General features: G+C 38.7%; 45 protein-coding genes (1 of these 45 only partly in view). 25 read left to right on the top strand and 20 right to left on the bottom strand.

The annotated features are described in order from the left end of the window. Positions 1 to 1,648, top strand: the 3' portion of a protein-coding gene (locus SVZ03_01690; GenBank protein ID MDY6932919.1) for a hypothetical protein. Its footprint begins 203 nt before the window's first position; only the last 1,648 of its 1,851 coding nucleotides appear in the window; its start codon lies beyond the left edge, outside the window; it ends in the stop codon at positions 1,646 to 1,648. Between the two features lies 1 nt (position 1,649). Here the strand turns inward: SVZ03_01690 and SVZ03_01685 are convergent, their stop codons facing one another. Together SVZ03_01685 and SVZ03_01680 are read right to left on the bottom strand one after the other, a co-directional pair. After that, positions 1,650 to 1,928: an FmdB family zinc ribbon protein gene (locus SVZ03_01685; protein ID MDY6932918.1), complete on the bottom strand. Its 279-nt coding sequence runs from the start codon at positions 1,926 to 1,928 to the stop codon at positions 1,650 to 1,652. A 433-nt stretch (positions 1,929 to 2,361) separates the two neighbouring features. After that, complete coding sequence (locus SVZ03_01680) at positions 2,362 to 3,204, bottom strand: phosphate ABC transporter substrate-binding protein (GenBank protein ID MDY6932917.1); 843 nt, start codon at positions 3,202 to 3,204, stop codon at positions 2,362 to 2,364. 669 nt (positions 3,205 to 3,873) lie between these two features. On the opposite strand from SVZ03_01680, the gene SVZ03_01675 reads away from it, so the two are divergent. The 6 genes from SVZ03_01675 (at position 3,874) to SVZ03_01650 (ending at position 11,069) form a co-directional block, all read left to right on the top strand. After that, positions 3,874 to 4,827, top strand: coding sequence for a MotA/TolQ/ExbB proton channel family protein (locus SVZ03_01675; protein MDY6932916.1), 954 nt, complete (start codon positions 3,874 to 3,876; stop codon positions 4,825 to 4,827). 35 nt (positions 4,828 to 4,862) lie between these two features. Next, positions 4,863 to 5,297 carry a biopolymer transporter ExbD gene (locus tag SVZ03_01670; protein MDY6932915.1) on the top strand — a complete coding sequence of 145 codons (435 nt, stop codon included), beginning with the start codon at positions 4,863 to 4,865 and terminating at the stop codon, positions 5,295 to 5,297. A 22-nt stretch (positions 5,298 to 5,319) separates the two neighbouring features. Beyond that, entirely contained in the window at positions 5,320 to 5,997 is a 678-nt protein-coding gene (locus SVZ03_01665) for a TonB family protein (protein MDY6932914.1), read from the top strand. 24 nt (positions 5,998 to 6,021) lie between these two features. Then, the gene (locus tag SVZ03_01660) at positions 6,022 to 8,907 is read left to right on the top strand and encodes a TonB-dependent receptor (protein ID MDY6932913.1); all 2,886 of its coding nucleotides are present in this window, start codon (positions 6,022 to 6,024) and stop codon (positions 8,905 to 8,907) included. Between the two features lie 273 nt (positions 8,908 to 9,180). After that, complete coding sequence (locus SVZ03_01655; GenBank protein ID MDY6932912.1) at positions 9,181 to 10,503, top strand: hypothetical protein; 1,323 nt, start codon at positions 9,181 to 9,183, stop codon at positions 10,501 to 10,503. A 74-nt stretch (positions 10,504 to 10,577) separates the two neighbouring features. After that, positions 10,578 to 11,069: a hypothetical protein gene (locus tag SVZ03_01650; protein MDY6932911.1), complete on the top strand. Its 492-nt coding sequence runs from the start codon at positions 10,578 to 10,580 to the stop codon at positions 11,067 to 11,069. 86 nt (positions 11,070 to 11,155) lie between these two features. On the opposite strand, the gene SVZ03_01645 is transcribed toward SVZ03_01650, so the two are convergent. The 3 genes from SVZ03_01645 to htpG form a co-directional block, all read right to left on the bottom strand. Continuing rightward, the gene (locus tag SVZ03_01645) at positions 11,156 to 11,845 is read right to left on the bottom strand and encodes an MBL fold metallo-hydrolase (GenBank protein ID MDY6932910.1); all 690 of its coding nucleotides are present in this window, start codon (positions 11,843 to 11,845) and stop codon (positions 11,156 to 11,158) included. A 74-nt stretch (positions 11,846 to 11,919) separates the two neighbouring features. Beyond that, complete coding sequence (locus tag SVZ03_01640; protein ID MDY6932909.1) at positions 11,920 to 13,686, bottom strand: SLC13 family permease; 1,767 nt, start codon at positions 13,684 to 13,686, stop codon at positions 11,920 to 11,922. A 215-nt stretch (positions 13,687 to 13,901) separates the two neighbouring features. Beyond that, the gene (gene htpG / locus SVZ03_01635; GenBank protein ID MDY6932908.1) at positions 13,902 to 15,773 is read right to left on the bottom strand and encodes a molecular chaperone HtpG; all 1,872 of its coding nucleotides are present in this window, start codon (positions 15,771 to 15,773) and stop codon (positions 13,902 to 13,904) included. Positions 15,774 to 16,392: 619 nt separating this feature from the next. On the opposite strand from htpG, the gene SVZ03_01630 reads away from it, so the two are divergent. From SVZ03_01630 to SVZ03_01615, 4 genes are all read left to right on the top strand, one after another. Next, positions 16,393 to 17,043, top strand: coding sequence for a hypothetical protein (locus tag SVZ03_01630; GenBank protein ID MDY6932907.1), 651 nt, complete (start codon positions 16,393 to 16,395; stop codon positions 17,041 to 17,043). Positions 17,044 to 17,201: 158 nt separating this feature from the next. Further along, complete coding sequence (locus tag SVZ03_01625; protein MDY6932906.1) at positions 17,202 to 19,346, top strand: SpoIIE family protein phosphatase; 2,145 nt, start codon at positions 17,202 to 17,204, stop codon at positions 19,344 to 19,346. 152 nt (positions 19,347 to 19,498) lie between these two features. Continuing rightward, entirely contained in the window at positions 19,499 to 21,094 is a 1,596-nt protein-coding gene (gene serA, locus SVZ03_01620; protein ID MDY6932905.1) for a phosphoglycerate dehydrogenase, read from the top strand. 36 nt (positions 21,095 to 21,130) lie between these two features. Beyond that, positions 21,131 to 21,772: a MarC family protein gene (locus SVZ03_01615; GenBank protein MDY6932904.1), complete on the top strand. Its 642-nt coding sequence runs from the start codon at positions 21,131 to 21,133 to the stop codon at positions 21,770 to 21,772. An 88-nt stretch (positions 21,773 to 21,860) separates the two neighbouring features. Here SVZ03_01615 and uvrC read toward each other — a convergent pair whose 3' ends face one another. The 3 genes from uvrC to cbiR all read right to left on the bottom strand — a co-directional run bounded on the left by uvrC (position 21,861) and on the right by cbiR (position 25,641). After that, complete coding sequence (gene uvrC, locus SVZ03_01610) at positions 21,861 to 23,675, bottom strand: excinuclease ABC subunit UvrC (protein ID MDY6932903.1); 1,815 nt, start codon at positions 23,673 to 23,675, stop codon at positions 21,861 to 21,863. Continuing rightward, positions 23,656 to 24,780 carry a tetratricopeptide repeat protein gene (locus tag SVZ03_01605; GenBank protein MDY6932902.1) on the bottom strand — a complete coding sequence of 375 codons (1,125 nt, stop codon included), beginning with the start codon at positions 24,778 to 24,780 and terminating at the stop codon, positions 23,656 to 23,658. The genes uvrC and SVZ03_01605 overlap by 20 nt, the downstream gene beginning before the upstream one ends. 90 nt (positions 24,781 to 24,870) lie before the next feature. Next, complete coding sequence (cbiR, locus tag SVZ03_01600; protein MDY6932901.1) at positions 24,871 to 25,641, bottom strand: cobamide remodeling phosphodiesterase CbiR; 771 nt, start codon at positions 25,639 to 25,641, stop codon at positions 24,871 to 24,873. 16 nt (positions 25,642 to 25,657) lie between these two features. Here cbiR and SVZ03_01595 point away from each other — a divergent pair, with 16 nt between their 5' ends. Beyond that, a complete protein-coding gene (locus tag SVZ03_01595; GenBank protein ID MDY6932900.1) occupies positions 25,658 to 25,936 on the top strand; it encodes a hypothetical protein in 279 nt (92 codons plus the stop codon). Here the strand turns inward: SVZ03_01595 and SVZ03_01590 are convergent. After that, positions 25,917 to 26,282, bottom strand: coding sequence for a hypothetical protein (locus SVZ03_01590; GenBank protein ID MDY6932899.1), 366 nt, complete (start codon positions 26,280 to 26,282; stop codon positions 25,917 to 25,919). The genes SVZ03_01595 and SVZ03_01590 overlap by 20 nt on opposite strands. A 389-nt stretch (positions 26,283 to 26,671) precedes the next feature. Here SVZ03_01590 and SVZ03_01585 point away from each other — a divergent pair, with 389 nt between their 5' ends. Continuing rightward, a complete protein-coding gene (locus SVZ03_01585; GenBank protein ID MDY6932898.1) occupies positions 26,672 to 27,115 on the top strand; it encodes a response regulator in 444 nt (147 codons plus the stop codon). Positions 27,116 to 27,155: 40 nt separating this feature from the next. Here SVZ03_01585 and hisF read toward each other — a convergent pair whose 3' ends face one another. Both hisF and SVZ03_01575 read right to left on the bottom strand, forming a co-directional pair. Then, the gene (gene hisF / locus SVZ03_01580) at positions 27,156 to 27,917 is read right to left on the bottom strand and encodes an imidazole glycerol phosphate synthase subunit HisF (GenBank protein ID MDY6932897.1); all 762 of its coding nucleotides are present in this window, start codon (positions 27,915 to 27,917) and stop codon (positions 27,156 to 27,158) included. Positions 27,918 to 28,052: 135 nt separating this feature from the next. Next, positions 28,053 to 29,717: an alkaline phosphatase family protein gene (locus SVZ03_01575; GenBank protein ID MDY6932896.1), complete on the bottom strand. Its 1,665-nt coding sequence runs from the start codon at positions 29,715 to 29,717 to the stop codon at positions 28,053 to 28,055. A gap of 221 nt (positions 29,718 to 29,938) precedes the next feature. Here SVZ03_01575 and SVZ03_01570 point away from each other — a divergent pair, with 221 nt between their 5' ends. Further along, positions 29,939 to 30,997 carry a polyprenyl synthetase family protein gene (locus SVZ03_01570; GenBank protein ID MDY6932895.1) on the top strand — a complete coding sequence of 353 codons (1,059 nt, stop codon included), beginning with the start codon at positions 29,939 to 29,941 and terminating at the stop codon, positions 30,995 to 30,997. Positions 30,998 to 31,073: 76 nt separating this feature from the next. Here SVZ03_01570 and SVZ03_01565 read toward each other — a convergent pair whose 3' ends face one another. Beyond that, positions 31,074 to 32,285 carry a pyridoxal phosphate-dependent aminotransferase gene (locus tag SVZ03_01565; protein MDY6932894.1) on the bottom strand — a complete coding sequence of 404 codons (1,212 nt, stop codon included), beginning with the start codon at positions 32,283 to 32,285 and terminating at the stop codon, positions 31,074 to 31,076. Positions 32,286 to 32,791: 506 nt separating this feature from the next. On the opposite strand from SVZ03_01565, the gene SVZ03_01560 reads away from it, so the two are divergent. The 4 genes from SVZ03_01560 (at position 32,792) to SVZ03_01545 (ending at position 37,352) form a co-directional block, all read left to right on the top strand. Beyond that, positions 32,792 to 33,751 carry an MBL fold metallo-hydrolase gene (locus tag SVZ03_01560; GenBank protein MDY6932893.1) on the top strand — a complete coding sequence of 320 codons (960 nt, stop codon included), beginning with the start codon at positions 32,792 to 32,794 and terminating at the stop codon, positions 33,749 to 33,751. 22 nt (positions 33,752 to 33,773) lie between these two features. Beyond that, positions 33,774 to 34,820, top strand: coding sequence for an N-acetyl-gamma-glutamyl-phosphate reductase (gene argC / locus SVZ03_01555; protein MDY6932892.1), 1,047 nt, complete (start codon positions 33,774 to 33,776; stop codon positions 34,818 to 34,820). Positions 34,821 to 34,912: 92 nt separating this feature from the next. Then, a complete protein-coding gene (locus SVZ03_01550) occupies positions 34,913 to 35,389 on the top strand; it encodes a MarR family transcriptional regulator (protein ID MDY6932891.1) in 477 nt (158 codons plus the stop codon). A 79-nt stretch (positions 35,390 to 35,468) separates the two neighbouring features. Beyond that, a complete protein-coding gene (locus tag SVZ03_01545; GenBank protein MDY6932890.1) occupies positions 35,469 to 37,352 on the top strand; it encodes a cytochrome c3 family protein in 1,884 nt (627 codons plus the stop codon). Between the two features lie 160 nt (positions 37,353 to 37,512). On the opposite strand, the gene SVZ03_01540 is transcribed toward SVZ03_01545, so the two are convergent. Next, on the bottom strand, positions 37,513 to 40,482 hold the full coding sequence (locus tag SVZ03_01540) for a hypothetical protein (protein ID MDY6932889.1): 2,970 nt from the start codon (positions 40,480 to 40,482) through the stop codon (positions 37,513 to 37,515). Positions 40,483 to 40,741: 259 nt separating this feature from the next. Between SVZ03_01540 and SVZ03_01535 the strand changes: the two genes are divergently transcribed. The 4 genes from SVZ03_01535 to icd all read left to right on the top strand — a co-directional run bounded on the left by SVZ03_01535 (position 40,742) and on the right by icd (position 45,148). Further along, on the top strand, positions 40,742 to 41,623 hold the full coding sequence (locus SVZ03_01535; protein ID MDY6932888.1) for an RluA family pseudouridine synthase: 882 nt from the start codon (positions 40,742 to 40,744) through the stop codon (positions 41,621 to 41,623). Further along, positions 41,605 to 42,585: a GGDEF domain-containing protein gene (locus tag SVZ03_01530; GenBank protein MDY6932887.1), complete on the top strand. Its 981-nt coding sequence runs from the start codon at positions 41,605 to 41,607 to the stop codon at positions 42,583 to 42,585. The genes SVZ03_01535 and SVZ03_01530 overlap by 19 nt, the downstream gene beginning before the upstream one ends. A gap of 176 nt (positions 42,586 to 42,761) precedes the next feature. Then, positions 42,762 to 43,733, top strand: a complete 972-nt coding sequence (locus SVZ03_01525; GenBank protein ID MDY6932886.1) for a GGDEF domain-containing protein — start codon at positions 42,762 to 42,764, stop codon at positions 43,731 to 43,733. A gap of 200 nt (positions 43,734 to 43,933) precedes the next feature. Next, a complete protein-coding gene (icd, locus tag SVZ03_01520) occupies positions 43,934 to 45,148 on the top strand; it encodes an isocitrate dehydrogenase (NADP(+)) (protein ID MDY6932885.1) in 1,215 nt (404 codons plus the stop codon). A 19-nt stretch (positions 45,149 to 45,167) separates the two neighbouring features. Here icd and SVZ03_01515 read toward each other — a convergent pair whose 3' ends face one another. Beyond that, on the bottom strand, positions 45,168 to 45,833 hold the full coding sequence (locus SVZ03_01515) for a nitroreductase (GenBank protein ID MDY6932884.1): 666 nt from the start codon (positions 45,831 to 45,833) through the stop codon (positions 45,168 to 45,170). A gap of 431 nt (positions 45,834 to 46,264) precedes the next feature. On the opposite strand from SVZ03_01515, the gene SVZ03_01510 reads away from it, so the two are divergent. Both SVZ03_01510 and SVZ03_01505 read left to right on the top strand, forming a co-directional pair. Beyond that, positions 46,265 to 46,771: an Lrp/AsnC family transcriptional regulator gene (locus tag SVZ03_01510; GenBank protein ID MDY6932883.1), complete on the top strand. Its 507-nt coding sequence runs from the start codon at positions 46,265 to 46,267 to the stop codon at positions 46,769 to 46,771. Beyond that, complete coding sequence (locus SVZ03_01505; GenBank protein MDY6932882.1) at positions 46,771 to 47,424, top strand: endonuclease; 654 nt, start codon at positions 46,771 to 46,773, stop codon at positions 47,422 to 47,424. The genes SVZ03_01510 and SVZ03_01505 overlap by 1 nt, the downstream gene beginning before the upstream one ends. Positions 47,425 to 47,442: 18 nt before the next feature. Here SVZ03_01505 and SVZ03_01500 read toward each other — a convergent pair whose 3' ends face one another. Next, the gene (locus tag SVZ03_01500) at positions 47,443 to 48,183 is read right to left on the bottom strand and encodes a hypothetical protein (protein ID MDY6932881.1); all 741 of its coding nucleotides are present in this window, start codon (positions 48,181 to 48,183) and stop codon (positions 47,443 to 47,445) included. Between the two features lie 510 nt (positions 48,184 to 48,693). Between SVZ03_01500 and SVZ03_01495 the strand changes: the two genes are divergently transcribed. Then, positions 48,694 to 51,918 (top strand): tetratricopeptide repeat protein, encoded by a 3,225-nt coding sequence (locus tag SVZ03_01495; GenBank protein MDY6932880.1) that lies wholly within the window; start codon positions 48,694 to 48,696, stop codon positions 51,916 to 51,918. 103 nt (positions 51,919 to 52,021) lie between these two features. Here the strand turns inward: SVZ03_01495 and SVZ03_01490 are convergent, their stop codons facing one another. The 5 genes from SVZ03_01490 to SVZ03_01470 all read right to left on the bottom strand — a co-directional run bounded on the left by SVZ03_01490 (position 52,022) and on the right by SVZ03_01470 (position 57,564). After that, on the bottom strand, positions 52,022 to 52,315 hold the full coding sequence (locus tag SVZ03_01490) for a PilZ domain-containing protein (protein ID MDY6932879.1): 294 nt from the start codon (positions 52,313 to 52,315) through the stop codon (positions 52,022 to 52,024). A 280-nt stretch (positions 52,316 to 52,595) separates the two neighbouring features. Beyond that, complete coding sequence (locus SVZ03_01485; GenBank protein MDY6932878.1) at positions 52,596 to 53,270, bottom strand: DUF1847 domain-containing protein; 675 nt, start codon at positions 53,268 to 53,270, stop codon at positions 52,596 to 52,598. A 152-nt stretch (positions 53,271 to 53,422) separates the two neighbouring features. Beyond that, positions 53,423 to 54,421: a hypothetical protein gene (locus SVZ03_01480; protein ID MDY6932877.1), complete on the bottom strand. Its 999-nt coding sequence runs from the start codon at positions 54,419 to 54,421 to the stop codon at positions 53,423 to 53,425. 300 nt (positions 54,422 to 54,721) lie between these two features. Beyond that, on the bottom strand, positions 54,722 to 56,110 hold the full coding sequence (locus SVZ03_01475) for a sodium-dependent transporter (protein ID MDY6932876.1): 1,389 nt from the start codon (positions 56,108 to 56,110) through the stop codon (positions 54,722 to 54,724). Between the two features lie 770 nt (positions 56,111 to 56,880). Further along, positions 56,881 to 57,564 (bottom strand): class I SAM-dependent methyltransferase, encoded by a 684-nt coding sequence (locus SVZ03_01470; protein ID MDY6932875.1) that lies wholly within the window; start codon positions 57,562 to 57,564, stop codon positions 56,881 to 56,883. Positions 57,565 to 57,671 lie beyond the last annotated feature (107 nt).

Here is a 57,671-nt window from a genome sequence, read left to right as displayed (position 1 = left end):
GGGCAAAACCATTGAGTATCTTATTGATTTATTATTTAAAAGATATTCCAATTTCGTAAAACCAGTTGTATCATTTGAATTTCAGGTTGAGGAACCATCAAAAAAGTTGAAGGTTGACGAGATTGTAGAATATACTGTAATGCTCAACAATGCGGATTATGAGAAGATTGTCTCAATAAGGGATGTCAAATCGCTAGAGAACCTATTAAAACTATTAAAAAAATATAGACTATTTAACCTTTCCAAACTCCTCCAAAAAACAAAGAATAAAACACATTTATCGAGAATTATTAAGCTTGAATTGGGGAAGCAGATATTTGTGTATAAGAACTATAATATCAATGAAAACAAGATTGAACAGGCGGAAGATTATTGTTTTTGTTCTGAAAATTATAATGCTGTAAAAGAATCATTGAACCTAAATAAGCTTAGGGAAATAATTTCATACTACTCTGAATCCGTTAGAAGAGAATTAAAGAAATTTGGATTATTGAATGCTGATTTCACCCACTATAGGGATTCTAAGATAGATTATCTATTTAGCATTCTTTTAGATGATCTCTCAACCACATTATCAGAAAAAGATTTAATTGAAGTAAAGAACATTCGTTCATTGGTGAGTTGTCTGTTAAAGGTAGATAAGATTTTAGATCCAGTGCAGACTCATAATGAAGACATTATTAAGTTTATTCGGGAACAGGTGTTTTGCTCAGAAACGGATATTTGTAACGTAATTACTGAACTCAATCATGAACTCGTAAAGAAATGGGCAACAGAAGAGAATCTTAGACACAACAGGATATTATCTTTTTTCCATGATGATGGAGAAACCTACTATATTGATGGAACGAAATTTTATAACGTAATTTCAGAACTCAATCAGTTAATTCTATATCAGCCTGAAAAGTTAGCAAATTTATCTCATTATGAAAAGCAGAAAAAACATTTCCAAATGGAAGTGTTTTACAAGCTGGCAATCAATCTGCTCTCAACAGAGGAGAAAATACAGTCCATTTTGAGCATAAATTACAATAAGGTCGATATCCTGCAAAAGATAGTAGAAGAGTATGGAGACTACAAAAAGAAGTTAGCTATTAAGGATGATTATGAGAAGAAGTTCACTGAACAGAAAAAGAGAAGGTCAATACTGAGGGTAATAATTCAATTTTTTAGTTCATTATTTAAGAAGAAGGATAAAAAAATAGATAAAACACTCACTCACCAGACTGCTAAACCCGTTAAAGAGATGTCTAAAGAGGCAAATCATGTCTACAAAAAAGCTCTTAATAAAAATGCCCCTATTATTCCCCTTTCCGATCTAATTGAAATAACGCCAGAAAATGATGCATTGATAGATAAAATCATAAATGAGTTGAGAGATCATAATGTCAAGATTGTTGTTCCTATTTATAATGCAAGAAGTGTTTTATATCCTAAAAGGAGTCAAAATCTGTTGATGTCTGATATGGAATATCTTCTATTATCTCCAAGTATTGTTAAGTCTCCGGAAATTATTAGAAATTTTGTGGATTCTTTACTCGGTTATAAAGTTAAGAATGAAATCATGCCCAGCAAAGCTTTAATTGTTATTGAGAAATATCTTCTAACGCTATACAATCAGAAAAGATCCCAATTAATAAAAAAATAGACTATGCGCTGCGCTCCTTTTTTGTGGTGTTGGCAGGTTTGGGATCTGCCTCCACTTTATTATCACTCTTAATAGTTTTTTTCTCCTTTTGAGAATCATTTTTTTTATAGTCATTCACATAGAAGCCTGAACCCTTAAATATAATACCTGCACCAGCTCCAAACAACCTCCTAACCTCATTGCCGCATCGTTCACACTTCTTAACAGGCTCATCCTTCATAGACTGGAATACATCAAATCTATGTTTACACATTTTGCACTCATACTCATAAGTTGGCACTTTAATCCTCCAATGGTAGTCAAAAAAATTATCGAAACAAAGCCACAACGATAATATAATACTATTTTGTATTTATTTCAAATATATAATAGCATCAATTTGCATCAGAGTTTATCTAAGTCAACAAAAAAAAATTTCAATCGTCTCAGCTATGTGAGAATATAAACAAAATGAATTATCGAATAATTAATTTTAAATAAGTTATCTCAAGAATTCCTTGATATATGAGGTTTTGAAGAAGTGTTTGCTGTATTGAAAATATCAGAAATTTTTCAATTTAAGGGGGGGGATATTAGGATGATACTGTAGTGCTTCCCGTTAAGATAAATACACTCTCAAAATATTCCTACACATAACATATTCAGATGCATTATTCTGATTGATTTTGAAATATGCTTTTTTTAAAATTTAACAATAATAATTGATGTATATTTTACAGGGGGATAAATCCTGCTTCTTTTACAGTTCTCTGTCCTTTCTCAGAAAACATAAAATCTATAAAAGAAGTAATTTCTTCAGAGGCATTTTTTTTATCTATGATCATATATAATTTTCTACTAATAGGATATTTGCCACTCATTCCATTCTTTAGTTCTGGTTCTATAGAATTTAACTTCAATGCCTTTACACTATTATTAAGATATCCCAATCCTATATATCCAATTGCCCCTGGTGTTGATGAAACTGTATAAACCATTGCAGAATTAGCCGCAACCCGTACAGCCTTGCGTACAATCTTATCTTCTTTAATTACCATCTTGTTCCAGATGCCATAGGTCCCTGAACTATTATCTCTAGAAATTACTACTATCTTGTTATCTACGCTGCCTAACTGACTCCAGTTTGTAATTTTTCCGCTATATATATTATGAAGTTCCTTTAATGTGAGATTTTCTATTTTATTTGAGGGATGAACAATAATTATTATCATATCATATGCTATGACTATTTCTTCAATATTCATCTTTTTCTGCTTGGCCAGTGCAAGTTCTTTATCATTGAGAGCCCTTGATGTGCTGGCTATATCGCATATGCCATCTATAAGCCCTTTTATGCCATTTCCAGAACCAGTGGCAGATATGGTTATGGAGATATTATTTTGTTGCATAAACACCTCAGTGGCCCTAAAAACAATTGGCAATAGTGTAGTTGATCCCTTTATTGATATTTTATCCTCTCTATTGTTTTCTTTGGAGCATTGTGATAATGCTATCAATATTAACAGTATAATATATTTAACCAAGACTTTAATTTCTCTATTGTTTTTTAATGTCATGACTTATAATTGTTTTATATTGATAAAAGTTTTAGATTATATTTTTATATGATCAATATCATAATATTGCTGAAACTATAAGTACAGTGTATACGAATAGCATCCAGAGGATCGCATGTATGAAATCCTTAATTGTCAAATCCAACATTATTTCCCCCTCTCTTTCTATCCTATTAAAAAAATATCTCAAGTTATTGTTCATGTTAGATAATAATTTTTTTTAAAGAAAAAATAAAAATTATATAAATTAATCCCATTATCTAGATAAGTTCGATAACGACTTTAATATTTTCTCAACTTCACTATCCTACAAATTGAGAAGTAACATCAAGAAAAAGGGGTAGTTGTTAGCCTATGCATTATATATAAAATTTGATTTTTTGGAGTAAGTCTTTTGTTTTATGAAAGAAAATATATTTTCCCACAATTTTTAAATATGATCTTTATAGTATTAACAATATGACAGTCATGTTGAGCAATTAAATGTATTATTTATAAAATCTTTATTATTTCTTCAAAATCATCACTATATCTTAAAATCGAAATCATTCCATGACTTTAGTATATGCCTGATCATATTTTGACAGGCTTGAGTGTATACAAAATTAAATTACAATATAATTAACTATTATTGTGGATTAACAGATTCAATGGACCGGAGGAAGAGCAATGAGAGTTTTGGAGTCTCGAGGTAAACAAAATTTAATGATGATATGTGATTCTAAAAGGATGATGACAGCGGTTGTGCTAATGCTGTTAGTGGTTTCATATTGGATTTTCAGTAATGATCATTCCAACCAGCAGATGCTATACGCTTCCAAACAAGCGGTATCAAGTATCAATAATCTTGAAGAATCAGGTGGCAATAATGGTATTCAACAAAACAAAGAAGGGGAAACGCTGGAATCAGTGGTAACTACAATGGAATCTGAAGAGAGCGAAACGGCTTATTTAGCAGATGCTGGAGAGTTTACAGTTGAGAATTTCGATCCAACTGTATGGGTTCTCATCTTTCTATTTAATGTAGCGCTTGCTGTTTCTATAGAAAGGGCCTGGTTTCTTTATAAAAACCGCGGAAATAACTCAGAGCTTGTGAATGTTTTAACCAAAGAATTGACTCAGAACAGTAGTGATTATTCACAACTTATGAAAACAATTAAGGATAAAAAGTATGGTATGGAAGGACGCGTTGCAGCAAAGACAATGGAGGGTTGGTCCTATGGACAGAACGCGATGTCCGAATTTTCAAAGGCAGCTTTAGGGGCAGAAAACCGCGCATTAGATAAGCGGCTTGTTATACTCTCCACACTGGGCAACAACACCCCATTTATTGGGCTTCTAGGAACTGTTCTGGGTATTATGAAGGCCTTTCGTGATCTTGCATTGGTTGGAGATGCAGGACCATCAGTTGTTATGAAGGGTATATCAGAAGCTTTAATTGCAACAGCATTTGGCTTAGGGGTAGCCATACCCTGTGTGATAGCCTTTAATGTGTTTTCCAAACAGGTTAAAAATAGGTTATCAAATGCACAAGAAATTGTGGATATGCTTTCTGGCCTGAGATCGGTTTTCGAGAGAAAGGATTCTGACGATTTGTCACAATCACCTTTAAAAGTAATATAATAAATCTATAATACAATAGAGTAAGGAGAATCATAATGGCTGGTAACTCATCATCAGGAAATGAAACAGAAATAAGCGGTATCAATGTGACGCCACTAGTGGATATTATGCTTGTGCTCGTAATTATTATAATGGTAACGGCTGAATTTACCAAATACAGAACAGTGCCAATTGCGTTGCCGAAGGTTAATGCCGCTGCGATTAAGAGAGAGCCCCATAAAATAGCGCTAACTATAAAACCTAATGGCGAGGTTTACTGGAATGATAAAAAGATAGACAAATTGGATACACTCCCTGTTCAGCTAAAAACGGCCAAGAGGCTTCATCCTGACACGGCAGTGATTCTTCGAGCAGAGGGAAAGACTGAATATCAACAGCTTTTAAATCTGCTGGATGAGGTTAAGCTTGCAGGTATATCAAAGGTCGGGCTTGCAGTTGATTCAAACAAGAAAAAGAGAGTAAAACTTTAATGAACAGGGGGGTGTACATTTTATGAATTCATATGAGAATCCTTCAGTAAGGGATGTAAATAATATATTTTCAAGACTGCAAGTTTATAATACTTTCTTCGAAGAAAATAGTATAAGTTGGTGGCAAAGGCATATTGTATTTCCAATTTTTTTTATTACTGCCTTTATAGGTTATTTTATTTTTTCTATTAATTGGGATTTTTTTGATGAGGTAAGAAACAGGATGTATGATGAGATGGTAGTTACTATTGTGGACTTTGGAGATTTTGTTCCGTTAAAAAAAAGGGCTAGCGGTGGATCTTATGTAGAGATTGATGAGGTTTTTGGTAATCAATACATAAAGGATAAAAAGAAGGAATTCAATCCTGATAGAGATATCATAGATCCTCGAATCGGTACAGCTGTTAATCCAGTCATAAGCAATGCAACCGCTCCGATTGATCTTAATCCAGAGATAATGCCAAGCTATACAGCAGCGGCAAGATCATATGGAATTGAGGGAACTGTAATTCTAGAACTTATTATCAGTGATGAAGGTGAAGTGCTTCGCGCTAGATCAGTGGGTAAGAAGCTGGGATATGGTCTAGAGCGGATGGCAATTAAATGTTATGAGGGTAAGAGATATAAGCCCAGTATAGATAGTGATGGGAAGAAAATAACTGTCAAAATATTTCAGCCTGTCAGATTTCAATTATTATAGTATAAATGATTATCGGGAGAAGATATGAAAAAGTCAGCACTCAACAGCAGAATTCTACAAAAAGTCTTAATGGTTATTCTAATTATGTTTACCCCCCTTACGCTCTATGCACAAAAGACTACTGACGTCTCAGGTAAGGTTATTGATTCTATGACCGGTGAACCCTTAATCGGAGTAAATGTAATTATTCAAACACTTAAAATATATTCTATTACAGATATAAATGGTAAATACACCCTTCAGGATGTTCCTGAAGGTAAGCAGAATATACTATTTCAAATGATGGGGTATGATAAGACTCTATCAGCGATAAATGTAAAACCAGGTGAAAAGAATATTGTTAATATCAGCCTCTCATACAAGACAGCAGAAGAGGTTGTCGTCACTGGCCGTAGGATCAATAATACCGAGGCAGCACTTCTAAGCAAGAGAAAAAAGGCACCTGTGGCTCAGGACGCCATAAGTTCTGAACAAATCTCTAAATCACCGGATAGCGATGCATCAGATGCTGCTAAAAGAGTAACTGGAGTTACTATAGTAGATGGTAAGACAGTTTATATCCGGGGACTCGGTGAGCGATATTCGAGTGTTATGTTCGCTGGTTCAACAATCCCATCTCCTGACCCAGACAAGAGGGTGGTTCCATTGGATATATTTCCGGTTGGGCTGCTTGATAATCTTGTGATTATTAAGGCTTACACCCCGGATATACCAGGAGAGTTTGCAGGGGGCATAGTGCAGATCAATCCAAGGGATTATCCGGATAAAGCCACCTTTAAGGTTTCAATTGGGTCAGGCTATCATTCAAATACAACAGGCAAGGATTTTTTGACCTACGATGGGGGCAAATATGATTGGTTTGGCATTGATGACGGCACAAGAGAATTGCCGGATGGGATAAAAGATGATTATGTAAATGATATTTTCTACACTCCCAAGCGGATTGCCCAGATTGGTAGAGAGTTTAAGAATGAATACACGCCGAATACAACGGATGGCAAGTTCCCTTTTAAAGTCAACTTCTCTTATGGTGATAGCTATAATATTGGTAAGAATAAGACTTTGGGACTAATTTTTTCCGGATTGTTTAAGGAGAGTTCCAAAAATAAAGATATTCATTTTTTTCGAGTAAGTGATAACTGGAATACAATTAAAGATTATCATATTGATAAATCAACATATTCGACAAACAAGGGCCTGCTCATATCATCATCACTCAATGCAGGCACAGACAAATTACGTTTAACATCATTCTATTCCCACCAGTCAGATGATAACACATCAGAATATTTTGGCTACAATAATGACAGGCAGGAGTCTACAGTTGCTGGCGCTGTCAGCACGGCTAAAATATATAAACTTCAATTTATTACTACAGGCCTTTTCTTCAGTCAAATTAACGGAGAGCATTATTTTGAAAAAATATTTAAGACCATTTTAGATTGGACCGCATCTTACTCAAGGGCCTCAAGATATGAACCGGATACTAGGACAAGTCAGCTTATTGATTTGAACTCTACTGGTAGTTTTATTGTATATAGGTCGGATGATGTAAAACGATTTTTCCAGGAACATGATGACTCAGTCTATGGTTTTTCGCCGTCCTTAACTATTCCCTTTAAGCAGTGGAATGGTCTATCATCTAAATTAAATATTGGAGGGGCTATTACATATCGAGAAAGGGATTCAGAGTCACGGACATTTCTTTGGGATAATGGCAATAGCCTGGGATCAATATCCACAACGCCTGAACCATTAGAAAACCTCCTTTCGCCTGGATTTATTGTCGCACCAGGTGATGAAGATCCAACACACTATTTTATTAAAGAGGCATCAGGCGAGAATGACTACTATACCGGCAAACTGACTATCATAGCGGGTTATGGACAGTTTGATATGCCCATAATTCCCAGATTAAGATTTGTCGGTGGTCTGAGATATGAGTATTCAGATATGGATGTGATAACATATAATCCAATTTTGAAAGAGGAGAAGGATCTAAGTAAAGAACCATTAGAAGAAGATAACATTATGCCCGGTGTAAGTGTCACTTATTCTGCAACAAAGAACACCAATCTAAGATTCGCATACAGTAAAACTGTAGCACGACCCGATTTTAGAGAAGTCACTGAATTTAAGTATTCTCCCATGATATCCTCGGAGGTTTTAATAGGTAATCCAGATCTAGAGCAGTGTGATATACATAATTATGATCTAAGGGTTGAATGGTTCCCTTCTGCATCCGAAATATTAGCTCTATCCCTGTTTTATAAGGACATGGAAAAGCCGATAGAATTGCTTGAGGTCACAGGTACACCAGGTTCAACCACATTGAAGTACCAGAATGCAGAATCTGCTGAAAATATGGGTATTGAGTTTGAGGTTAAGAAAACCTTTAGTTTTATTTCAGATTTATTCAACCTAGAATCATCAAATATTAAAAATATCTTAGGTGATTTATCATTTTCCACGAATATTGCCTTCATCCATTCAAATGTTGATGTTGAGGATATTGAATCCGCAAAGTACACAACAGACGATAGACCCTTGCAGGGACAATCTCCATATGTTCTAAACTCATCGCTTAATTATAACAATGATAATATAGGACTTAACGGCACACTCCTTTACAATATTTACGGAAGGAGGATAGTAAAGGTTGGAACAATTTATGGAACAAATCCGAGGGGTGATATATACGAAGAGCCAGTCGGAAAGCTTGATTTTGTTGCCAAACAAAAGTTGTTTTCAAAGGGCCATTTGAAAATATCCATATCCAATATACTTGATCCTGCAATTGAAATTAGTCAAAAGAGACCAAAAAGCGGGACTAGCTTGGAGAAAAAATTTACCCTTGAATCATATAGAGAGGGACGCAACTATAGTATTAGCTATAGTTATAACTTATAAATAGGGTATCCCTAAATGTTCTATTTTAGTGTTGTTTGAGAATTTTTTTAATCTACATCAGTGATATTTATTGAAAACCGATGTGTTAACAAATTTTAATAAAGGAGGTGATACAAAATCAAATGTAAAAAGCTAGGGCTGCAGACAATTTATTTGCCAAGTCAGCCCTTAGTAAGTTATTAATTGTATGATGCTATATTAGCATAGCAGATTAACAAAATGTCAAGAATAAATTAAGAAATAGAAACAGACTTTAAAAGGAGTGTAATAAACATGACAAGGAAAAAACAATCTTTAATAAATTTTACAAATTTATTTTTAATTTTCTTAATTGGAGCAAGTTTAATACTTGCTAGTTGCAGTGATGATGATGCAGACATTGTGCCGGTAATTCAAACACAAAAAATCCTTGAGGATGGTGATGAATTAAGAAGCGAATCTACCAATGGATTAACAGTCACAGTTCCAGAGGATGCAACAGTCACTCTTGTGGGTCAGGTTAAATTTCATTCCGGAACGACCCTCGTGATTGAGCCTGGCGCTACAATTAAGGGGAATCCGAATTTAACCTCTTATCTCATAATAGATAGGGGTGCAAAAATTGAGGCTATAGGAACAGCAGAAAAACCAATAACTTTCACGAGCGGTAAAGATGAAGGAGAAAGAGGCCAAGAGGACTGGGGCGGGATTGTTATAAATGGTTATGCGGATATTAATAGCGGAGACTCCGCATATGGAGAAGGTGATTCAGGACTTTATGGTGGCAATAATGATGAGGATAACAGCGGAACCATGCAGTATGTAAGAATATATTTTGCAGGTAAAGTCTTAACTGGTACTGATGAACTGAATGGACTTTGTTTACAGGGAGTCGGCTCTGGCACAACTATTGATCATGTACAGATGCACAACTGTAAAGATGATGGGATTGAGATGTTTGGTGGCAATGTAAATCTTAAGTATATTGTAAGCACAGGCAATGGAGATGATCAGATTGACTGCACATTGGGATGGAGGGGCAAGGTCCAATTTGCAGCCTGTGCACCTTTGCCTGGTGGAGATAGCAATTTTGAACATGATAGCAATGAGGTTGATCATAGTGCGACTCCGCAAACAAACGTGACCTATTATAATGTAACATGTGTAAGAGGAGATGGTGATGATGTAAGAGGAGCCAGAATGAGAAGAGGAACAGTAGCAGCTTTCCATAATTCCTACTTTGCTGGCTCACAAGATGACAGGGCTATCTATTCAGAAGATACTGAATCTGAGGTAACAGTTGGGAACTGCCTGATTGAGCAGAATGGAACAGTAGGATACACAGAGGATGGAGGAACAGTTACAGCATCAGACTTGACTGTTGATAATGCCCCTGCAACCCCTTATATTGATCTATCAAATTTTGCAACCTTTGCAGCCCTAGAATCAGCCGGCGCATCAGCTTTTGTGCCTCAATCTGGAGCCACTAATGCTAATGTTGCAGCAGCCATACCGCCTAACGATGGATTTTTTGACACTTCAGCAACTTTTCTAGGTGCTGTTGAAGATTCTTCCAACAATTGGATAAGCGGTTGGACTTCTTTCCCTGCAGATTAGATATCAATACCCCACCAGGGATGGCAGTCCTGCCATCCCTAACCTTACAATTATAGACAAATCAGGATAAACAGATGATAAAAATATTTATATTATTCCTAGTAATTTTTATGAATTCATGTTCAACTAAGTGCGAGTTTGATTCCCTAGAAAAATTAGTCTCAGCAGTAGTTGAACATATAAACAAGGGTGAAAAAAATGAGTTATTAAGTATTTTAATAACATCAGATGAATATGTAGAATCAATTCACCCATACACAAAGGAGGGTAAAGAAAAAAATGCTTTGCCCGCAAGGGATTTCTGGGATATTTTTATTGGATTTAGACGCAAACATATAGCCTTGGATGTGATAAAAAAATATCAAAGTCGAATAATTGAGTTGAAATCAATTGGGAAATCGGATACTATAACAGATACTGGAGAATTTAAGATACTAAAAAAGATACCAGTTACGTTAACAATAGCCAATTATGATGGTACAACAAGGGATGTGGTAGATGATAAAATTTTTGGGGCTGTTGTTGAAAGAAACAATAAGTATGAATTGTTAAATATATTCAGATAGCCCATACATCGTTTAGGGAATCGAAATTATATAATTGGACATCGAAGAAAATAACTAAACCGGGTATCTATCCTTCGCAAATCAAATTATAGTCCACATTTTAGATTTGCAGGCACTGCGATGTCAATTTTTTTGGGCTTTGCGAGATTCAGGTTTTTCATAATTTCTACAAATTCATTTTCACTTATCCCATCGCGCAGTCTGGCGTTGTAAGCTTTTTCTTCTCCAATTGTGGTGACCATTCTGCCATTATAATCGTGAGCAGGGTAAATGAGTGTGTCTTTATCTAAAACAAATAACTTATCCCTTACGCTATGATACAACTTCCTTGAATCACCCTGTTGAAAATCGGTTCTTCCACACCCGCGATAGAGTACAGCATCTCCGGTAAAGATCATGTTGTCAATATGAAAGGTTGTGCAGGAGTCAGTATGGCCTGGGGTTGAAATAGCCTTCACAATATGGCTTCCAAAACTCAGGGATTCTCCATCGCTAATGCCGATATCGTAACTCTTTACATTCGCGCCGCTTCCGATTACTGTTTCACAGCCAAACATCTGTTTTAACTTCCCGGCTCCGGTAATGTGGTCAGCATGGATGTGAGTATCCATTATATATTTGATGTTAATCCCTAATTCTTTAATAATACCTGAATCCCTATCCACATTTTCTATCACCGTATCGATGATTATGCCATCCTTGCTCTTATCATCAGTAAGAAGATAAGTATAAGTTGAGGACTCGCCCTTAATGTCAAATAGTTGTCTAAAAAACATAGAAAACCTCCTTTATAAGTTTACCAATTAAAATGATGTGTTTTATATTAAGCAATCATTTCATCACTTAATACCTATAAATAAAAGAAATAAATTATACCTATGCTAACAAACATGAAGAGTAGGGTCATAATGCTACCAGATTTGATATAATCCCTGTTTCTATAACCTCCAGGCCCCATTAGAAAGGCATTTACTTGATGAGTTGGAAGGATAAAGGAGTTGGAAGCCATAACCGCCACAAGAAGACCCAAAGCGGATGAATTAATATCTATCATTTTACCCATAATAACAACCAATGGTACCAGAAGCACGGTGGCTGCAATATTTGACATGAAAAGGGTAAAGAGGGTGGCTAAAAGTGCGATAACCAAAAGGATGATGATTGGATGAGAGTTCGCAAAAAAACCTATCATATTCTCTGCAACATATTTTGAGGCGCCTGTATTATCCATTGCAAATCCCAAGGGGATGAGCCCTGCCAAGAGAAAGATGGTGCGCCAGTCTATAGATTTATAGGCCTCGTCAATTTTTACTACCCTTGTCAGTATCATAAAGAGTGCTCCACTGAAGAGGCTTAATGATAACTGAAATCCATTTAAGGCAAGGATAATGGCGCCGATAAAACCTATGACCGCTAATAACGGCCTTCCTCTATCATCATTAAGCTCTCTAATTGGTGTTAGGATGATGAGTTCTTTCCCGCATTTGAGTCTCCAAAGCCTTTCCAGATGACCATGAACGATCAGGATATCACCAGCCTCAAGTCTTCTTTCAGAGAAATCGGTGTCAGTGGTTTGACAATACCCTTGCAGTATAACAGGTTCAACCTCAAAATTTTTTCTAAAGGCATACTCCTTAATAGTCCTATTAACAAGTCCGGAATAAGGTGGGATAATGGCCTGGGCATAACTAAATTGCTCCCTTATTTCCTCTAGTCGTTTATCTGTAACCTGACTTAGAGAGTAATCAGAGACAAATCTTTTAATATTTTCTTTGTTGCCGCTGAGAAATAAAACCTCATCTCCCTTGAAATTGTAGTTTCGCCAGGGAGAGTAGAGGATATCATTGTTTCTGGATAGAGCGATTACATGGAGATGATATTTGCTCCACAGGTTCAGGTCTTGTAGAATTATTGATTCAAGGTTCCCCTTAACAGGATAAATATCTTCAGATAGATTCCATTCTTTAATTAATTCGCTTTGATCATCTTTATCTTCTTTTTTGATGGTTTCAGGCAAAACCCATCTTCCAAGGATCAAAAAGTAAAGAATGCCTGTTGCCAATAGTGAAAGCCCTAACGGAGTGACATCAAAGATTCCAAATCCCTGTACGCCGCTTCTCTTCAAAAGGTCATTTAGTATAATAAGTGGCCCTGATCCAAAGAGCGTAAGTGTCCCGCCTAAAATTGCACTAAATCCAATGGGCATTAAAATTTTGGAGGGAGATATTCTTATTCTTTTGCTGATTTTAATAATAGCGGGAAGAAATAGGGCGGTTGCGCCAATATTCTGAATAAAGGCGCTAAGAATACCTACAGTTGAAGCAATAATGGTTAATAATTTCCTCTCACTAGTCCCAGCAATTCTTATGATTGGAGAAGTGATATAATTCATGACCCCTGACTTATCTATTCCATATCCAAGTATCATTATTCCCATAATTGAGATAACCGCATTGCTGGATAGACCAGTAAAACTATCCTTTGGAGATATAAGCCCCAGCCAGGGTAGGGCAATCATTACAAGCAATGCAACAACATCAACCCTCAGTTTTTCGGTTACGAAAAGAATGATAGTAATAAAGAGTACAGAAAGAACTAGCGTTATTTCAAAGGTCATAATATATCCACAATTCTAACTTTTTCAATATCAAGAAGGCCATTCTAAAACATTCAAAATTTTGGATTGTAAGTCAGCTTATAAATTTTTGTTACATAACTCCCTGTGGGCAAATAATAATGTTATCTAAACCGATTTCGCTGGTTGATGAAAAGATATCAAAGACCTAGTAACAATTTTAGGAATAGGGAGATTATACTAAGTAATTCGATAATTTACTGCAATGCCTTTTCCATAACTGAATTAATTCTCTTAACAAAGAAAGCAGGTTCCTTAATCTCTACCCCCTCTACGAGTAATGCCTGCTCAAGTAAGATACGTGTTATATCCCCAAAAAGGGTTGAATCTTCAATATCCGCTAATTTTTTAACGATTTCATGATTTGGATTTATCTCTAAAATCGGTTTAATCTCTGGTATACTCCCCCTGCCCATTGATTTTAAAAGCCCCTGCATCTGAACAGAAGGATCATCCTTGTCAACAACAATGCATGACGGAGAATCACTAAGTCGCGTGCTAGCTTTTACGTCCTTAACTTCATCACCAAGCGTTTCCTTCATCCGTTTTATAATCGGTTCAATCTGTTTTTCTTCCTCCTTCTCCTCTTCTGACTTGAGATCCTCAGCCGCATCGCTCTTGTTAATCGATTTGAATTCAAGATCCTTATATCTTCCAATAGTAGGCATCACAATTTCATCTAACCGGTCATCCATTATGAACACTTCTACATCCTTATCGTTATACATCTCAAGAAGAGGCGAATTCCTCAAATTATTCTCATTCTCACCAGTAATATAATAGATAGCGTTCTGGTCAGATTTCATCCTGTCCTTATACTCGCTAAGGCTGGTATAACCATCCACTTTAGTGGATTTGAATCTTACTAATTCCAAGAGGGCTTCTCTGTTTTCAAAATCCTGATACAATCCTTCTTTCAGGGTTATGCCAAATTCCTTTATGAATATATCATATTGTTCCCTATCATCGGAAAGCTTTCTTAACTCATCCAAAAGCTTCTTAACCGATGACGACTTAATCTTAGCTAATATCCGATTCTTCTGTAATATCTCCCTGCTCACATTCAGCGGCAGATCCTCTGAATCTATAATCCCACGAACAAAGCGCAAATAAACAGGCAATAGATCCTTATCATCGTCAGTGATGAAAACCCGCTTTACATAGAGCTTTACGCCTGGTCTATAATCCGCATTGAATAGGTCAAAAGGGGCTGTTTGGGGAATATAAAAGAGTGTTGTATAATCTAAAGTTCCCTCTGCTTGAGTATGAACATACAACAATGGATCCTCTCTCTCGTGTGAGATCGTTTTATAGAATTCATTATAATCCTCTTCCTTGAGTTCCCTCTTTGGCCTTTTCCAGAGGGCTGAGGCATCATTTATCTGATCAGTTTTCTGTTCCTTGATCTCCTTCCGATCATCGCCCTCCCCTTCATATCGGCTATCCTCATAATGCAGGTAGATTGGAAAAGGGATATGGTTTGAATATTTCTTGATGATATTTTCGATTGACCAACGATTTGTAAACTCCTTCCCTTCCTCATTTAGTGAAAGCGCGATAGTTGTGCCAGCGACATCCCTCTCTGCATCAACAATCTCATATTCACCCTTCCCATCGCTAATCCATTTGTAAGCCTTCTCCTCTCCAGCCTTCCTGCTTATGATCTCGACCTTTTCAGCAACCATAAATGATGAATAGAATCCAACCCCGAATTGTCCAATAAGATTTGAGTCCTTTTTGTTATCCCCAGTAAGATGCTCAACAAATTTCCTTGTTCCTGAGTTAGCTATAGTTCCTATCTGCTCTATGAGATCTTCTTCATTCATACCTATACCGCTATCGCTAACAGTCAATGTGCTGTTCTTGCTATCAAAATAGATATCAATCCGTGGATCAAAGGAAAGCTTCTTGTATTCCTCTTCAGTGAGCGTAAGATACTTAAGCTTATCCAAGGCATCTGAGGCATTTGAAACCAACTCTCTCAAGAATATTTCCTTATGAGAATAGAGGGAGTGAATGATGATATGAAGCAATTGGTTTACTTCTGTTTCAAACTTTCGTGTTGTCATTTTCTAATCCTTTCCTTTTAATAGTATTGATATGTGTAAAGATATTAAATATTATTAAGGTTATCTGAAACCGTAAAACTGTATCTTATAAAAAAGAGATACATATCTCTTTAATCTTTGCAAAGATAACAGTAATAAATGATAAATATCTATCAAAATGAATATCTGATCCTACAAGCAAAAACTGCTTTCAATGTAATCTTATTTACTGTTAAATGACTTAAATTATCTGAAATCAGTCTTAATCTTTGAGGTTATAACCTATTGCAGGCACGCCTTATAAAAATTATAAGGCTTCCACTTTAGTAATAGTGGTTTTTCATCTATCATGATAAATCCTGTATGTCAAGATATTTGCCTTCCAAGAATAATTTTTTATAAATATTTGGATGGTATTTATTCATCAATGTATGAGTTATTTTTAAATAATAATTGTTGATTTATATCCCGATAATATTGTTAAAATTGGTTTTCTTATATAATATTTTAAATTATCCCCTATGGGCAGGGAATCTAATTGTATATATTTAGTTGAGAATACTCCTCCTTGTTGCGATAGTGATATCAATAATTACTCATAATCAGTATATAAGTAAATAATTATTTAAAGAGGGTTACCATGAAAAACAATCTCATCAAAACAGTATGTCCTATTATTATTTTTCCCTTCGTCTTAATAGAGTCTATCTCAGGTGAATCGCAGAATACCAATAAGGTGAGTAGTATTTATGAGAAGGAGCTAATGCATGTTTATAAGAGAATAAGGACTGTCACTGATAAGTTGAAGGCTCCTTATTACTTTAATAAAAAAACAGGTAAAGTTGATAAGGTATTGACTTTCTCCATATTCTTGAAATCACTGAGTAATATAGAGTATTATGGCGGGGAAATGATTCGAGAACAATTAAAATGTAAAATGAAATTTAGTGATAATGATAAGTTGGGATTGATCATTTTTGCTGGGATCAGGATAAAAGAGAAGAGCGGTTTGAGGCAGATTAGAAACATTATCAATGACAACCCATTATCCGAGAATATAGATAATCTTAAAATGGAGTTTAAGGACTATGATTTTGAGAAGATGCCTGATGGCGATAATGATGCTTTAAAGGTAAGCAGGGTGGGTGATGTTGAGGATGTGCAGACGAAGTTGAAGATTGCTAATATTTATGTTAAATGGCTTGAGGATGTTGAATATCGTTTATGGAAGATAAGCACGAATGCTCTCATGAGGTTGAAATACAAGGATTTACATGTATTCGATCTTTAAGAATAAGTTGGAATATATCAATATGCAAAAGATCATATTGAGGGTAATGCCCTTATCTCAGTTATTGGAGGGTGATAAGGATATATGTTATTTGATTTTGTTATTGAATAATTTTACTGGGAGATCAAATTTTGCAGGATAGCATTGAGGAGCGATAGGTGCAAATATTGAATATAGCGACATCATTATTAGCATCAATCTTGCTAATATTATTGACAATTTTTGTGCTAATTAAGGATTGGCGCGATCAGGTGCATAGGTATTATGCTTTTGTTTCGATGTCAGCCTTTGGGATCCTTATTACCATGTTCCTTGCCTATGTCTATCCTTCCTCTCAATATCTCACCCAGATAAATAGATTTTCTCAAATGTCAACGACTCTCCTATTCTCATCTATTCTAACAATGTCTTTGGTTTTCCCTAAGGGTGTGAAAAAAATCCCTATCCTCTATACCCTGCTTATTCTCCTCCCAGCATTTGCTATCTCTTTTGTCACGGCTTTTACAGATTTAACTATCACAAGGGCATATTTTGAGAATGGCTCCATAGTAAGGGATTATAGGCCTGGTTATACAGCATATATGGTTGTTGCTTTTATATATCTCTTATTGGGAACAGCGAATTTTATTAGAAAGTACTTTAAGACTGATGTGGAGGTATACAGGCTGCAGATCCAATACGTCTTTATTATCACCTCCACAGCGATTATCCTGGCTGCGATATGTTCAATTATTATGCCAAAATTTTTTAATTACAGCGAGCTATATGTTTTTGGGGCTTCTATTGCCGCATTCCTGGGTGTTGGATCATTCTTCTATTCAGTAGTAACATCAAATTTAATGGATATTACAACGGTTTTACATAAAACCGCTATGCACCTTACGCTCTCAGCCATAATAATTGCCCCGGTATATGGCATTGTTAGAGTCTATAGTATGAAATGGGGATATTTTACAAATATTCCCACCCTAATCTATGCAGGCATCATAGCAATACTCTTTGTCCTTTTTTATATATATATCCAGCCGATAATTGATAGATTATTTAAGAGAAAACAATATGAATTTGAGAATGTATTGAATAATTTTTTACAAAGGGTTGAAGGTATAAAGGATTTCAGGAGCGTAATTCAGCAGATAACAGATACCCTCAATGACGCGCTCTTTCTGAATACTGCCTACTTTGTTATGTTAAATGATGAAGAAAAAAAATATGAATTATATTACCTGAAGGGTGATGATACTGACATCGATTCCATAGACAGATACTCAGTTATTATTGAGTGGTTCATGCAGAATCATAGGATAATTGATATTGATAGGGTATATATTGATGATAAAAGCTTTGGTGAGATTCGTGAATATGTTGTAGATTTCTTTATCAATAATAGTATTAAAGTAATCCTACCAATTTATCATGATGGGAGGGTATTAGGACTATTTTGTCTAGGGGCAAAGAATAATCTTTCATCCTTTAAGACCAATGAATTAGAGAGACTTCAATACTTCCAGAGGGAGAGCAACATTATCATCTCAAATGCATATTTATATGAGGAATCAAAGCGGGAACAAATCATCAGCAGGGCTGTAGGTCTATCCTCTGATATCCTATCCAGGGCTGTGCCAGTATCCCTTCCCAGCCTAAGGGGGATAAAGATTGGCGCCTTCTATATCCCTAGCCACAGGGAGGGTATGGATTATTTTGATTTCATCGAGCCAAGCAATAATGGTTTGGGTGTGATTGCCACCGGCATCTCTGGCGTTGGGGTGGGCAGCGCAATCTACTCGGTTATTCTGAGATCAGCCTTTCACTCATGTATGGCAGAAGCCCATTCAACATTCACTGTAATGCGCAGTCTGAACAATGTTTTATATGAATATTCAGGAGGGAAGGGGAAATTCGTTACAGCGTATTACTATTATTATGATGTAGAATCAAGGAGACTCATGTATACCAATGCAGGCTTTTCTCCCCTTGAGATCTTTGGGATTGAGAGGGGTGACTTTAATTCCTGCGATACTGAAGGCATTCCCTTAGGTTATGAGAAGGGAACGACCTTTGGTATGGGAAGGATAAGCCTGATTAGAGGAGATATAGGTGTTCTATATTCAAGGGCGCTGGTTGAATCCCTAAACCAAAGGGGCGAGAGGTTTGAATTAGCTCAGCTTCGGGGTATAATTAAGGAGAACAGAAGAAGCACACCTACAGAGATTGTTGAAATAATAAAAGAGAGGTTCGCCTCTTTTATGAGGTTCTCTCCTTTGAAATCGGATGTTGTGGTTATTGTATTGAAGATAATGTAGATGAGATAATCCTTTAAGGGGTTCACCCGGAAGAATGCTATAAGGGTGGGGTAATGAATTCAATAGTGAATATTTTTGTTTTTTCAATCTATTTAAAATGTAGAAACTGAGATAATGATGAATATTAGCAGCAAATAAGGAGAAGTATATCGATGAAGAAGAAAATTTTAATAAGCGACAAGTTGGCACAAGAGGGAATTGAACTTTTGCAAAAGCATAGTGATTTTGAAGTTATAAATAAACCTGGACTGTCACCAGAGGGGTTGCTTGTAGAAATAGCTGATGCCTATGGATTAATAATTCGGTCCGCAACCATGGTTACAGATGATGTAATAAGATCTGCTGATAGATTACAGGTAATTGCTAGGGCAGGGGTTGGCTTGGACAATGTCGATATTGAGAGGGCGACTGAGAAGGGTATAGTTGTAATGAATACTCCCGGGGGGAACACCATATCAACAGCGGAGCATGCGATTGCATTGATGTTTTCAATAGCCAGAAGGGTTCCCCTGGCTGATTCTTCAATGAAGAGGGGGGCATGGGAAAAGAAGCTCTTTAGGGGGACTGAGCTTCGCGGCAAGACTGTGGGTGTAATCGGGTTGGGGAGAATAGGCTTGGAGGTGGCAAAGAGATGCAAGGGATTATCGATGAGGGTCGTTGGATATGATCCCTATATGTCTAGCGATAAGTTATCCGATTATGATATTGAGGCTAAAGAACCGGATGAGATCTGGAAGGAGGCTGATTTCATTACCGTCCATACACCCTTAACTGATCAGACAAGGGATATGGTTACCAGGAGGGAGATTGAGATGATGAAGCCCACTGTTAGACTGATAAATTGCGCAAGGGGCGGAATATACAATGAGAATGATTTGTATGAAGCCCTTAAGGAGAGGAGGATCGCAGGCGCGGCGTTGGATGTCTTTACAGAGGAGCCGCCAAAGACGCTGAAACCATTTCATGAGTTGGACAATGTCATTCTTACACCTCACCTGGGGGCGTCGACTGACGAGGCTCAGGTTTCAGTGGCCATTGAGGCTGCGGAAAATGTGGCTGAATTCTTGCTCACTGGCATTGCCAGAAACAGCGTTAATTTCCCTTCCCTGGATATTAACGAATACAATTTCCTGAAGCCCTATATTGAGCTGATTGAAAGGATGGGATCATTTCAGGGATCCGTGATGAATGGGAAGGTGGAGGAGGTAAATATCTATTATTCCGGGGATTTTCAGAATTCAAACATTGCCCCGCTTACATCAGCCTATATTAAGGGCATGATGTCCCCATATATTGATTTCAATATCAACTTTGTGAATGCCTCAGTAATAGCAAAGGAGAGGGGAATTAAGATACAGATAGGGGAGGATACAACATCAAGGGATTATTCTCATCTCATCAGGGTTAAGGTGGTTGGGCAGGAGGGTGTAAATGAGTTATGGGGAACGATACTGGCCCGAAATGTACGCTTTGTCAGGTTTGATGATTATCTGGTTGATTTTGTTCCATCGGGCCGCATGCTGGTTTTACACAATAATGATGTTCCCAATGTAATTGGCTCCATTGGAACATTTCTGGGAGACAACGGAATAAACATAGCGAACCTGCACCTATCCAGGGCTAAGAAGGGAGGCAGAGCGCTTGTGATTGTTGGGGTGGATGATGAATTGAACCCTGAGCTTTTGGATAAGATGAAGGGCCTCCCTGAGATCATTGATTTGAAGTACATCAATCTCTGCATAGGTTGAGCCATATAATTAGAGATTCATACGAGGGGATTAGTTATGGATGCAAATTTTATCCCAACGGTTTTTTTTACACTCTTCTTTGTAGTGGATCCCCTTGGCCTAATACCGGCTTTTATCATATACCTCTCCGGTTATGAATCCAGACGACAGAGGTTGATCATTCTTAGGGCAACAGGCGTCGCGGCCTCAGTGTCTGTATTTTTTGTTCTATTCGGGAAGGTTTTTCTCAATTTTCTCGGGATTACACCGGCTTCCTTTCTCTTTGCCGGCGGAATATTGTTATTCCTCATTTCAATGGATATGCTCTTTGCCAGGCCTACGAGGACAAAGGTCTCAAAGGAGGATATTGAATCCCCGGGGGGAGGGGATACATCGGTCTTCCCCCTGGCAATCCCCATGCTCTGCGGACCAGGGAACATCGCCGCCCTCTTGATGTTCAGCTCCCAGGCAGACGGAGATACAGGGAAAATAATCACCATCGTTACTATTTCAGTGATAATGTTCATTATCGCTGGGATTGTTATGTTCTTCTCAGTATTTATTGAGCGCCTGCTTGGAGAGACTGGACTATCGGTCATCCAGCGAATTATGGGTCTTATACTATCCGCAATGGCTGTTCAGTTTATCATAAATGGATTGAACCAGATTGGGATTATAAGCCTCTCGAATTTGAGATAATCCTCGCTCTTATATCGGCTCGGGTAAAGATGCGCAAATCAACATCAAGGATGGAGAAGATCCAAAGGCTCGTGGTTAGGAGGGTCTATTATTCAGTATCATGGAAATAATTGTAGACTATTTTAGCTGTTTTAACGCCAATGCCGGGCACGTTAATAAGCTCCTCTAATGAGGAGTTCTTCACATTCTCCAGGCTCTTCAGATTTTGGAGGAGAAGATTCTTCTTCTTCTCTCCGATCATCGGTATCTCATCAAAGGCTGATTCTCTCATGCCCTTGCTCCTCAGCGTCCTATGATACTCAATAGCAAACCGGTGAGCCTCGTCCCTGATGTTTTGAATTATCCTCAATGCAGGAGAGCCTTTCTGTAATCTAATAGGCTCCTCTGATATATCAGTGTAAATCTCCTCAAAGCGCTTGGCAATGGAGATGATCCTTATATCGACCTCAAGGGAATTGGCTGCTTCATAGGCCCTGGCTAGTTGTGTTTTGCCTCCATCGATTATGATAAGATCAGGCAGGTCAAGGGTTTCGTTGATGAGCATCTGCAATCTTCTCCCCACCACCTCATGTATCATGCCAGGATCATTGGATGAATCATAGGCCCTGATCCTGTACCTCCGATAACCGCTCTTGTCCGGAACACCGTCAATGAATCGGGACATTGAGCCAACAGCGAATTTTCCCTGAATATTGGATATGTCAAAGCATTCTAACACCCTCGGCAGTGACTCTAGGCTCAGCATCTCCTTCATCTCGGTAAGACCCCTGTTCTTATCCGACCGCTCTCTATGGGATTCCCTCTCAGCGACAATAATGTCAAGGTTTTTCTTCATCATGTTTATTATAGCCCTGTCGTTGTTCGATGTTGGGGTAAAAATCCGCACATTCTGACAGGCTATCCTCGTCAGACACTCCTCTAATGTGGCCCTATCCTCTGACTGATGAGAAGCGGTGATCCTTGAGGGTGGCTCCTTCCGTTGGTAATACTCCAGAATGAAGGATTTTATTATATCTCCAGGCGCATGGTATTGGACGTTTTCAAAGATAGAAATTTTTCTTCCAACCAACACCCCCTTGCGGAATTCGAATAGGAGCATTACAGCCTCGTCTCCTTGGGTTGATATGCAGACATAGTCCTGATCCATGCCAATGGGCGCATATACCTTCTGTTTCTCGGTTACCGCATGAATATTATTGATCATATCCCTTATATCCGCCGCTGATTCATACTCCATCCTTTTTGAATGATCAGTCATCATTCTTTGCAGGTTATTAACAACCGGCTCGATCTCTCCATCCAGGAACCTTATGGCATTATCGATGATCTCGAGATATTCCTTTCTGGAAATTATTCCCTGGCACACGCCGGAGCATCTCTTCATCTGGTGGTTAAGGCAGGGCCTTTCTTCTTTCTTTATGGGGAGTTCCTTTTTGCAGGTCTTTAATTTGAATGTGATGTTCATCATTGATACTATTTTTCTGGCGGCATTGGAATCGGTGTAAGGGCCGAAGTACCTGTCTCCATTTTCGATTAATCTACGAGTATAGATTACCCTTGGATACTCCTCGCTCAGTGTCACAGCGATGTAGGGATACCGCTTATCATCCTTGAGCCTGATATTATATTTGGGCTTGTGGCTCTTTATCAGGGTGCTCTCAAGGATCAGGGCCTCAACCTCTGAGTCCGTTACTATAAATTCGATGTCATGAATATTCTTCACTAAAACCGCGGTCTTTGGATTATCATCGGATTTCCGGAAATAGGAAGAGACTCGTTTCTTTAGGCTTGAGGCCTTGCCTATGTATATAATGCCGTCCAGCTTGTCCTTCATGAGATAAACGCCGATCTCATTGGGCAGGGCAGCGATCTTATTCTGCAGATCAATTGGCGAATTCTTCATCTCTTCTCTGTAATAACCCTACCTTTTCAATATATTTTAGTGTGAGTTCATGATCCGGATTAAACTCCATCGCCTTTCGGAAGGAGAGGAGGGCGTTATTATAATCCCTATTCTTTGCATAGGCCACTCCCAGATTGAAGAGGGATGCGAAACCTTCAGGTTTCAGTATAGTGAGCGTCTTAAAGATCGCTATAGCGTCATCTATCCTCTTCTCCTTAATAAAGGCCACCCCATAACTAAAGGCTTCGCTCAGGGGATCACTATGCTCAATATCCTCTGTTGACTTCTCCTTTTCTGTCAATTCCTTGAGCTTGACAATGAGGTTATTAAATGAGAGGGCGATCTCGCTAAAGTCCTCATCGATTGTCGGATTAAGCTGCACATCCAGCTTCCCATCCGCAGCATCCTTAATATGCTGCGACAGCCCCTTTATAAAGAGAGACAAATTATGAGTAAAGAGAAAGGTTATGATGAAGGCGATGACGATTATTATTGCGGATATGATAATTATGTATCTATTTGTCTTGTTCAATGTTGTATAATATTCGTTTATAGAGTTCATGGTCATTGAAGTGGAGACGATGAACTCTATGACCAGGGTTTTATTCCTGATTTTAAAGGGATGGTAGACGTTTCTCCAGTATAGTCCGTTGGATGAATATATCTTCTCGTCAGCGATTTCTCCGAACATCCCCTTTTGTAAATAATTGATCGCCCGGTCCTCTTTCACCCTCTGTCTCCCCTTTATCCCAATATCAAAGGCTGGATTATTTGCGATCTTTTTGATCATCTTAAAGTAGGCTTCATCCTCGCTTTGAGAGAAGATGAGGATATACAATAAATTCTCATCCCCGGAGCAATATCCCTTCAGTTTGCTGGAAAGGGCCTTTAGGCTTTTGATGTTGTCATCGGCCAATCTATCGATTATTAAGCCCGTCTTTTCCAATAAAAGATGCTCATTATTCCTTAATGTTGTCTCCCTCAAGAGCCTTGAATTTTTCTTCAGGATATAGTGGAAGGAGAGTGATGAAATTATTATCAACAGCGAATAGAGAAGAGCGATGTTGAAGACGTATTTCGTTGAACTTCTTATACCCTTTGACATCTGTATTTCCTTTTATATAAATGCTGTAATGGCGATGGCGATTAGATGCCTCATAACGTTAGTTGCATCCATTGGCTCTCGTCTATGCGACTATCCTTCCATCGATCTATTAATAGAATTTTTCAAAATGCTGATAGAATTTACAGGATCAGTGCCGTATATTTCCAGGACAACGGGGCCACGGAAGTCCAGTTCCCTCAACATGCGGATTATGGCATCAAGGTCAATTATTCCGGAACCGAGTTCCTTATGATCATCAATAACCGTGACACGCCTCTCATATCGTCTCTTTGACACATCATGCATGTGGACATGGCTGACGCGGCATCCGTAATTTTGGATAAAATCCTCTATTTCTTCATTTCGAAGCAGAATATGCCCCACATCCATGCAGACGCGCGCGTTGAATTCTTTTACCAGCGGGTATATTTTACTAAAGGATATATATTCGAGATTTTCGATGCATAGCTTCCCGGCTGGTATAAACTCGGTTATCTGAGCCAAGCTCTCTGCGGCATAATCAAGATATGCCGCGGAAACGGCGTCCCCGCGAACCCCAAGCTCAGCTAACTCCTCAAGCAGTCCGGAAATGTGGAGTATATAATTAACCGGGGCTAAGGGAGAGCACTGATCAACAATGTGTTTAACAACCTCAATGGATGCCCTTCGAATGGGGTCAATGCTGGTAGTGAAGTTGACCCCTCCAAGAAAGGGAAGATGCACAGAGAAGGAGACTCCATCATCCTCGTGAAGCCCCCTCAACCCGACTGATGCCTCCTGGCTGAATTTTTTCTGAAATGGACGGGGAAGGGCGGCAATGGCCTCCCCGTTTATCTCAATGTGATCCGCCCCCGCCTTCACCAGCCTTTTAGCCTCCGTGGTAAGCGACCGCTCGTCATCTGAGCTAAGGAATGCCTCCGCAATCCTTCTCGGTTCGATTATCGTGCCAACCCTCATATCGCTCCTGCCGCTATTCTCAACACGCATTCTAAATATCTTTACCTATCCGGATGGCTATCCCCCTGGGGATATCCGCTTTCCCCTGTGTCCGGATGGCTATCCCTCTGGGGATAACCGGAATCCCATGTGTCCGGGTGATTCAGCGGAAGAGGCGAATAACAGCCCTATGAAAAATCCTATTCCCCTGATCCCCTGATCCCCCTGGAGGGTTCCCTCCCTATTTCATTGCGCAGATTTCTGAGCCTCCTAGAAAGGGCGTCCTTCTTCCCCAAGGCGCCGATTATCAACTCTACTATGTCCGAGGCCTTCTGATATGCCTCTGAAGTGGCCATCTGTGAAGTCTCAGTGGCCCTTCTCGCCTCAGTTTGAGCCTTCAATTGTTTCTCCTCTGCGGAGAATGCGTCGTCAATAAGCCCGCTCAACTCATCAGATTTGGGTTTAATGTCAACCCCCGCATCCTGAAGCGCAGCGGCATTTGAGTTGAGAATATCCAAAAGCCTCTTGGAAAACTCGCGCTTTGTTGTTTCTGTTAACCTTGCCATATCTATCACCCCTATCTATAATGTGGATTATCGATAGATCGAATACAGACAATGCTGTATCTGGGACAGATAATGTAAAACCTCCCTTAAAACTATCCTTCAACTATAAGAAATCCAGAATTTATTATCAACAACAAAATGATATTGCTGATCAATGTGATCCTGGTTACCGAAATGAAATAGATATTCTGACGGATGGTGGTAGTTGAAGGGTGTTAGGATTTAATTAAAACTAAATTTTGATTAAAAATTGACATTTATTTTTTTGGGGTTTATAATATGTTGTAACTAATACATCGAATCATGTGCTTATTTATCCTTATTGCAATGAAATGTTATTTGCTAATTATAAATTTTTTTGGAGGGTGTTTCTTATTCGGAGGTAAATTATGAAGAGTCAACATGATTTTCCAAGTTTGAATCAAAAGCAAGCTGATGGAATTCGGCCAGGCGGAAAACCATATAGGGTATTGGTAGTGGAGGATAAGGAATTTCACAGAAAGCAGATAGCGCAGATACTGGAGTCTGAGGAATATGAGATTGCCGCCACTGCCTCAAACGGCAAGGAGGCGCTTGATATGCTAGACAAGAATCTGAAGGATATTGATCTCATTACAACCAATCTGGATATGCCGATCCTTGATGGCTATGCCCTGCTCTATGAACTTGGGCAGAAGAATCTAAAGTTAAAGACCGTCTTTATCAGCGATGATACAACAAAGGGGGTTCTTGAAGATTTATTGGGGATGGGAGCGGCTGGCTTTATATTAAAGCCGATCAACAGGGATAGAATCCTAAAAAGAATAAAAACAATCCTGCAAAAAGGGGAGTAACCCTTGCCTAAGAGTGGATAGTTCCCACTGCATCCCTAGATCAGATGGTTCTGATGGTGATTTGCCGTCCTTTTAGGTATTCCTTCACCTCTTGAATGGATATTTCCCTGAAGTGAAATATTGACGCGGCCAAAACCGCATCAGCCTTTCCGATAGTGAGTCCCTCATACAAGTGTTCCATTGTCCCAACACCCCCTGAAGCGATTAAGGGGAGTGGCATTGACTCTGCCACCCTTTGCGTCAGTTCAAGGTCATACCCAGCCCTTGTTCCATCCTTGTCCATGCTGGTTAACAGTATCTCCCCGGCGCCCAGTTCGTATGCCCTCTTGGCCCATTGAAGAACATCAACATCTGTGGGTGTTCTTCCGCCATGAAGATAGACGTCCCAGCTACCCTTGTCGTTTCTCTTCGCGTCAATGGCGATCACAATGCACTGGGATCCAAAACGATTTGAACAATCGCTAATAATCTCAGGATTTAACACCGCCGCTGTATTGATTGAAACCTTATCAGCGCCGTTCCCTAGTATTAGGCGGACATCATCAACGCTCCTGATGCCCCCTCCAACAGTAAAGGGGATATTAACGGTTTCCGCTACATCCTTTACCATCCTTAGAATAATCTCCCTCCTGTCCGAGGATGCGGTAATATCGAGAAACACCAGTTCGTCAGCGCCCTCCTCATCATAATATTTGCCATTTTCCACAGGGTCGCCGGCATCCCTTAAATTTACAAAGTTTACCCCTTTGACTACACGCCCATCCTTGACATCAAGGCAGGGAATTATTCGTTTAGCAAGCATTCAGATAACCTCTTTAGGCTGTGATAGTGTTAAAGTAATAGTGAAGAGGAAGATTAAATTCCGGTCAATCAGATTAGTCAAGTCAGATTATAAATATATTCCTTGTAGTCTATCTCAGCCAGGTTGATGGGGGGATCAATCGCTGTGATCCCTCTCTTCATCCTCGTCAGGGGCTAGGCTGACGCCCTCCTGAATGTCGCCCCCACTCTCCCTTTTGATCCAATCCATAAACACCAGCAGACTGAGGAATAGGGGGGGGTGAATGAAGGATATTGAGAAAAATCTGAAGGCAAAGATGTTCTCATCAGGCGACAGTGTGTGAAAGGGGATAAAGAAACCGGCGATTATGATGTTTGGTATCATTAGGAGCGACAGCAAGGGCAGAAAGGTGGCAAGGGGATGCCTTTTATCAAAGAGTATAGGATTATCAAAGGATAGAGTATAATAAAAGGCGATAGCAGATAGAGATAATAAATATATTGCGATGGATATATCGTAAACATTTCGGGAGTTGATCAGATCCATGGAGAATCCCATGAGCAGCGGCAGAAGGGAGCTGAGGATTAAGAGCAGGGGAATGCCGGATTCCGTCTTGTAGATTGCCCATATAATGAATAGGATAAAAAGAATAATCGCAATAATTCTCTGATTCATTAGGATATTATCTATATACCTTCCCTTATAATCCAGTATCCTCTCTGTCAGTTCTTTATCATGGTTTGTTATCGATTCCATCAGGTCCTTGTTCATTATAAAGCTTCTGGCTTCAATACCCTCCATCACCTCAATTATCTTCTCCTTTTTGTCTATGGATTCATACAGGTAGTCGAGTCTCCTGTCGCTGTCAATGATCTCATATATCGGACCGGCTGATGAAAAATTTGGGATTGGAATCCCAAAGATGGCCGATAGGGTTGGGACGATTGAGATATTGTAAATTTCCCTATGTATCTCCTGGCTCTTCAAGTCCCTGGCTATGAAGTAGAGCGGCACCCTAAGTGATTCTTCATCGCTGCCCCCATGGTTCCCGTCTATGTTCATTCCATGATCGGACGTGATGATGGATAGGGAATTCGGATAGTTCTTCTCGATAATCGGGAAGATGTTATCCATGAGTCTATCAATAGTAGCGATTGAATCAATATACCTGCGGCTCTTGTTAGATCCGGTAGCGTGCGCGGCATTATCAGGGCCAAGAAAATGAACAACAGTAAAGGATGGGAGCGTCCTGGACTCAATCAGACGGGCAAGGATATCCAAAACCTCCCCTGCATCGTCCCTTTCGCAGCATTCAGCAGGCATATAGATAGTCCTATTCTTGAATAGGTCCTTGTGCCAGTTGAATCCTATGACTGAAGAGGTGAACCCGTAATTTGAGAGATGTTCAAAGATGGTGTTTGTCCTTTGGTGCTGAGGGTATCGCCTGTAATTGTTTGTAACACCATGAAGATAGACTGGGGCTCCAGAGAGGATGGAAAAGTAGTTCGGGGCGCTTACGCTAGGAAGCATGGTATAGACGTTTGTAAATCGTACTCCCCTTTCCTCCCATCTTTTGACAATGTTTGGTGATATCTCCTTATTATACAGGCAGTCCTTCCTTGCTCCATCCAATATGAAGAGAATAACCTTCCCGTATTGCGGAGGATAATCCCTCTTTTTCAGTTTATTGTATCCTTCATTATAATTATTGACTTTACTGTAGTCCAAAGGATCGATGAAGTGATCAAAAAGATAGTTGTTTATTTTCATCAGGTAGATGACAATTGATATGTAGAAAATTATGATAATGTATTTATTCATCTTTTAATCGCTTATCGCTTCACAATTAGATTGGATGAAGGGGGTAATTGGACTTCTTAGCTTTGACTGTAGATAATCATCATTGGTGTAGCATATCTTCACCAAGTGCTGAGAGGAATGTCCTGTGATTGCAAAGTATGCTAAAGGGTGGTTAAAAATGCAAATCTTTTACAATATCATTAAATAAAGATTAAATTTGATTGCTTAATAAGGGCTAAGTGATGTTCAAGGATTTTAGTAATACCTATATTCCAATGATTGATCAATCGATTAAGGACTTCTTTAGGAAGAAGAGGGAGAATGCCGAGTTTGAGTTTATTGAGAATCTGTATTCTGATCTTGAGGAATATTGTATTAGGAAGGGTAAAAGGGTAAGACCCCTCCTCCTCCTCTTATCCTACCTCGGATACAGCAGGAGAAAGGATAATCTTGATGCTATAATACGTATAGCATCAATCCTTGAAATGATGCACTCCTTTCTGCTAATTCAGGATGATATAATAGATAATTCACTCATACGCAGGGGAAGTGATGCGCTTCATGTTGTATCATATGACAGATATTGTGATATTACCTGGAACAGCAATATTGGAAGGGATGTCGCAATAGTTATGGGTGATATACTATTTTCAAATGCGCTAGAGATAATTGGGGAGCTGAGAATCAATCCAAGGATTAAGGATGAATTTATAAAGCTCTTCGCCAAAACCTATGAGTTGACAGCCTGTGGACAGATTCTGGACAGCCTCCACTCCCTGCCAGTTAGAATAGATATTAACAGCCCCGCCCCAATGCAGATAAGCGCCTTGAAGACGGCTCATTATACAATATTGAGCCCAATGCTTATGGGATTCCTCTTATCCAGGTCAAAGGAGGATGGGGAAGGGGAGAGAATCAGGGAATTCTCGATCCCCCTTGGATTGGCCTTTCAGGTGAGGGATGACATTCTGGGCGTATTCGGCAGCATTGAGGACACCGGGAAATCCTTGAACTCAGATATTGAGGAGGGGAAGCTGACCCTCTTAATACAGAACACGGCCAGGAACCTTAAGGGGGGTGAAAGGGATGAGTTCCTTTCCCTCTTCACAAAGAAGAAGAAGACAAAGAGGGAGATTGATAGCATAAAGTGTATGATCCGAAGGAGCGGCGCATTAAGCATTTCTGAGAAAAAATTGGGGGAGCTAATCGATACCACTAGGGAAACGCTTCTGTCTTTGCGAATGAAGAGGGAAGAGAAGGATATCTTATCCGGATTTATCGACTTGATTACCAAACTTTAGGGAGGCCTTGTCCCAGGGGTATCGTGAGGATGTTCGCTCTATGATAAGCATTTAACTAACCAACATCAGTTGTATTCTACACAAGCTTCTCTATTGCTTCTCGTATCCTATCGATCCCCTTGATAATATTATCATCGGAAGTGGCAAAGGATAATCTGATATGATTGTCGCTTCCAAAGGCTATGCCTGGAACTACGGCCACCTTTGACTCTTCCAACAGGTATGTGCTGAGTTTTGCGGATTTATTTTCGCTCTTATATTTACCCTCAACTGATTTCCAACCATTAAAATCAAATACTTTTTCAATATTTGGAAATACATAGAATGCCCCTTCAGACTGCAGACAATTACAACCTGGAATGTCGTTTAGTCCATCAACGATCAGGATTCTTCTTCTTGAAAATTCCTTTACCATCTCCTTCACTACACCCTGATCACCCCTGAGTGCCGCAAGGGCCGCCCATTGAGATATTGAGGTGGGATTAGATGTAGACTGACTCTGCAATATCTCGGTCTTCTTTATTATAGTCTCATCGCCAGCCATATACCCGATCCTCCATCCTGTCATTGAGTAGGATTTGGAGACCCCATTTAAAACAATGGTTTTACTCTTCAATTCATCAGATAGATATGCGATATTAACAAAGCTGCGATTGTCATATAGTATTGATTCATAGATATCATCTGATATAATAAGAATATTCTTTTTTATTATAATTTCCGCAAGGGCTTGAAGCTCTTCCATTGAATGGGTGGCTCCAGTAGGATTGGAGGGCGAGTTAATTACAATAGCCCTGGTCCTCTCTGTAATAACCCCTTCTAGGTCCTGAGGACTGATCTTAAATCCCTTCTCCTCTCTGGATTCTATGATAAGGGGGATGCCTCCGGCAAGGAGAACCATCGGGGGATATGAGACCCAATAGGGTGATGGAATAATTACCTCATCCCCATCATTGAGCAGCACCTGCATCAGATTGTAAAAGGAGTGCTTCCCGCCACAGTTAACAGTCACATTAGGGATTGTGTAATCGAGATTATTGTCTCTTTTAAATTTATCTACTATGGCCTCCTTTAGTTCGCCTATTCCGCCTGCTGGCGTGTATTTTGTTTTGCCGTCAACAATGGCCTTAATAGCAGCATCCTTAATAAACTGAGGAGTATCGAAATCAGGCTCGCCTGATCCGAAACCGATCACATCTATCCCTTTAGCTTTTAGAGAATTGGCAAGGGCCGTAACCTCCAATGTTGGAGAGGGCTTTACATTAAGAATTTTTTTTGAAAATTGCATGATTCTCTATCCTTAAAATGAATATGCTCTTTTATCCCCTTTAGAGAGGATAGGATCACCCTTGAGCGCTGACTCAATTGTTTCTCCTTTGTGTAATACACATATCCGTAGAGTAAAAAATACCCTTGAACCCAATGAATATTATCGATATCCCTCTAACCTTGGTTGAATGTATCAAATGATTGTGTTGACCGGTGATTGCTGCTCTATTATATAATATATTTCTGTCAACATATTTTTGTGTAATACTATAGGGGGCAAGGAATTTGAAAAAAGATTGGTGGCTAGTCCCCTACAATAGCAGGATTTATGAGGTTCCTTCTTCTTTATTGATCGCTTATGTGAATAATCGAAATTTTATAAACAAAAATTTATTGGTTGATATTTTGATAAGTCTCATTAATTGTATACTCAATTAATTTTCTAAATGGAAGTGTGTTTATACACCGAAATATAATATTGAGTAGTGTAATAATAAAAATCATTAACGAATTTGGTAATTTATAATGAAGATAAGATTTTGGGGAGTTAGGGGTTCAGTGCCCACCACGCTGACTAATAATTTAATAAGGGAAAAATTGAAGGGGGCTTTAACTATTGCCACAGCCAGGGATATCTCCTCAGAGGAGGCAATAGATAAATTTATAGAATCTTTGCCTTTCTCAACTCGCGGAACCTATGGCGGGAATTCAACATCCCTTGAGATTAGAACCAAGAGCGGTGAATTAGTTATTTTGGATTGCGGTACCGGAATTAAGAGACTTGGGCAGGAATTGATGAAGGAGGATTTTGGCAAGGGCAAAGGGGTGGGGAATATATTGTTGACACATACTCATTGGGACCATATTCAGGGTATACCATTTTTTTTGCCCTTTTATATTCAGGGTAATAGGTTTAATATCTTTTCCCCTGTAAATGATTGCAAGGAACGGCTTGAATATCAACAGATTAACACTCATTTCCCTGTTAACCTGGATTATATGCTTGCAACAAAGGTGTTTTTTCAACTTGAGGAGGAAGGTGAATTCTACTTGAACAATGTAAAGATAATAAATAAGAGCATGCGTCATCCCGGTGGAGCCTTTGGTTATCGGATAGAGGAGAATGGGAAATCCTTTGTCTATACAAGTGATTGCGAATTTAATATCGATGAGATTGACAGAATTAACGCATATCACGATTTCTTCAACAATGCGGATGTTGTTGTTTTTGATACTCAGTATACCTTTGAAGAGTATGTTGACAAAATCGATTGGGGGCATTCCCCGGCATCAATCGCAATAGATATTGCTTCACAGTTTAATGTAGATAGGTTAATACTATTTCATCATGATCCTGATTATGATGACGAGAAGCTCGATCATGTGCTATCTAGCGCAAAGGCATATATGGAGGTTAATCTAAAGAAGCGGGGGAAACTAAGGGTGGATATCGCTTATGAGGGAATGGAAATTGAATTAAACTAACACTATTTAGATTATTGATATTATGAAAAGAGCATTAATTATTGGAGCCACAGGATTCGGCGGTCTTGGACTAATAGAGATACTCCTTCGACACCCTGGGATTGAGATAAAACAGCTTATCGCAAGGAGCGATATCAATATCCCGGTGTGTGAAGTTTTTCCTCATCTCATGGGATTCTGTGATGTGACAGTTGAGGGCATTGAGATGATCGACTATTCGAGTATTGATATTGCTTTCTTCTCCACACCAGACAGGGCCGGTATGACGCTTATAAGCGAATTCTTTGAGAGGGGCATTCCGGTAATAGACTTTAGCGGAGATTTTAGATTTAGCACCACTGAGGAGTATGCATCCTATGCTAGATTTAAGGGGATGGAAGGGGAGCATCTCTCGTCGTCTATCCTTAAGCACTCTGTCTATGGTCTGCCTGAGATCTATGCTGATAGAATAAGGAAGGCGAGGGTGGTTGGGAATCCAGGTTGTCTCGCCATATCAATGATACTTGGGCTTCTGCCAGCTGTGAAGATGGGTATTATAGATTCCGATACAATTATTTGTGATGGGAAGACAGGGGTTTCTGGAGCCGGGAAGAATCCCGGTCACGCCAACTTCTATCCTCAGCGATACGAAAACGTCAATACCTATAGGGAAGGGAGGCATCAGCATATAATTGAGGTAGAAGGCATCCTTAGCAGCATAAGCAATAATCCCATAAGGATTCTATTCGTTCCACAGATCGTGCCTCTGAATAGAGGAATATTAACCACAATGTATGCTGACTTAAAGGAAAAGTATAATACGGAAAGGCTTATCAAAATTTACAAGGACTATTATGTTGGCAAGCCCTTTGTATTTATTTCGGATAAATCACCAAACACCACAGATGTCAGAGGCACGAACAGGTGTATAATCCGTCCAATGGTGGATGAGAGAACAGGGAAGCTCCTCGTTACCTCTGTGATTGACAACCTTGTAAAGGGACAATCAGGGAATGCAGTTCAGAACGCAAATCTAATCCTCGGATTCGATGAAGGCCTTGGGCTTGATAATATTGCCTTCTATCCATAATTATATTATGGCGATTTAACCTTTGGTAATTTTTGGGAAGTGCTATTAAAATACTTGACTAATGAATGCTTTGTAGCTATACAGTTCACTGTATGAACTACAGGAATGAGAATAACATCCATTTACTGGATGAACAGACTCAGAGATTGCGCTATCTAATCAGAGAGATGCACGATTGTTGTCAGGATAGAATGCTATATGAATCCAATAAATTCAACCTTCCTCAGTCAGAACTAAGATGTCTAATGCTCTTTAAAGGTGAAAAAAATCTTACAGCCAAGGAAATTGCTCATAAAATGGATGTTGCCAAGAGCAGGGTAACCAAAATTATTACTTCATTATTGAAAAAGGGATTAGTTGAGCGGATTGATGATCCGAAGGATGGCAGAATAAAGCTGATAAGCATTACTACAAAGGGAGAAAAAAAAATAGGCGAGATGGAATCATTCATAATAGAGATTCATGAGAAACTTATGCTGCAGTTGGAGCCTGATGTAAGGGAGCGCATACTTGAAAATTTAGAGATTCTTAGAGTTGCGATGGAATTTGTAAAGGGGACTTTTGCCTAGCATTCAGGGATGTGTTCTCTATTTTTTTAGCAATATGGTTAACAGAATTAACTAATTTTTTGTGTAGGAGGAGGGGGAAATGGAAAAAAGACAATTATTACTTATGCTTTTAGGACTTTTACTTCTCGTTTTTTTCATAGGTTATCGGGCATGGTCTCATATGATAAATATAATGATGCCTGCAGATAGCCGACCAGGAGAGATTGTATTTACTGTTGATAGGATTACTCCAGAGGAGTTCTCTGCCATTTCAAAAAAAATAAGCAAGGAGTACTCAGAAGAACTAAAACACATAGAAATATTCGAGGCTGAAGGAATCCTTGAATATGAAGGACCAGAAACATGCCTGAGGTGCCATAGGGAGATCAAGGTAGTGGATGCTCATACAGGCAAGGAGAGGAAGGAAGATTTAATGGAAAACCTGACCAGCTCAGCGCATTATCGCTTTTTTACAACGAGACATCCCAACGTATATGGCTTTAACGGCAAGTTAGCCGACAATTTCCCAATGGGTAAAATAAACAGACCCTGCCCAAAACCGGGGTCCTTTGCAATGACTGCCTGGGCGGAATTGATTACAACCAAAGAGGGGAAAACGCTTTCAGAGGGTTGCGGGCAATGTCACATCGGCAGTCAATATCAGGCGCCTCTTGGAGAGATGATGCCCCTTTATAGAACTCTCGATAAAGAGAAGGATGCCATAGATTGCCTCATCTGTCACTCTGTGGCCTATGATATGAATAAAAAGCAGGTTGTTGAGGATGACAATGGGCTCAGGAGATGGGATCAGGACCGCTCCATGAAGGCCGCCATGTCGGTTGGGTCCCCCACAGCTCAGGCATGCCTTCGCTGTCATCAGCATAATATGGGCGGGGATATTTATATAGACAAAAAGGATCCCTCATATATGCAGAGTTTCCTGAATCTTGGATATGAGCGTCCCAGGGTTCTTCATCCTGGTTCAAAGAGGGGCACACCCTATTCACCCTCATGGGATGTGCATGCCAGGGCCGGGATGTCGTGCATTGAATGTCATACAACGGAGGGACACCTGATAGCCAAGGGCACGCATACCACAACCATGATGGCAAATGACCTTCCTGATGTAGAAGTATCCTGTGAAAAATGCCATTCATCCAAACCGCATAGCGATGTAAAGCATGCAGAATATTTGAACACTCACATTAAAAGGATTGCCTGTGTGACATGCCATATCCCCTCCCTGCATCCGGACAACGCAACCATGAGGGATTTCAGCCAGGTCGTTTACGAAGAACATCCCGGCATATACATATACAAGGATATCAAGAAGGAGAGCAGGCCCGGGAAGGGCATTGTCTATTCTTGGTGGAATGGCGATGCGACATTTCTCGGCAATCCAATCGGGGACAATCCAAACGGAAAGAATCTGTACAAATTTTATACCCCGGAACACATCTGGCCGGAATTCAAGGATTTTGACTATGATTCGTGGTATGAAAAGACCATGAGACCTATTGCAAAAGAGGGAAGGCCATCCAAAATCTACGCTATGAAATTATTTAACGGAAGGCAGCATATTGATCTGCAGAATATGGGGCCCTTTGGAGGAATGTTTATACCCTACAATTTCCCAACATATTACACAACCGGCAATCCTGATCTTGCGGCAGCAAAGGAGATGGAGAAGAGCATGATGAAGCGGATGTATGGTTTGATGTTTAAGGTCTATATGATGGATAAATTCATGTCCTTTATGGATGTTGATAGCTGGAATACATCATCATACAAGGATGTTAAAAATATGAATAGAGTAGAGCCAAGATGGATACCCAAGAATGCCCATCTTGAGATAAGCCACGCTATTAGAAAGGATGGCGCCTTCTCCTGCAATGCCTGCCATAAACCGAATGGCGCATTGGACTGGATGGCTCTAGGTTATTCGGCAGAGGAGAAAAGGAGACTGGAAGCAAATCCGCTATAATAATTAGCAGGATTGAGCGGATGCGCTATCCCTCAATCCTGCTTTCCAATTTCTAAGCATTGTGCTTTAATAAGCTTATCTTTCATTATCAAGCAATTAAGCGGAGAAGATCTTTGTTTTACAAGGATACAGCATCATTCTGATAGTGCTTTTATTACATCTATGGAGTGATGATGTTGCCCCAAATATTGTATACCAATGGATCATCATCCTCCTCTTGAAACCACACTGCAACATAGTCCAATCCATTGTTGGACTCGGTTATTAGTTTATTGTAATGTATATCCCCATCATTTGTCTCCAGAAGCAGCTTTTCGCCCCAGGAACCACCGCTATAATAACTGCCAAATAGGCTGTTGTTGAACTTATGATAGCCGAGCCAGAAGACAAGATAGCTGTTCCCATTTGAAATAACCTGCGGACTTTCGTCATATACCAGGCCTGGATTTAATTTTGTCGCTTCTGCGCTCCATCCCCCATCATAAATTCGTGCATAAATACGTGTTAATGGGGAATCATCATATTGCCTCCATACGACACAATATCCCGAGCCATCGGACGAAATTTCAGGTGAATAAGCATAATAATTGATTTCTGCATCCTCAATATCAGCATCAATCTCTGTTGGCAAGGGATCCCAGGTTAATCCGTTATAGGAATATGCATATATATTTCTGTTATAAGTATCATCCTGATGAGACCAGGTGATACAATATCCATCATTATTTGAAGCAATTTTTGGATTATAGACAGAGTGAAGAGTAAGTCCAGGATCATCTGGAATCAATGTGGAGACTCCCCAGCCGCCATCATATTGATTATAATAGACATCATAATAATTAGAACCGTCATACTGTTCCCATGTGATACAGTATCCACTCCCATTTGAGGCAATCTCAGGATCGTTAACATTATTTCCTGGATTCGAGTTATCGATCTTTGTTTCTCCCCCCCAGGCAAGGGCTTCATAGATGTTTGCATAGATATCAGTACTCGAATCGTTGTCTTCCCATATCACGCAATATCCTGTTCCATTTGTAGATATCCTTATCAAATTATACCCTGGATCGCTCTCTGAAATTTGCTCATCTCCCTGCCAACCACCATCGTAAATATTCGAGAAAACTCTATTATCCCATAATCCTGGCGAATATTCAGTCCATTCGCTCCATACTGCACAATATCCCGTCCCGTTGGTGTGGATACTGACATTATTTTTCCCATATACACTTGAATCAATTTCCACTTCTGTTCCAAGAGCGCCATTATAAATGACCGAGTAGAGATCATTATACATGGAATATACTATCATAAAATCAGTGCCATTGCTGGCAACATCAAAATATTCAACATCTTCTGCAATTACAAATGGCGCCTTCCAGCCATTCCCATCGTTTTCTGATGCATATAAATTATTATCCCCCAAACTAAATTGTGACCATAGGGCTAAAATATTACCCGAGTTATTTGTAGCAACGACTGGCACATGCGAGGTTCGGCAGGAGCCTTCCCCTTCCTCTCCACTGCCAATCCCGATTCCTCCGTCCCAAGCGCTTAAGGAATAAGTATTTGTATAAGCAGTATTGCCAGTGATATTTGATTCAATCCAGTTGATGTGATACCCTGAATTATTAGAATACAAGTAGGGATCGCTATAATCCGGATATATGCCCGCATCCACAATATTCGATGTCCCCCAACTTCCACTATCATAGATTTTTGCATACATCCTGTCATCTGGAGAGCTATTCTGCTGCCATAATATACAGTATCCGGAATTATTTGAAGCTATTTGCGTAGAGTAGATATCAGAATCTGATCCGGATATTTCATCTATTTCTGCAGCGCCTGACCAAGCTCCATTGTATATATTTGCATAGATGTTCTCTTCCGAGACCGCATATTGCCCCCACGTGACACAATAACCGCTTCCATCTGATGCTATCAGGGGTCTATAGGCATACCCCCCTGAGACTAGATCAATCTCAATCGCGCCTCCCCAACTACCATTGTATATGTTAGCGTATATGTTATTGGATCCATCATATTGCTCCCATGCGACACAATACCCGCTTCCATCTGATGCTATCTGTGGATCATCAGCCTCTGATCCTGAGACTAGATCAATCTCAGTCGCGCCTTCCCAAGCGCCATTGTAAATATTAGCGTATATGTCATAATAACTAGAGCCATCATACTGCTGCCAAGTGATGCAGTATCCAATTCCATTTGAAGCGATATAGGGGTAACCAACATAATTCCCAGTATTCGTGTCATCGATCTTAGTTTCCCCTACCCAGGCAGGGGCTTCATAGATGTTTGCTAAGATATCAGATCCAGAATCGCTATCTTCCCATGTCACACAATATCCTGTGCCATTTGTAGATATCTCGATTGAATTACCAACTGGAACACTATCTGAAATTTGCTCATATCCCAGCCAAACCCCATCGTATATATTTGAAAAAAGTCTATAATCCGCAGATCCTTGCACATATTCTCTCCATACTGCACAATATCCCATACCGTTTGTATGGATTTTAATATTATATGCCCAATACTCATTTGTATTTAATAGATTTTTATCACCCCAACCGCTGCTGCTGTATCCTCTGGCATATAAGCGACTGCCTTGATTATATATAACCATAAAATCAGTGCCATTGCTGGCAATGTCAAATGAATTAATATTTGTGCCAAACTCCCCCCCCTCTGACCAGATTCCGGAATTACTATCATAGATTCTATACACGATCCTTCTTGCTGGCCCCAAATCAATCTTTATCAAAGCTATTCCATCGCCATCGTTATTAAATGCGTTTTTGTATTCCGTGACAATAGAATATGTGGCATCATTTAACTTGGTCGGGTTTCCAGCAACTTCGGTTTCACATTCACACTCCTCACACTCCTCACAATCTTCACACACTTCACACGCTTCACACTCTTCACATTGCTCGCATTCTTCACAATCCTCACAATCTTCGCTCTCCTCGCACTCTTCACAGGGTTGCGGATAAAACGATACACTTTCCCCATCATCCCCGCAGGCTAAATTTAATATTAGTAATAGAGATAAAAATAATATGGATAAAAAAGAACACCGTAAGTATTTATTTGTATTTTTCATATAACTACCCCTTATAGTATTATAAGGTCAATCGATAGAATATAGACATATTCTTGTCAAGGGAGAAATATGTCATTGGCAGCATTCTATTGTATTATCTTTATGAACAAAATAAACTGTTGCAAAGATAAATTCTTGATTTATATAAAAGTACTTGATAATTTCTTTTATCATAGTAATCAAGTCCAGAATTCCTGTAGTGGTGCATCTCTTATGAATATGTTAAAGGGTTGCTTATCATAGAAATATGAATAATACAATGATGAATCATACAGTACCTGAAGGAGTAGTTGAATCAAGGCTTGAGAGATATGCCTTTGATGTCTTTGATGAGATACTACCCACACGGAAGAGTGTTAGAAAAGCTATTAAGCGTGGAGAAATTCGGGTTGATGGCAAAATATGTGATCCAGGTTTTTGGATTAAACCCGGTCAGGATGTAGAGCTACATCGTCTACAGACATCAACACCAAGACCATTTCGATTTCCGCTGAGAATAGTTTTTGAGGACCAATGGTTGGCTGTTGTGGAAAAACCGCCAGGTTTTGCAGTTAATGGAAACCGATACAGGACAGTAGAGAATATGCTTCTCTATAACCTGAATACATCTAATCAGAAAGATGCCTTAAGATGGCCAAAGCCTGTTCACCGTTTGGATAATTCTACTGGTGGTTTGATGATTGCCGCAAAGACACATTTATCATTAGTCAGATTAGGGTGGCAATTTCAGGGAAGGGAGGTGCGGAAAAGATATAGAGCCATTGTTATCGGAAGGCTTGAAGGCAGTGGATCAATACAATATCCCCTGGATGGCCGGAATGCGGAGACAATATTCACGGCAGTTGAACATGTTCCCTCTCTCAAAAATGGCTGGGTGACATTGATTGACCTGTGGTCTAGGACAGGAAGAACCCATCAGCTCCGTCGTCATCTGTCAAATCTGGGATTTCCCATTCTTGGTGATAAACTATATGGAGTGGAGGGTGAAATCCTTAGGAGCAAGGGATTATTCCTCTGGGGTGTTGAGATTTCCTTTAAACATCCTATCAGCGGCTCTGAGTTAAGTTTTAGGATAAAGGAAGCGGATAAGTTCGATTCATTTTTGAGACGTGAGAAGAGGAGATGGGGGAAATACCATTGAGAGAGAAGATCGACTTATTAAAGACTGCCAGCCTCTTCTCAAGTCTGATGGAGATGGATCTGGAAGTTGTAGCCAGGTATAGTGAATATCTTCATTATAATAAGGGAGAGATTATCTTCAGCGAAGGGAGTCAAGAAGATGGGCTATATATAATAAAGGAAGGAGAGGCCCTCATCACTAAGCATAAGGATGATGATAAAGAGATAAACATAGCTCGGTTTATTTCAGGTGAATGTTTTGGTGAGATGGAACTATTAAAGAATACCCCTAGAAACGCGACAGCAATTGCGGAAGAGGAAACGACACTTCTACGTTTCCCCAAAAAAGGGATTGTCTTTAGGGATGTATTACAAAAATATCCTGAGATTTCAGCACGAATATTGCATACACTGCTGGGTATTATTGCAAGCAGGATACGCAACACAAATAGGCTTATTACTGAGAAGTCCCCATGGATTCGAGATTTAAGAAGGCAGCTCTATAGCGATCAACTTACAGGACTCTATAATCGATCTTTTTTGCATGAGGATTTTGCTACGCTTTTGCCGGAATATGGCGAAAATACCAGTTTAATTATGATAAAGCCCGATAACTTTAAAGTGATAAATGACAAGTATGGCCATGATGCAGGGGATAAGGTGTTGAGAATGATGGCAATATTTGTTCAATCAATATTGAGGGAAGATGATGTTGGGGTTAGATATAGGGGTGATGAGTTTGTTGCAATACTTCCAGACACAGGATTAGAGACTGCATTCAAGATTGCAGGGGAAATCAATACAACCTTATTCGAGATGGACATAAGTCATATCACAAGCGATATAAATTTCAACGTTACTTTCAGCATAGGAATTGCTGTATACCCCATTCACGCTAATGAAAGCGCACAGCTTATTAAGCTGGCTTATGAGAAGATGTTTGAGGCAAGAAGAAGTGGCGGCAATCGTATTATATCTGTTTAACTAGAGTATGATTGCTTAAAAAATGATCAATTCAATACTTTAATATTTACAAATTATCCACTCTTGGTAAAAGGTATATCACTGCGAATTTATTGATAGCTGCAATATAGAATATTGCATCAATTAGCTGGATTTAAATGCTAACATAATATAATATACCAAATATATTGTTGATTATGGAAGATAACGTAACATTCTTACAACAGGTAGATATCTTCTCATTGCTTACAATCGATGAGATCAACATAGTGATTAGTCGGTTGCAATTTGTTGATATTGATGAAAACAAGATCCTCTTTCAAGAGGGTGATGAGGGGAATGAGCTATTCATTGTGAAGATGGGCAGGGTGGCAAGTTCAGTTCTGCTCCCGAACGGAAATAAGCGGGAAATAGCTGAATTCACTTCAGGAGATTTTTTCGGAGAGATGTCAATATTTGAAAATGCGCCACGCTCAGCTACCTGTTGTACTAAGGATAAGTGTTTGCTAATATCGCTTCGTGAGAGGGATTTTTTTGAGCTGATATTATATTATCCTCATATTGCTATAAAGATGATGTATAGGATGTTGAATATTACAACTGAGCGGTTATTGGAGAAGAGCAAGTTTTTATCTGATATGGTTCAATGGGGTGAGGAGGCGAGAAGGCGGGCGATTACTGATGAACTCACTGGGATCTACAATAGACGATTTCTTGATGATGCTTTGGAAGATCATTTCCAAAAAGCAAGGGGTAGTGACAAATCACTCTCCATGATTATGATTGATATTGACAATTTCAAAAAGATCAGTGAAATATATGGTCATCAAAAGGTGAATCATGTAGTCCTGCAGGTTGTTGAGGTTTTCAAGAAACATATACGGGGGAAGGACATCCTTGCCAGATATGGAGGAGATGAATTCACAATCCTTCTGCCTGATACGGAGATGAATAAAGCCAGGGAAATCGCTGAAAGGATTGGCAGGGATGTTGCTGAAATAAATCTATCCCAGATGTTTAATGGTCAGGTTACACAGATAACCGTAAGTCAGGGGATATCGACCTATCCTGAAAATGTGGAAGACCTGCAAAACCTATGCAAACTAGCAGATCGACATCTCTACAGGGCAAAGGTAGAGGGAAGAAACAGGGTGATTTGCTCAGAATGAGTTTTTGCCTACCCATCGATTGGCATATTCCACCTAGTCGAATTAGCCTTACTATTATTCTAACTAAGGCTTGGAAGGGATAATCAGAAAGGCAGAGGTCAGTAGATAGATAATGATGAATACCATTAACGGCAATTTATATTGGATTGTATAGTCATGTAACTTGTTGAGATAAATTTTTTAAAGAAAGAAGGAAGATTATGATAGAGAGGAAGATAGATTATCATGCTGGGAAGCTTGAGACACCTGATAATCCAATAATTCTATATATTGAAGGGGATGGGACCGGGCCTGATATCTGGAGAGCAACTAAGATGGTCCTCGATGCAGCGGTAGAGAAGACATACAGCGGCAAGAGAGAAATTCACTGGAAGGAGATACTGGCAGGTGAAAAGGCATTCAGGCAAACCGGCAGCTATCTACCAGAAGAGACGATAGATAATATAGGGGAATATAAGATTGCTATTAAGGGCCCCCTCACAACACCTGTGGGAGGTGGATTCAGAAGTATAAATGTTACGCTTAGGCAGAGGTTGAAATTGCATGCCTGTGTCCGGCCTGTGAAATATATCAAGGGAATACCCAGTGTTGTTAAAAGACCCGATGACGTGGATATGATAATCTTTAGGGAGAACATGGAGGATGTGTATTCAGGGATTGAATGGGAAGCAGGATCGCCTGAAGCTATTAGTGTAATAGATTTCCTAAACATGAAGATGGGGCAAAACCTGTCCTTGGATACTGGCATTGGGATAAAGCCTATAAGCAAAATAAATACTAAAAATCTCGTAAGGAGCGCAATAGAATATGCCCTTAAAAACGATCGAAAGAGTATTACGCTTGTGCATAAGGGAAATATTATGAAGTTCACCGAGGGGGCATTCAGGGATTGGGGCTATGAGGTGATTAAAGAGGAATTTGAGGATTTCACACTAACAGAGGATGAACTCATAAATAAATATAATGGTGTACAACCTGAAGGTAAGATTTTAGTTAAGGACAGAATTGCTGATGCAATGTTTCAGCAGATTCTGCTGCGTCCCAAGGAATATGATATTATTGCAACTCCAAATCTTAATGGCGATTATCTGTCAGATGCGTTAGCGGCTCAGGTCGGAGGATTGGGGATGGCCCCAGGGGCCAATATTGGGGATAATGCTGCAATCTTTGAAGCTACCCATGGCACTGCTCCCAAATATGCTGGTTTGGACAAGGTTAATCCCGGCTCGCTTATTTTATCTGGCGAGCTTATGCTCAGGTTTCTGGGATGGATTGAAGCAGCAGATAGACTCAACCATGCTCTAGCGAAGACGATACAACAGAAGAGGGTTACCTATGACTTGGAAAGGCAGATGGATAGAGCAACACTATTAAGTTGTTCTGAATTTGGTATAGCCATTATTGAGAACATGTAACATCCTAAATGCAGGTCAATTACGATACCCCATGCCAGGAGATAACGCTCTCATCCCTGTCACTCCTGAATGTATATGATGGATCATTTTCATCTGGATACCCAATAGCTATTCCAATTATTATCAATTTATCTTTTGAAATATTCGTATGCTTGCGAATTACATCAGGATAATGGGCAGAACTGGCCAATATGCAGGTTCCCAAACCCCTTTCATAGGCCAATAGGCATATATTATTTGTCAATGCTCCCAGATCAAAGGGGCCATAATGTGAGCTAATACCCTTGTCCTGATAGACATATATCATATGCGGAGCCTCAAAAAATTTATACATATTCAGGTAATGATTAAACCTTGCTTCCTTGTCAGTTCGTTCGATGCCTATAGTTGTAAAAAGCGCCCTGCCAACATCCACATAACGCCTTTTGTGTTTCGGTGGCCATGAATCCGGCATCTCTAAATCAGGATCGATCGGTTTACCATTGGTCACATTTTCAACAAACTCATTAGATATCTTCTTAATAATATCTGGGCCTAAAACAGCGATCTCCCATGGTTGAGTGTTGCCCCAGCTTGGAGCCCAAAGAGCATCCTTTAATATTCCGTCAAAAATATCGCGAGATATTGTGTCAGATTTAAATCGTCTTATGCTTCTTCTGTTTTTCATTACGTCAATAAATTCCATCTCTCCCCTCTATCTCATTTAGGTTTTCAATTAATATTGTTAACAAATTTAATATAGACCATGAGAAAGTCAAGGCTTGTAGATAAAAAAATATCACAGATATTAGAGATTACGAAAAGGTTTTAGATCTTTTGCCATCCTATTATCGAAGCATGGAATAATTGCCCTGACAACAGGGAAAGGAATCACTCCTATAGAAGAGCATTCAGCATCATTATTGATATGAATAAGAGTCTATACCTAGGAATATCAATAGCTTTTTGGTATCAAAGTTAATCATAAATTATTATTGACTAATATATCTCTTGAGAATTTATTCATTGATGTAGTCTAAATTGGGCAGGTTTTCATAGGAGATAGGGCATATCCCTTTAATTAGCTCAATGACTAACTAAATTCTAAAGTATATTTACTATCCTTAGAGAGGACAGATGAAACCCTATAAGGTCGATGAGGTTGGAGAGGATATTTTAAGTATCCTTTCAAAAAATGCAAAATTAACTGCTGCGGATATTGCCAAGCAACTAAATATCCCTGAGGAAACAGTGAGGAGGCGCATTAAGAAATATGAGAAGGATAAGATTATTTTTAGATACAAGACGCTGGTAAACTGGGAGAGGATTAAGGAACATGAGGTAAGGGCGCTTATTGAGGTCAAGGTTGTGCCTGAGCGGGGTGTCGGATTTGATACTGTAGCAGAATCGATATACCGTTTCTCTGAGGTCTCTTCCGTGTATCTCCTTTCAGGGAGCTATGATCTTCTTGTGCATGTTGAGGGGCCTACACTCAAGGAGGTAGCCCTCTTTGTTTCTGAAAAGCTTGCTACTCTAAGTAATGTTCAATCAACTGTAACGCATTTCCTTTTAAAGAAGTACAAAGAGGATGGAGATATTCTTGTAGATCAGGCAGATCTAAAGAGATTACCGTTGAGCTTCTGATGGATAATATCTCTATACAGAGAATATATAGAATTTTATTTCAATACTATGGTAAGCAGGGATGGTGGCCGGGTGAAACTGAGTTTGAGATAAGCATTGGAGCAATTCTCACCCAAAGTGTTTCGTGGAGAAATGTTGAGATTGCCATCAGCAATCTAAAGCAAAAATATTTCTTAATCCCTGAGGTTCTCAATTCTAAGGGAGTGGAAGAGATCGCGTCATTGATAAAATCTACAGGTTATTTTAATCAGAAAGCCAAGAAGGTTAAGAATTTTCTTGAATGGTTTTTAAAATATGATTTTTCTTTTGATATTCTAAAGGGGATGGATACGAAAACCCTTAGAGAGGAGCTATTATTGATCAATGGTATTGGCCCAGAAACGGCTGATTCCATCCTTTTATATGCACTCTCTAAAAAGACATTTGTTATAGATGCCTATACAAAGAGGATATTTACAAGGGTGGGCATACTCTCAGGCAAAGAAAATTACACTCAGATGCAGAAGATATTTCATAATAGATTTAAAGGAGGGATTCAAGACTACAACGAGTATCATGCTCTCATAGTAAAGCATGGCAAGGATGTTTGTAAGAAGAAGCCACTCTGTGATGGTTGCTGTATAGCAGAAAATTGTAATGGGGTTATGGAATGATATATTCAAGTAAGAGAGCTATTTAATATTAATTATTGAACTGACGCTACCCATTCCATCTGATGCGGTGCGAAAATTGTAGAGATCAACGATCCATTTGCCATCTATCACATACTTGTATCTGTATTCCCCGGGTGGAAGTCGTTTCTTCAACCTCCATATTCCATCTTTTCCCTTATTGAGTAAATCATTTTCCGGATTCCAATTATTAAAATCACCAACTAATGCAATAAATCTTGCTTTTGGTTTATAGATTCTAAATTCTACACAATTGCTATCAACAAATCTATAGGAGAGATGCCTACCCTCTTTTGGATAGTCGATATGGATAACCGAAATATAACCTCCCTGGCCATCATCTTCCCTTAAGAGATTTTTAGGATCAGTTATCCATATCTCGTCCACAGACAATTTATATTTTATTCCTTTTACATGGTTATTCTCGCTAATAAAATAATACCAAACACCATAATTCCCTCTATCCATTGCGAATGATTTCCAATTGGAAAAATTACCAGCAATTTTTACTTCCTTTGCTCTTCTATTTTTATATGTTATCAGCACTCCCCTTTCTGCTGTCCCTCTCTGGTATGCTACATCTTTTATATTAAGAATTTTCATTTTTTGGGGAGAGGATGATTTTTTCATGAACCTTAAATTGTAATAGAATTCTACCCTATTGTTGTTATTGTCAATCGGAGAGAATGCTGTAATAAATAATGGTAATATTAAGATAATACGTTTCAGTCTTTTCAGCATGAATAAATCTCCAATTCATGATTAGAAAAACTATCTATTAATATTATAAATAGTTAAACTAATTGGATATTGATGACTATGATTGATATTTCATTCTAAATTAACTCTTTATGTATCAATCTTTGATAAAATTATTAGACGAAATATCATGGATTGTGAATTTGCTCATTTCCAATATAGAGTTATACTTATTATGTCGATAACAATAGAGAAAAGGTTGATATAAAAATGAAAGATTAAGGATGGTTTTGAATTACTTTCTCCTTTGAAGGATTATTTATATAATGGTTAACATATCATAGCAATAAGAGTATAGTTTTTCAAACTCAATTATGAAGTAACATGAAAACTAGTTGATTTTTTGCACTAAGGCTTGTAATTGAATAAGCCAAACACATATTGAAGAGGATATTTTTTATGGAAAAAGACATAATATTTTCAATAGTGACAATAATATAGTATGGATTTCTTAAAAATTTCTGAATCAATAAATCTCAGTGAGTTTTGGAAATGGGAAAGAATGAAGAAATAGAAGACACTACAGAATTTACCCCGGATGAACTACAAGAGATAGATAGGATTTTGGGAATCCTTCCAAATGAGCCTATGCGTTATTCGAGGACTAATGTAGGTGTTGATAAAATTGAGGAAGAGATTGAATTTCCCGAGGAGGAGATTCAATCCGAATATTCTGACGAAGAGGCAATTAGACCTCTTAGTGAAGCCAGGGAGGATATGGAGGAGGCATGGGAGGAACCTCATCAACATGAAGCTGTTGAAGAAGTTGATTCAGAGTTACTTGAAGAGGAGTCTGTAGAACCCAAGGAAGAGGTAGAAGAGGTTGAGGAAGAAGCCTTGGATACAGGGGGAGATGAATCAGATATTATTGATATTACGGATTTGATTGAGGAAATAGAGGAAATACCTTTAACTGAAACTCTTGATGAAGCGGGTTCGGAGGATATTGGTATTGAGGAACCAATTGCTTCTACAGATGAATCATTAGCTGAGGGGACAGAGGATATAGCTGAGGACATTCAGGAGGTTGAGCCAATAGAAATTTCTGATGAGGTTCTCACAACCGATGAGGATGGGATGTCCCCTCTGGAGGAACTTGAGGCATTGACAACAAATGGGGAGTCTGTTGAGACTCAGGAATCTCAGGATATAATAGATGATGAGGTAATCACTGAGGATTCTGAGTTAATGATAGGGTTGCCAGATCAAGAGGAGACAGGAACTGGAGAGCTTGAAGATATAAGCATTGATGAAATCGATGAAGGTGCTGATTTAGTAGCTGCTGATCTTCTAGATATCCCTTCTGAAGAGTCAGCTGAGTCCCAAAAGGTGGAAGGGGATGAATTTTCATCGATAGAAGTAGATAAAATGCCAGATCTGGGTGATTTTGACACTGGGCCGACTCAGGAAGAGGCATCTGGCATGGATGAAATCAGTGAAGGAACCCATGATGAGGATTTACTCGATGAAATAGAAGGATTACAGAAATCTTCAGAGGAGATGGAAACACCCGAAACAACTCCCCCGAAGTCGGAAGAATTTATAGAAGAAGTAGAGGCTGAGGCTTTACAAGAAGCTCCTCAAAAGGAAGAGATTGAAGAGACTATTGAAGTCTCTGATAAGGAGTTAAAGAAGCTAAAAACTGCGATTCTTCTCTTCCACCCCAATCTCAGGAAGGTAATCAAGGACACAATCCTGAATGATCTCCTCCCTCCCAAGGATATCAGACAATTAATTGATATTATTCTAGAGAAGAGGGGGGAGGATGAGGTTGGAAACTTCTTAGCAAAAAAGCTTGGGAAAGAGGTTGATACTATTGAAGAAGCGGAGGTTTCCAGAAGACGGGTGATCACTGCTCGTCCGGAATATACACTAGAGGGACGAGAGAGACAGAAGCGACTCTTAAAGATAACCAGGATCTTTGGGATTGCCGCTGCTTCTGCCTTTATTCTAACCATATTCTCATATCAATACATCTATAAGCCAATAATGGCTAAAAAGGATATTCAAGAGGGCGTTCAGTTAATAAGAAGGCCGGGTGACCCTGTGAACCAGAAGGTTAAGGATTACAGAAAGGCAGAGAACCTCTTTACATATGTAAATGAAAACTATGTAGAAAATTATCTTTATGGATATAACTCTTATGCAAGAGCCTACTTCGATAAAAAAGAGTACGATTTAGCTCTCAAAAAGCTGAATAAGGCCTATGATATTGATCCGCATAACATAGATACAATCAACAATCTTGGTCATTTTTATTCAAGGGTGTCAAAGGATTACTATAAGAGAATAAAATCCCAAATCCCGGATTTCTACTATAAAAAAGTGCCATCCATAGGTCCCATTGAGACGCAATTAGACGTGGCAATCGATTTTTACCGTAAAACATTACATATTGATCCAGAGAATATTACTGCCTTTTTTGGTATTGGAAATGCATATTCCTTTCAGGGTGAGCATCATAAGGCTAGAGAATATTACGAGAATATCCTAAAGGTGGACAAGAATTCTATAGTAGGGTATTCAGGTCTTTTAAATCACTTTATTGAGATGGATATTTTTAATGATGTTTTAGCAGTTCATTCTACACTAGGTGGCAGAGACCTGCTTTCAGAGATGCCATCTCCATTACTTGGAAAGTTAGCCTATTATTATTTGAGCAAGAGGAGGACAGACAAGACAAACATAAGAATTGATTATGGGGTAGAATCGCCACAGGTGAAGGATCTCAGTGATAATCCTTATCCAGCGGTGAAAAATGTGCTTGAAGCCCTAAGGCAAAGGGATATGGATTATCCTCCCCTTTTTTTACATTCCGCAAGGCTTGAAAGGGAGCAGAAAAATCTTGTGCTGATGGAACGGAATCTGAAAAGCGCTATCAGTCAAGAGCAGAATTATTTTGGAGCCCTTCATCTTCTTGGCGAATATCACTATATGGTAAAAGAGCCTGTTGAGGCTTATAGATACTTTAACCAGGCTATAAAAGCCAACCTATCCCCACCGGATTTTAGCTATGATGACTTCTATTTTGAAACTGAAGACATAGGCAATACCTATGCAATGATTGGCAATATATTCTATTATTATTTCGATAAGGTCAAATACAGATTTGGAGATGAACTGGAGGAAGAAGAATTGGGAGCAGAGGGAGAGAGACTGGCAAATTACGTGATTGCACAGGAAAAATATGAGAAGGCTAGAGAACTCGGCTATAAATCGCAGGAACTCTTTTATAATCTCGGACGAATCTATTACATGAAGGGACAATATGCCAAAGCAATAAAGCAATGGTTGAATCTATATGAAGACTTTTCCTCTAAGCCTGAACTCATGTTTGGTTTGGGTAATGCCTTCTATCATCTAAATAATTTAAGGGCGAGTAAGGGGGAGTATATGAAAATTATATCAATGTTTGAGCATGAAGCGGATAGCATTAGGAAAGTCCTTCCGGATAGGCTTGAACATATCAAGATATACCAAACACTCTCTTCGGCTTACAATAACATCGGGGCTTTATATCAATTGCAAAACAACGAGGTTAAAAGCAACATCAGTTACTGGAGAGCCATTGACTATGCTAAAAGAATTAATAGGGAAAATGAATATGCTAGGGTAAATCTGGCAAGGGGATTTAAGCAGAGAAGAGCAAAAATTATGCCAGTTATCGATGAGAACATCCCCTTCGGAGTAGACCTATATAGAGAGGATATGAGATAAGGGAAGGGGGGATGCCATTTATTCATCATCATTTCAAAGTTGATGGATGACTCTTGAATCCATTACAACGGACAAGTGAAGTTGAAGTTGCTTAAGGCGATCACTATATCATATCTATGAAGGAACTTATAAATTCAATTCCCATTCCAGATTTTTCTCCCTTGGCATCATCATCCCGTATCCATCGAACGACCCCTTTAATATTTATAGGATTCTCTCTTTCAGGGACGTAGAGCGAAAGATCTAATTCAGAACCTATCATAAGTGGCTCAGGGGTTGAAATAAATATACCGCCATTACTCATATCTTCAGAAGGGCTGAAGGTCATCCCTTCTAATGAATGTATCTCAGATTTGATTCTTTTTTTAATTCTTCGATCTTGCCTTTTCTCTTTCATGAAATCCTCTTTTTCAATAAATATTGTTTATATCAATCCTACAAACAAGAATGGAGATATTTTTTTCAATGAATTATATATAATACATTTTAATAAATAATTCAAACCTTTTATGTTATTTATTGCATATCTTAATTCACATTTGCCTTTTTTCTGCAATTGATATGAGAATTATAGCTTCAAATTCATCATTAGGCCTCTATACTATTCTCAAGGCTTAAGGCATTTCTCTCTATCACATCATTAGATATATAGCGGAGGATTAAGATAAAAACCAAATTTACCATTGTTCAGGATTCCTTTTGATAAACCTTTCTGAATAGGATCCTAAAGTATATAGAGAGACAAGTGGATTATGTCCTGTTACCCTATCTTTTACTGCAAAGACGGTGGTCGGAGCCTCAACATATTTGAGAAACAGGGAATCATGTCCAACACATAAACCCAGCATAATATTTAGTTCAGTGCTTTTCTCATTAAGCAGATTCGCCTGGCTAATGGGATTACACATGCTTTCAAAGTTGCCGGGATTTACCTTTTCATTTTCACTTATACCAATCTTCTCCTTGGGTATGCCCCCAACCTTGCATGCCACTGACACTATCTCGAAACCATGCTTCTCCAATAGATCCGATAAAATTGATGCCTCATAAGATAGACCTGAACAGAAGGCTATCCCAATTTTGGCATATCCCATTTTTTGAGCAAATTCAATAATCTCCTGAAGCCTTGGCTTCACAGGATGCCTTGCAAATGGTTTTTCCCCTTTCTTTGCATAGCATTCTCCCTCCTGTACAGAGGCCATTCGCGCTAATTGAGCGTTTTCAGACTTTTGGTATTCTGTGAGCGACTTATCGATGCTTTCTCTTCCTGCTTTTGTAGGACAATCCTGTGGGCCGTTGCCATCGGGTTTTCGACAGATCTTATTATTGATCCTGCATTTGGCGCAATCCATATCTCAATGCCTCCCTCAAGTAAGTTAGTTAAATATTGAAGTGAATAAAAGAGTAGCCAGCACTCAAAATATAACCGGAGATTTCACCTGTAAACCCCCACAACTTAATTGATACATTTATATTTATTATTCATCTCATTGCATATAATATATCACATAGCATCTCTTCCCATCCACTCTTCGGGTATGGAGAGGAGATAGCACATAATATATTCCTCAATCGTCTTGTGCGGGCCATCTGTCCTGGCTTTTGCTCGAAATTTCGCATTTATTTTCCTATGCTCAAAGGAGCGATAGAACTCCCTGGGATCACAAATTTTATATTCTGGATATATTCTGTTTTTGCCTATAATCTCTTCCACATCTTGCTTGGTTATTGAACTCTTTCCCATCCTCTCCATCTGCATCCTTATTTGTATCATCTCTTCATAACTGAGCCCAAAGATAAATTCCTCAAGGGAGCTAATCTCTTTTTCTGATAAGCTATCCCTCCGGAAAAAATCCAGCCATACTGATTCAGTTTGTTCGGATATCAATAAGAGTTCAGAGAAACCGTTCATAGTGCCAAAAGCTGGCATAAGCTTCTCCCTGGCCTTCCAAATATTTAATAAAATCGGAGCAAACTCCTTTACACCATGATCAAGCCTGTATTCCCAGATTTTAGCGAGCAGATATCCTGCATTCATCCTTATATGCTTTGGAATATCATTATCCTCTATTATTGAAAGGAAGACCTCCTCAGACATAATCGTAAAAACATTGTTGGATATAATTGATTTAATCTGAGCAGCAATATCTTCCAGTCCTTGAATTTCATTAGTAAGATATATTAGCATTGAAAAAAAATTGATCTTTGCTATCAAATAACCATTTCCCAAAACAGCCTTTGTCGGAATGTGTAACATTATGGAGAGTTCATCTTTTTCACATAGCGATTCTACTAAAGTTTCAATAGTCCTGATACCCTTGCCAAGTTGTTGCTCTTTCATAATAGATGGATACAATGAAATTGATCTTGCTATCTCTTCAAGGGCTGTCCGGTTATTATTGACAAAAGAGATGTCATCTGTTTTGTTATTCTTTTTAAGATGCCATAATAATTTATCTATTATGCTGCTTTCTAATTCATTAAAAAGGATTATTTTTACCATTAGAGCTAACCTAAAAGAGTAATTATCCTATTGGTACAACATTTTATATTAGGATTTCGACAATATTGAAATTATAATATATAAATGTTAAAACTTCAATCTTTTAATCATTCTAATAGCAGGAAATATTATGAATATGAGAAGATCATATTTTTTCTAAGTACATATAATTATACATCTGAAAGTAGTTGATAAATGGATGAACAAATAAATGTGATATTTGGAACTAACATAATTGATTATAGCAATGCGACTAGTAGTATACCCTTACTAGTTCAGCAGAAGTGGGATAATATATGATCATTGCCCAAGGACCTTGGATATGATAGGGATAACATCATCCTTAATTAACATCAGAAAGAGCATAAACAAGACTATTGGAGAGATGAATTTTATTGTAAAGGCCCATAATTCTTTGAAGGAAATGATTCTAGTGTCCGGATCGAGTTCATGTATGGTATTCGCCAGACCATATTTCCACCCTAAACATATCGCTATAAAAAATCCTCCAATAGGAAGCATATAGTTAGTTGTAAGTTGATCCATGAAATCAAAGAAGTTATTGCCCAAAAAAATTGTAACATTACTCAATGATCCAAATGATAGCGCTGATGGTATGCCAAGGAGAAAGATGGATATTCCAAAGATATAAACAGCCTTTCTTCTGCTCCATCCCCTCTCATCAATTATATAGGCAACCACAACCTCCAATAGAGAGATTCCAGAGGTGATGGCAGCAATAAATAGAAGAATAAAGAATATGGTAGAGTAGACTATGCCGTAATTCATATTACCAAATACTGCAGGAATTATATGAAATATTAATCCAGGCCCCTTATCCGGAGACATATTCATTGCAAATACTGATGGAAATATTGCTAGGCCAGCGAGTATAGCTACTACAGTATCCAGGAAAACGATGTAGAAGGCGGAATGCAGTATTTTATCTCTTTTAGATAGATAGCTGCCATAGGTTATCATTGCTCCCATTCCAAGGCTCAATGTAAAGAAGGAGTGTCCAAGCGCAGATATTATTGAGTTAAGGTTAATTTTTGAGAAGTCAGGTTTTAGAAAGAATGACACTCCCTTCATCCCGCCCTCCATTGAGATACCCTTGATAATAAGAATAAAGAGTAATAAAAATAGAAGAGGCATCAAATATTTGCTCCATCTCTCTATTCCATTTTTAATTCCCTTTACCACGATGAACATGCAGGATGCTATAAAGAGGAGATGAAAGAGTAATGTCAAATATGGATCACTAGAAAAATCATGAAACATATTTTTCGCTGATTCTATATCTTTAATGCCTGCAATAATCCCATTTATACTCTTCACAATATAGCCTAAAGTCCAACCCCCTACAACACTATAGAAGGATAAAATAAAAAAGCCAGAGAGAACACCCAAATATCCGACCAAGCCCCATTTTGTTCCGCTAGCCATGGATTTAAAGGCGCCAACAGGATCCTTCCTTGTATGCCTTCCGATTACGAGTTCAGCAATCATAATCGGTAGACCAAGAAGGAGCACACATATAAGATAAACGATAACAAATGCCGCTCCGCCATTCTGTCCGGTAACATAAGGAAATTTCCATACGTTACCAAGTCCAACCGCTGAACCAGATGCTGCGAGGATAAATCCCATCATAGATCCCCAATGTTCTCTGTTATTTCCATTAGCCATTATAAATCTCCTGATTTGAGCTTAATTACTTCTGTAAAAGTGGATTCTTATCATTAATTTATATCCTATGAAATCGTATAAGAGAGAATTATCTGTATCATTATTCTCGCTAATCCATAAATACCGTATCTTGTGTCATACAAATGATAAAAATTATTTCAATGGATAGAACTATTTAATTCAATTTATTCAAGCAGAAATTATACGTTTCAGTAAAGATGGAGGAACTGCAAGATAATTCTGTTGTATCCAGTGAATTTTCCCACAGCTTTACAATACTACTTGATTTATTATTCTAGCTTAGAATTATTATCAAAGCAATATTCCAGATTTCAACTTGTTTTTATACTCAATGATGTATATAGTTTTGTCTTCTGAAGTCACTTATTGTACCGTCATTTATTTTTGTTAATGTTGTAATATTCTTACACAATTTTTACTGACATTGTTAGTTTTAAGGCAGTAAAATAGAAAAAACGCCTGCAATGGGAACAGTGTTGACGACCTATTGAGGAATTATTCCCTCTTCTCCTTGCTCCAGATTATTGTTTATAAGATCCACATTGGGATCGATTTTATAGGATCCACTCCTAAATATTAGAGCGGCTTTATACTTTTCATTGTGCCTAACCTGGCAAAGCTGGAACCAAATATATCCGAAGCCTACCGAAATAATGACAGTATTACAGGATTCTTTATCCAGCTTATCCTGTAATACTGTATAATTATTTTAAGTTTTACCAAAAACCAAAGATCATATGATTAAGGTACTAAAGGCTCATCTTTATATCATCTATTCTCCATAATCCTAAGGATTTATCACAATATGATCCATTCCCCTCAGTGCATTTTTCGGTTATGCACAAAATTGGTTTAGGGAAATTGAATGGAGCGATTTCTAGGTTTAATGGTCTCCATAACCCTGTAAGTATGTTATGATTTTCTTGATAATCTGAGAAGGTTGTTGTCAGGAGATATTGTGACTTGCTTTTATATATATTTTGTAATGACTGGAGAATATTGCTATAAGAAAAATGTACAAAACAATCACGACACAAGATCAGATTAACCCGTGGAAATGTATCCGTTATTAAATTCATTTTTTTAAAAACTATATTGTCCTTTTCATATTTCCTATTTCGATTGATTAACTCCTTTACAATGTCTGCTCCTATGTAATCTACAGCATTTAAATTTACAGCGCTCATCCAGTGGAAATCACCACAAGGTATATCCAATAATGTCGAAATATGAAAATCATGAAAGATGATTGGTAATTTATCTATTATCATTCGGGTTTGATCCCTGGAAGAACCAGGGCCGGAAATGGAATCGATCCCACCAAATATGTTGTATCTATAGATATCAGTGAATATTTTTTCTATGTCCATTTTCATTGAAGCGAGACAATATTTATTCCAGGCAATGCTGCTTGTCGATGAGAAATACGGCAATTTCTTCCAGTAGAATCGAGTGCTAAGGGGCAAGACATTTTATTCAACTGCGCTGTGAATGGGAATAGGGGCACCAGCTGCTATCAACAATGCTCGTTGATCAGCGT

This window comes from Spirochaetota bacterium, from assembly GCA_034190085.1.
Classification (GTDB): Bacteria; Spirochaetota; UBA4802; order UBA4802; family JAFGDQ01; genus JAXHTS01.
The sequence above is the reverse complement of the archived record's forward strand: the minus strand, read 5'-3'. Positions and strand labels throughout refer to the sequence as shown.

Coding starts and splice junctions, on each gene's coding strand:
- SVZ03_01680 (MDY6932917.1), bottom strand. CDS start 3,204: ATGACATTAAAAAACAATAGAGAAATTAAAGTCTTGGTTAAATATATT.
- SVZ03_01675 (MDY6932916.1), top strand. CDS start 3,874: ATGAGAGTTTTGGAGTCTCGAGGTAAACAAAATTTAATGATGATATGT.
- SVZ03_01670 (MDY6932915.1), top strand. CDS start 4,863: ATGGCTGGTAACTCATCATCAGGAAATGAAACAGAAATAAGCGGTATC.
- SVZ03_01665 (MDY6932914.1), top strand. CDS start 5,320: ATGAATTCATATGAGAATCCTTCAGTAAGGGATGTAAATAATATATTT.
- SVZ03_01660 (MDY6932913.1), top strand. CDS start 6,022: ATGAAAAAGTCAGCACTCAACAGCAGAATTCTACAAAAAGTCTTAATG.
- SVZ03_01655 (MDY6932912.1), top strand. CDS start 9,181: ATGACAAGGAAAAAACAATCTTTAATAAATTTTACAAATTTATTTTTA.
- SVZ03_01650 (MDY6932911.1), top strand. CDS start 10,578: ATGATAAAAATATTTATATTATTCCTAGTAATTTTTATGAATTCATGT.
- SVZ03_01645 (MDY6932910.1), bottom strand. CDS start 11,845: ATGTTTTTTAGACAACTATTTGACATTAAGGGCGAGTCCTCAACTTAT.
- SVZ03_01640 (MDY6932909.1), bottom strand. CDS start 13,686: ATGACCTTTGAAATAACGCTAGTTCTTTCTGTACTCTTTATTACTATC.
- htpG (MDY6932908.1), bottom strand. CDS start 15,773: ATGACAACACGAAAGTTTGAAACAGAAGTAAACCAATTGCTTCATATC.
- SVZ03_01630 (MDY6932907.1), top strand. CDS start 16,393: ATGAAAAACAATCTCATCAAAACAGTATGTCCTATTATTATTTTTCCC.
- serA (MDY6932905.1), top strand. CDS start 19,499: ATGAAGAAGAAAATTTTAATAAGCGACAAGTTGGCACAAGAGGGAATT.
- SVZ03_01615 (MDY6932904.1), top strand. CDS start 21,131: ATGGATGCAAATTTTATCCCAACGGTTTTTTTTACACTCTTCTTTGTA.
- uvrC (MDY6932903.1), bottom strand. CDS start 23,675: ATGAAGAATTCGCCAATTGATCTGCAGAATAAGATCGCTGCCCTGCCC.
- SVZ03_01605 (MDY6932902.1), bottom strand. CDS start 24,780: ATGTCAAAGGGTATAAGAAGTTCAACGAAATACGTCTTCAACATCGCT.
- SVZ03_01590 (MDY6932899.1), bottom strand. CDS start 26,282: ATGGCAAGGTTAACAGAAACAACAAAGCGCGAGTTTTCCAAGAGGCTT.
- SVZ03_01585 (MDY6932898.1), top strand. CDS start 26,672: ATGAAGAGTCAACATGATTTTCCAAGTTTGAATCAAAAGCAAGCTGAT.
- hisF (MDY6932897.1), bottom strand. CDS start 27,917: ATGCTTGCTAAACGAATAATTCCCTGCCTTGATGTCAAGGATGGGCGT.
- SVZ03_01575 (MDY6932896.1), bottom strand. CDS start 29,717: ATGAATAAATACATTATCATAATTTTCTACATATCAATTGTCATCTAC.
- SVZ03_01570 (MDY6932895.1), top strand. CDS start 29,939: ATGTTCAAGGATTTTAGTAATACCTATATTCCAATGATTGATCAATCG.
- SVZ03_01565 (MDY6932894.1), bottom strand. CDS start 32,285: ATGCAATTTTCAAAAAAAATTCTTAATGTAAAGCCCTCTCCAACATTG.
- SVZ03_01560 (MDY6932893.1), top strand. CDS start 32,792: ATGAAGATAAGATTTTGGGGAGTTAGGGGTTCAGTGCCCACCACGCTG.
- argC (MDY6932892.1), top strand. CDS start 33,774: ATGAAAAGAGCATTAATTATTGGAGCCACAGGATTCGGCGGTCTTGGA.
- SVZ03_01550 (MDY6932891.1), top strand. CDS start 34,913: ATGAACTACAGGAATGAGAATAACATCCATTTACTGGATGAACAGACT.
- SVZ03_01545 (MDY6932890.1), top strand. CDS start 35,469: ATGGAAAAAAGACAATTATTACTTATGCTTTTAGGACTTTTACTTCTC.
- SVZ03_01540 (MDY6932889.1), bottom strand. CDS start 40,482: ATGAAAAATACAAATAAATACTTACGGTGTTCTTTTTTATCCATATTA.
- SVZ03_01535 (MDY6932888.1), top strand. CDS start 40,742: ATGATGAATCATACAGTACCTGAAGGAGTAGTTGAATCAAGGCTTGAG.
- SVZ03_01530 (MDY6932887.1), top strand. CDS start 41,605: ATGGGGGAAATACCATTGAGAGAGAAGATCGACTTATTAAAGACTGCC.
- SVZ03_01525 (MDY6932886.1), top strand. CDS start 42,762: ATGGAAGATAACGTAACATTCTTACAACAGGTAGATATCTTCTCATTG.
- icd (MDY6932885.1), top strand. CDS start 43,934: ATGATAGAGAGGAAGATAGATTATCATGCTGGGAAGCTTGAGACACCT.
- SVZ03_01515 (MDY6932884.1), bottom strand. CDS start 45,833: ATGGAATTTATTGACGTAATGAAAAACAGAAGAAGCATAAGACGATTT.
- SVZ03_01510 (MDY6932883.1), top strand. CDS start 46,265: ATGAAACCCTATAAGGTCGATGAGGTTGGAGAGGATATTTTAAGTATC.
- SVZ03_01505 (MDY6932882.1), top strand. CDS start 46,771: ATGGATAATATCTCTATACAGAGAATATATAGAATTTTATTTCAATAC.
- SVZ03_01500 (MDY6932881.1), bottom strand. CDS start 48,183: ATGCTGAAAAGACTGAAACGTATTATCTTAATATTACCATTATTTATT.
- SVZ03_01495 (MDY6932880.1), top strand. CDS start 48,694: ATGGGAAAGAATGAAGAAATAGAAGACACTACAGAATTTACCCCGGAT.
- SVZ03_01490 (MDY6932879.1), bottom strand. CDS start 52,315: ATGAAAGAGAAAAGGCAAGATCGAAGAATTAAAAAAAGAATCAAATCT.
- SVZ03_01485 (MDY6932878.1), bottom strand. CDS start 53,270: ATGGATTGCGCCAAATGCAGGATCAATAATAAGATCTGTCGAAAACCC.
- SVZ03_01480 (MDY6932877.1), bottom strand. CDS start 54,421: ATGGTAAAAATAATCCTTTTTAATGAATTAGAAAGCAGCATAATAGAT.
- SVZ03_01475 (MDY6932876.1), bottom strand. CDS start 56,110: ATGGCTAATGGAAATAACAGAGAACATTGGGGATCTATGATGGGATTT.